The following is a 54,929-nucleotide window of genomic DNA, read 5'->3' on the forward strand; positions in this document are numbered from 1 at the left end:
ACGAGGGCCGCCGACAGCGGGAGGTCACGCACGCGCATCTGTCACAGTTCTGGTGGCGGACTCACATAAGTATCTTCGCCGGGTGACGGCCCCTCGACCGACCGGGACGCCCGACCCGCCGGCGCTTCGGGGACCGAGCCGAAACGTTCGGCTTCGTGCGACTCTCCGGCACGGCAGGTATTTCCGTCGGCTTCTCGATATATGAATCGATAAACATGAGCAGGCGTGCCCTCCCGGTCGCCCTCCTCGTCGTCGTCGTGCTCGCCGGTCTTCCGGCACCGACGCTCGGCGCGCAGGCGACCGCTTACATCGACGACGTCTCGGTCTCGCCGACACAGCCGACGCCCGGCGAGCGGTTCATCATCTCGACTGTCGTGCAGAACGCACAGGACAGCCCCGAGAACCTTCAGGTTACTGACGTGTACGTCCGCACCGCCAGCGGGTCGAACGACCTCGCGCGGGCGGAGGACCTCGGGACGATTCCGCCCGGGAGCGACCTCCAAATCCCGCTTTCGGTCCGACTCGCCGACGCGGGGACCTACGACCTCCGCGTGACCGTCGTCGGCCGGAGCGACGGACAGGTCCAGCGACTCCAGTACCCCGTCGTCGTCCGCGTCCGCGAGGGCGGCCCGCAGGTGACCGTCGAAGTCGGCGACGCGGTCATCGGCACGGAGACGCCCGTGCGAGTCACCGTCTCGAACGGCGAGGACGAGGTGGCGCGCAACCTCCGACTGTCGGTGAGCGCCGAGGACGCGACCGTGAGAAACGACACCCGCGTCGTCGCGCGACTCGACTCCGGGCAGGCCCAGACGTTCCGGTTCGACGTGACGCCCGACGCGACCGACTCCGAGGTGGCGGCGACGCTTCGCTACACCACCGCCGACGGCAACGCCCGGACGACGACCACCACCGCGCCGCTCGTCGCCGAGGAACTCCGAGAGAACGTCCGCCTCGGCGCCACTCTCGGCTCCGGGGCTCGCCCGTCGGTCGTCGTGGACGTGACGAACCTCGGTAACGCGCCGCTCGAAGACCTCGTCCTCTCGCTTCGCGACGGTGACTCGACCGTCGTCGGAACCCCGGTCGGCACCGTCGCCGCCGAGTCCACTCGGACCGTCCGGCTGAACGTCTCGTCGGTCGACCGCGCGACGCTCGACGTGGTCGCCGACTACGAGACCGGCGGCCGCGACGGGGCCGCGACGACGACCATCGACTACGTCGCCGCTCCCGGGCGAATCTCGCTCACCGGCGTCGACGTGGAGCGCGAAGACGGGAAGATACACATCTCCGGGAGCGCGAGCAACGTCGGCCTCAGCGACGCCCAGAGCGTCGTCGTTCGGGTCGTCCCGACCGACGGCGTCGTCCCCGAGCGTCCCTACAAGGAGTACTTCGTCGGCTCGGTGCCCGCGAGCGACTTCGCCTCGTTCGACCTCTACGCCACCGTCGACGACGGCGTCACGACCGTCCCGGTCGAAGTGACGTACCTCGCAGACGGCCGCGAACAGACCGTCGAGACGACGGTGGACGTGAGCGACCTCTCGCAACCCACAGACTCGAACGACGGTGGCGGCGGCGGCCTCGGCACCGCGCTCCTCCTCGTCGGCGGCCTCGTCGCCCTCCTCGTCGTGGTCGGCGTCGGAATCTACGCCTACAGACGACGCTGATTCGAGATGAACCACATCATCGAACTCCAACGCGTCTGGAAGCGCTACGACACCGGCGGCGAGGTCGTCGAGGCGCTCAAGGACGTTGACTTCCACGCCGACCCCGGCGAGTTCGTCGCCGTCATGGGGCCCTCGGGGAGCGGGAAGTCCACGATGCTGAACGTCCTCGGCCTCCTCGACACGCCGACTGAGGGGACCGTCTCCCTCGACGGACAGGACGTGACCGACCTCTCCGACCGGGAGATGACGGTCCACAGAAAGCGCTTTATCGGCTTCATCTTCCAGAGCTTCCACCTGATTCCGACGCTGTCGGCGCTGGAAAACGTGGAGATGCCGACGCTGTTCGGCGACGACCCGACCGCCCGCGACCGAGCGACGCATCTCCTCGAACGCGTCGGCCTCGGCGAGCGTCTCGACCACCGCCCCGACCAACTTTCCGGCGGGCAGAAACAGCGCGTCGCCATCGCGCGGGCGCTCATCAACGAGCCGCGCATCCTCCTCGCCGACGAGCCGACGGGGAACCTCGACCGGAAGACCGGCCGGAGCGTCCTCGACCTGTTCGACGAGATTCGCCGCGAGGACGACGTGGCGGTCATCGCCGTCACCCACGACCCGCAACTCGGCGACTACGCGGACCGAACGGTCGAACTCATCGACGGGAGGATACAGTGAGCGTCCTCGACGACCTCTTCCGGCGCGTCCCCGCGCTGTTGATGGCGCGTCGGAACCTCTCGCGCAACCGCATCCGCTCGGGGCTCGCCGTCCTCGGCATCATCATCGGCGTCCTCGCCATCGCGTCGCTCGGCATGTTCGGCACGACGCTCCGCACCGGCGCGACCCAGCAACTCGGCGACATCGGCAACGAGATCAGCGTCTCGCCCAACTTCCAAGAGGGAATCGAGGAACTCACCGAGCGCGACGTCGACGAGATTCGGCGCGCGGTCACCGACGGCGCGGTCGTCCCCGTCCGCTCGGAATCGAAACTCGTCTCGCGGGGTGATCGACAGACCGTCACCACGGTCTACGGCATGGAGAATCCCGGCGCGCTCTACGAGGCCGAGCAGGGCCGCGTCCCCGACCGCCTCAGACAGGGCGCGCTCGTCGGCTCCGGCACCGCCGGCCTCCTCGACGTCGAGCCCGGAAACACCATCTCCGTGGACGGCCGGACCTACCGCGTCGCGGCCGTGCTCGCCGAACAGCAGGGCATCTCGCTCGTCAGCCCGAACAACGCCGTCATCGTCCCCATCGAGGACGTGAACGGCACGGGCTACTCGCAGGTCGTCGTCAGCGCCGACTCCGGACAGGCCGCGAACGAGTCGGCGGTCGCCATCCGCGAGGCCCTCAACGAGCGCGAAGAGCGCGTCTCGGTGTTCGAACTCCAGTCCATCACGGCGGGCATCAACGAGTTCTTCGGCATCCTCAACGCCTTCCTCATCGGTATCGGCTCCATCTCGCTGGTCGTCGCCGGCGTGAGCATCCTGAACGTCATGCTCATGAGCACCATCGAGCGCCGCCAGGAAATCGGCGTCCTCCGCGCCGTCGGCGTCCAGCGCGGCGACGTGATTCGCATGATTCTCGCCGAGGCCGGCCTGCTCGGCGTCGCCGGGGGCGTCATCGGCGCGATACTCGCGGTCGGCGCGGGCGTCGCGCTCAACGCGTTCGTCCTGAACGACCCGCTTGCGACCTTCCAGGCGGCGAACCTCCTCTACATCGTCCTCGCGGTCGGGTTCGGCGTCGGCACCAGCGTCCTCTCGGGGCTGTACCCGGCGTGGAAGGCGGCCAACGAACGGCCGGTTGAGGCGCTCAGGAAGTAGTTGGGACTACGCCGACGTTTCGATTCGAAAAATGGGACTGCTGCGTTAGTTGTCGGCCGGGAACTGCTGAAGCGTCGCGGAGTTCTCGCCGGACTCAGAGGTCCAGACGATTCTAAACGTCTGGTCGCTCAGGTCGGTAGATGCCAGATCCACTCCAGTTCCGTTGTAACCGAAGATGGTCCAACTGGTTCCTGCCTGAATGACATCGTCCTCGCTAATCCCCGCGAATGCCTGTAACTCTGAAGACGTGACCGCATCTGCTGCTGCTGAACCACCATCTTTGGACACCGTGAAGTCACCCGTCGAGGTGATCGTGAGGCGGTCTTCGTCGATAGAGTTGCCAGACGCGTGAGTAATCGTTAGCGAATCGGTAACCGTAGTACCGTCAATGGTCCCAGACTGGTCCAAGTCGTTCAGGTCAAATTCGAACGAAGCCTGCGGAGCGGTCGCAGTCTGCCCACCCAGTCCGAGGACGAACGTCCCGATAACGGCCGCGAGAATCACCGTAATCGCGACCATTAGAATCACACCGATAACGGGGGACACCGCACCATCGTCTGCCAGAAGCTGTCTTAATTTCATGATTTGAATACTCCATACATACGCGGCCCGTCCGCGGAAATCCCACCCGAAGAGCGGTATGTACGAGTAGTACATAGAGAGTAGACGACATAAATCTAACCGAAGACACGACAACAAAAATCACGTTCTTCTCTAGCATACTGTCCAATTAGTCGCCAGTATGGGCTCTCGGAGTCGGAACGTCGCCGCAAAAATCGGGTCGCCGCGGGGGTTAGATGTAGTCGTGTTCGGCGAGGCGCTCGACGGCCTCGCGGAGACGCTCTTCGCTCGCGGCGTAGGAGATGCGGGCGTAGCCCGGCGCGTTGAAGGCGCTGCCGGGGACGGTCGCGACCTTCGCGTCCTGAATCGCACCTTCACACCACGCCTGGTCGTCGTCGTCCACGGGGAGCATCATGTAGAACGCGCCCTTCGGGACGGCCACGTCGACGTCGTGTTCGGCGAGGAGGTCCACGAGCATGTCGCGGCGGGCCTCGAACGCCTGGCGCATCTCCTCGACGTCGTCGTCGGTGCGCTCCGAGAGCGCCTCGACGCCGGCGTGCTGGACGAAGTTCACGGCGCAGGAGACCGAGTGCGAGTGGAGCTTGCCGGCCTGCGCGATGAGGTCCGACGGGGCGTGGAGGTAGCCGAGCCGCCAGCCGGTCATCGAGAACGCCTTCGAGAAGCCGTTGATGGTGATGGTGCGGTCTTCCATCCCGTCGAGGGAGCCCAGCGAGGTGTGCTCGAAGCCGTCGTAGACGATGCGCTCGTAAATCTCGTCGGAGATGACGGCGAAGTCGTGTTCGACCGCGAGGTCGCGGACGCCTTCGAGCGCCGCGTCGGAGAAGACGCCGCCGGTCGGGTTCGACGGCGAGTTGACGACGAGGAGCTTCGTCTCGTCGGAGACCGTCTCGGCGAGTTCGTCGAGCGCGGGTTCGAGCCTGAAGTCGTGCTGCGCGAGGTCGACGCGGCTGAGGGTGCCGCCGGCGAGTTTGACCATCGCCTCGTAGGAGACCCACGCGGGGTCGAGGAGAACGACCTCGTCGCCGTCGTCGACGAGCGTCTGGAACGTCTCGAACAGCGCCTGCTTGCCGCCGGGCGTGACGATGACCTCGTCGGCCTCGGCGTCGACGCCGTTCCCGCGGAGCTTCGCCGCGATTGCGTCCTTGAGTTCCGGGATTCCGTTCGACGAGGTGTAGCTCGTGTGTCCCGCGTCAAGCGCGTCCTTCGCCGCCTGCGTGATGTTGTCCGGGGTCGGGAAGTCCGGTGCGCCGACCGAGAGGTCGACTACGTCTTCGCCCTGCGCTTCCAGTTCGCTCGCGAGGTTCGAGATGGCGAGCGTCGCGCTCGGTTCGACGCGGCCGACTCGGTCGCTGAAATCGAAGTTCATGCCAACGCCTCCACCATATCAGTCGCAGCGTAAACCGCTTCCGCACCTTTGCTGACGCGTTCGCGCGCCTCAGCGCCGCTCATGCCGGGGCCGGAGACGCCGAACGAGACGGGTTTGTCGCGGTCCAGCGAGACCTCTGTCAGCGACTTCGCGGTCGCGTCGGCGATGACGCGGTCGTGGTCGGTGTCGCCGGTGACGATTGCGCCGATGACGACGACGGCGTCGATGTCGTCGCGGCGGGCGAGGCGGTCGGCCGCGAGGGGCGAGTCGTACGCGCCGGGGACCTGAATCGTTTCGGCCACCTCCGCGTCGCGCTCGGCGGCCGCGTCGCGGGCCGCCTCCTCCATCTGCTCCGTGACCGACGAGTTGAATCGGGCCACTACGAGTCCGAGAGAGACCATGGCCGACCCTCCCCGTCTCGGATAAAAGAACTACCGACACCGACCGAATTTGGCCTCCGGCGACGGGCAAGCACAAAAGTTGTATTGTCGGCGTCGCGATGGGTGGGCATGAGTACTGACAGTGGGGCCGAGACGGTCGCTCGGTCCCGTGCCCTCCCGGCGCTTTTCGGCGTGGCGGTCGCCGCCCTCCTCGTCCGCCTCGTCGCCCTCGGCGGCCGCATCTTCCACTGGGACGAAGGCCGCGTCGGCTACTGGATTCTGCGCTATCACGAGACCGGCGAGTTCTCCTATCGGCCCATCATCCACGGCCCGTTCCTCCCCGTCGTCAACGACTACCTCTTTGCGGTCCTCCCGGCGACCGACTTCACGGCGCGGCTCCCCGTGGCGCTCGTCGGCGGCCTGCTCCCGCTTTCGGTCTGGCTGTTCCGCGAGCACCTCCGCCGCGACGAGATGGTCGCGCTCGCGCTCTTCCTCGCGGCGAACCCGCTTTTGGTCTACTACTCGCGGTTCATGCGCAACGACGTGCTCGTGGCGGCCTTCTCGTTCGCCGCGCTCGGCTTCGTCGTCCGCGCGTACGACACCGGCCGCCTCGCGTACCTCATCCCCGCCGGTGCCTCCTTCGCGGCCGGGTCGGCCGCCAAGGAGAACTACGTCGTCTACCTCGCGTGTTTCCTCGGGGCGGCGTTTCTCGTCTTCGACCACCGACTGCTCGCCCGTACTTCGTCCGGCGAATCCGCCCGCGACATCCTCTTTTCGGAACTTCCCGCGACCATCCGCGACCGTCTCCGCGCACGCGGGGCCGGCAGTCTCGGCTACGGCGCGATTCGGTACGCCGTCGGCGTCCTCGGGGGAGTGCTCGCGTTCCTCGCCGTCTTCGTCTTCTTCTACGCGCCGCGGCCCGACCTCTGGAACGCGCTCGGTGGCTCCGCCCCGATGCTCCCGGTCCTCGAAGCCGGGACCGTCGGCGCAGTCTCCGAGATGGTCGGTAGTTGGCTCGGCGGCGGCCACCAGTCCCACGAGTATCTCCCGTACCTGAAGGACTTCCTCGAGACGTTCGTCTACGGCGCGCCGGTGCTCATCGTCTTCGCGCTCGTCGGCATCGTCGTGGACCGGTACGGCGTCGTCGCCGGGCGGGTCCGCTGGCTCGTCGCCTTCGCGACCTACTGGGGCGTCGTGAGCATCTTCGGCTACCCGCTGGCGACCGACATCCAAGCGCCGTGGGTCGTCGTCCACGCGGTCGTCCCGCTGGCGATTCCCGCCGCCGTCGGCGCGGCGTTCGTCTTCCGGTCGGGCGTGCAGGCGTTCGACGCCAAGGACACGGTCGGCGTCGGTCTCGCGGCGCTCGTGCTCGTCGCCTCGGTCGGCGGCGTCGCGGCCGTGAACGTCGATTACTGGAACGCCTCGACCGACGAGGACAAGGAAGTGCTCCAGTGGGCCCAACCCGAGAACGACCTCAAGGCCACGCTCGACGACGTGGAGCGCGTGTCGGCCGCCAACCCCGGAACCGACGTGCTCCTGTACGGCACGCACCCGCCGGACAGCGACGAGACCCACTTCTACGTCTCCAACGAGTCGAACCCCCTCGGCGGGCCGTCGTGGCACAGCCGGCTCCCGCTCCCGTGGTACTTCGAGGGCGCGGGCGTCGAACACACCAGTAGCGCGCCGGACGCGAACGTCTCCGAAGTGACCGGCGACGCCCCGCCGGTCGTCGTCGCCTACGAGTGGGACCGCGCCGAACTCGAATCCGAACTCGACGGCTACGTCGCGCGCCAGCACGCCTTCAAACTCTGGAGCGAGGACGTGGTCGTCTTCATCGACGAGGACGCGCTCGAAGCCGCGAACGAGACGCAGGTCTGACGCCGGCCGGCGGCGTTCACCCGACCTGATTCCCCTCGCGTTCGACATCGGTGAGCGCCGCGAGTGCCCGGCGCGTTCGGCGTCGGCTTTGCCCTCATTCTATCCACGCCTGTGCACATCTCGACACCGAATGTGGCAACGTTTATGCACCGACGTACTGAACCCGCGACTGTGACCGTCACCGTACCCGGACCCACGCTCGGCGTCGTCGGTGGGGGCCAGCTCGGGCGCATGCTCGGCGAGGCCGCCGCACCGCTCGGCGTCGATATCGTCGTGCTCGACCCGACACCCGACTGCCCGGCGTCGGCCGTCGCCGACCAAATCGTCGGCGACTTCGACGACCCCGAGGCGATGGCGGAACTCGCCGCGCGGGCCGACGCGCTGACGTTCGAAATCGAACTCGCCGACCCCGACCTGCTCGACGAACTGGCCGCCGAGGAGGGAATCGCGGTCCACCCCTCGCCCGACGCGCTTCGGACCATCGAGGACAAACTGGTCCAGAAGGACACCTTCGGCGAGGCGGGCATCCCGATTCCGCCGTTCCACCGCGTCGACGACGCGGCCGACCTCCGCGACGCGCTCGACGAGTTCGGCTCGGTCATGCTGAAAGCCCGGACCGGCGGCTACGACGGCCGCGGGAACGTCCCCGTGTCCGACCCCGACGAGGCCGAGGCCGCCATCGAGGCGGTCGGCGGCCCGGCGATGGCCGAGGCGTTCGTCGACTTCGAGCGCGAACTGTCTGTCATCGGCGTCCGCGGCGAGGACGAGATTCGGACCTTCCCCGTGGGCGAGAACGTCCACGAGGAGGAGATTCTCCGCGAGACCGTCGTCCCGGCGCGGACGACAGACGAAGTTCGCGAGGAGGCCGACCGGGTCGCCCGCGAGGTGCTGTCGCACCTGCCCGGCCGCGGCGTCTTCGGCATCGAACTGTTCGAGACCCCGGTGGGCGACGTGCTCGTCAACGAGGTCGCGCCGCGGCCGCACAACTCCGGCCACTGGACCATCGAAGGCGCGCTCTCCTCGCAGTTCGAACAGCACGTTCGCGCCGTCCTCGGGTGGCCGCTCGGTGCGACGACCCGACGGTCGCCCACCGTGATGGCGAACGTCCTCGGCACGGTCGACGAGAGCCGACCCGCGCGCCTCGGCGGCCTCGACGACGCGCTTGCGGAATCTGGCGTCTCGCTGCACTGGTACGGCAAAGACGAGGTTCGTCCGCTCCGCAAGATGGGCCACCTCACCGCCGTCGGCGACGACGACGCCGACCTCGAAACGCTTCTCGCACGTGCACGCGAACTCCGCGACGGACTGCACTTCGACTGACCGACGACCGACTGCGACACTACTCGACCTATGACGACAGAACGGGACCTCATCGACGAACTGCACGCACAGGCCGACGCCGACCGCGACCCCGAGACGACGCCCGACGTGGGTATCATCATGGGGTCCGACTCCGACCTCGACGTGATGTCCGGCGCGCACGAGGCGCTGGACACGCTCGGGTTCGGCGAGCAGACGGACTTCGACGCGCCGCCCGAGGAGCGGTTCACCTACGAGACGTACGTCGTCTCCGCGCACCGGACGCCGGACCTGATGTACGCCTACGGCGACACCGCGCGCGACCGCGGCGTCGAGGTAATCATCGCCGGCGCGGGCGGCAAGTCCGCGGACCTTCCGAACATGACCGCCTCCATCGCGTACCCGATTCCGGTCGTCGGCGTCCCCGTTCAGGAGAAGTCCGTCGACTCGGTCATCGGGATGCCGACGGGCGCACCCATCGTCGCGGTCGACGCCGGCAAATCGTTCAACGCGGCCCTGTCGGCCGTACAGGCGCTCTCTCGTGGCTACCCCGAACTCGAAGACCGGCTCGTCGAGTACCACGAAGACCTCGTTTCCGACGTGGCCGAGACCTCGGCCGCGCTCCACGACCTCGGGGTCGACGGCTTCCGCGAATCGCGGTAGTCCGCCGGCCGTCACCGCCGGGTCATTTTTGCGCCAGCGGGGGCCGCTTTCGGCGTCGAAACCCTGCCCGCACGGGGTTCCGGGCGTCTCTCGCGTATTTTCCAAATAGAAGCTCTCTCGCGCCCGAAACACACAAATCAATGTTTATAGGGGAGCGCTTCTAACCGCCGCACGTCAGGGAGACACGGCATGAGTGATTGGATTGCAATCGGTGCGATGGGTTTGGTCGGTGTCGGCTTACCGCTCGCGATGATGGCGGTGTCGGCGCTGCTTCGCCCAAGCGTACCGGAACAAGGAAAGAGTGCCACGTACGAGAGTGGTGAGGTGCCGACAGGCACGGCGCGCGTCCAGTTTAACATTCAGTACTACATGGTCGCGCTGCTGTTCCTCGTGTTCGACATCGAGACCGTCCTGATTTTCCCGTGGACGGTCATTTACCGCTCGGCCCTCGAACAGGGCGCGTCGCTGGCGACGGTTCTGACGCCGATGCTCGTTTTCATCGGTGTCCTCGTCGTCGGCCTCGTCTGGGCGTGGCGCAACGGCGCAGTCAAGTGGGTCAAAAGCCCGCAGGCCAGTCGTCGTAAGACAGAGAGGAAAGATGCATGAGTAGCGAACAGAAACCATTCGTCACGGACGATACACAGGTACAGACCGAGACTCGCGACGCCCGGATGGCGGGGGCGGACGACCGGTTCAACTCGAAGCTTCGGGAGGCGTTCGGCTCGTCACCGTTCATCCTCACGAAGTTCGACAAGTTCATGAACTGGGTCCGCGGGTCCTCGATGTTCATGCTGCAGTTCGGTATCGCGTGCTGCAGCATCGAGATGATGCACACCTACGCGATCAAGCACGACCTGGACCGATTCGCGGCGGGTGTGCCGCGCGCGTCGCCGCGACAGGCCGACGTGATTATCGTGCCGGGGACGATCGTTTCGAAGTTCGCCCCGCGCATGAAGCGCGTCTACGACCAGATGCCCGAGCCGAAGTTCGTCGTCGGCATGGGGTCGTGTACGATTTCCGGCGGCCCGTTCCAGGAGGGCTACAACGTTATCAAGGGCGCAGAAGAGGTCATCCCGGTGGACATCCACATCCCCGGCTGCCCGCCGCGCCCGGAGGCGCTCATCTACGGTATCGCGAAGCTCCAAGAGCGCATCGCGAACGGCGAGTCCAGTCCGGTGACGGTCAAGCCGTACGAACTGGAGCAGTTCGGCGACCTCGAACGCGACGAAATCGTCGACAAACTCGCCGCGCAGATCGACGAAGACGACCTCGTTATGCGGTACAACTGGGCTGATTCGCCATGAGTCTCGAAGAGCAACAGTCCGACGAGCCCGCTGAACTCGAATCGGGCGTCAGCCGCGGCGACGAACTCGCCGACCTGCTCGGCGACCTCGTCGTCGGCCGCGAAGAGCACATGAACGCGCCCGGCCTCGTCATCCGTCCCGACGAGGTCCAAGACGCGCTGTTCAAGCTCCGCGACGAGGCCGGCTTCGACCACCTCTCGTGTGTGACCGCACAGGAGTACGAGGACCGCTACGAGTCCATCTACCACCTGACGAAGTTCGACGACCGGACCGACGAGGTCTCGGTCGTCGTGCCTACGTCGAAGGACAACCCGGTCAGTCAGTCCGCCGAACCGGTGTTCCGGACGGCCGACTGGCACGAACGGGAGGCGTACGACCTCGTCGGCATCCAGTACGAGGACCACCCGGACCTGCGTCGCATCCTCCTGCCTGAGACGTGGCAGGGTCACCCGCTCGGGCTGGACTACGACCAGGACCGCCCGCAGATTGCGACGCTCCGCGAGCACGCGAACCCGCTCGAAGAGGACCACCGCGCCGGGGACAGCAACACGATGTACATCAACATCGGTCCCCACCACCCGGCGACCCACGGCGTGCTGCACGTCGAGACGGTCGTCGACGGCGAACAGGTCGTCGACCTCGACGCCGACATCGGCTACCTCCACCGCTGCGAGGAGCAGATGTGTCAGCAGGGGACCTACCGGCACCAGATTATGCCGTACCCCGACCGCTGGGACTACATCTCGGCCGGACTGCTGAACGAGTGGGCTTACGCCCGCACCGCGGAGGACCTCGCGGACATCGAAGTCCCCGAGTACGCGCAGATCATCCGGACGATGAGCGCGGAACTGTGCCGCATCGCGTCGCACATGATCGCGCTCGGCACGTTCGCGCTGGACGTGTACGGCGACTTCACGGCCATCTTCATGTACGCCATGCGGGACCGTGAAATCGTCCAGAACATCCTCGAAGACCTCACCGGTCAGCGCATGATGTTCAACTACTTCCGGCTCGGCGGAGTCGTCTGGGACCTCCCCGAACCCCGCGAAGAGTTCTTCGAGAAGATTCGTGACTTCCTCGACGGGCTTCCGCAGGCCCTCGAGGAGTACCACGACATGATTACCTCGAACGAGATTCTGCAGGCCCGTACGGTCGGTACGGGCGTCCTGCCGCCGGAAGTCGCAAAGAGCTACGGCGCGACCGGACCGGTCGCTCGCGGCTCCGGCATCGACTACGACCTCCGCCGCGACGACCCCTACGGCTACTACGACGAACTCGACTGGGACGTCGTCGTCGAGGACGGTTGCGACAACTTCTCGCGCCTGCTCGTGCGTATGCGCGAAGTCGAGGAGTCGGCCAAGATCATCCAGCAGTGTGTCGACCTGCTCGAAGACTGGCCCGAAGACGAGCGGAACATCCAGGCGAACGTTCCGCGCACCCTGAAGCCCGAAGAGGACACGGAAATCTACCGCGCCGTCGAAGGCGCGAAGGGCGAACTCGGCATCTACATCCGCGCCGACGGCACCGACAAGCCGGCCCGCTTCAAGATTCGGAGCCCGTGTTTCTCGAACCTGCAGACGCTCCCCGAGATGTCCGAGGGTGAGTACATCCCGGACATGATTGCCTCGCTCGGCAGTCTCGACATCGTTCTCGGAGAGGTGGACCGGTGATGAGCCTGCAAGCCGTCCTTCCGGACACGATCAGCGGCCTCCTCGGCCTCGAAGGCGTCCTCGGAGACATCGTCGGCGGACTCGTCGGCGCGTTCCTCGTCGCCAACATCATGCTCATCATGACGGCGTTCGCCGGGCCGTGGGCCAAACGGAAGATTACGGCCGCCTTCGGTGACCGTATCGCGGTCAACCGAATCGGTCCGTTCGGTCTCCTGACCATCGTCACGGACGCGGTCCGACTGCTGTCGAAGGAACTCATCGTCCCCGAGGGCGTCGACCGTCCCGCGTGGGACCTCGCGCCGATGGTCATTCCCTTCTCCGCGCTGCTCGGATTCGCCGTCATCCCGATGGGTAACGGTATCCAGCTCGCGGACCCCGAGACCGGTCTCGCGTTCGCCTTCGCCGCGGCGTCTATCGCCTCGCTGGGCATCGTCATGACCGGCTACGCATCGAACAACAAGTTCTCGCTCATCGGCGCGCTCCGCGCCGTCGCGGCGAACATCGCCTACGAGATTCCGCTCGTCATCACGGCGGCCTCGGTCGTCATCTTTGCCGGGTCGCTCCGCATGAGCGAAATCGTCGCCGTGCAGGCCGAGCCGCTTCTGACGGTCGCGGGCGTGACGCTTCCGACGTGGTTCGCGTTCGTGAACCCCTTCGCGTTCGCGCTGTTCATCATCGCGAACCTCGCGGAGGTCGGCCGCAACCCGTTCGACATCCCCGAAGCGCCGACCGAGATTGTCGCCGGGTACCAGACCGAGTACTCCTCGGTCTACTTCGTGCTCATCTACCTCGGTGAGTTCATCCACATCTTCCTCGGCGGCGCTATCGCGGCGACCCTGTTCCTCGGCGGTCCGGCGGGCCCGGTCCTGCCCGGATTCGTCTGGTTCACCATCAAAATCTGGGCGTTCTTCCTGTTCACCCAGTGGGCGCGCTCCGCGGTTCCGCGCCTTCGCGTCGATCAGTTCCTCGAAATCGGTTGGAAGGGGATGCTCGTGCTCTCCTTCGCCAACCTGGTTCTCACGGCCATCATCGTGGGGGTGATTGCATGATCGGAATCCTCAAAGGCATGGCAGTGACGCTGAAGCACGCGCTCGACGGGCAGACGTTCACGGTCGAGTACCCCGAGACCGCGCCCGAAGTGAGCCCGCGTTTCCGCGGCGTCCACAAGTTCAGCCAAGAGCGGTGTATCTGGTGCCGTCAGTGTGAGAACGTCTGTCCGAACGACACGATTCAGATCGTTCAGGACGACCAGCGCAACGGCGAGCAGTACAACCTCCACATCGGCCAGTGTATCTACTGCCGGCTGTGCGAGGAGGTCTGTCCCGTCGACGCCATCCTACTCACGCAGAACTTCGAGTTCACGGCGGACACGAAGAACGACTTCGTCTACAACAAAGAACAGCTCAAGAACGTCCCGTGGTACAAGGACATCGACCCGCTCAACTCCCGCAACCCCGACCGCAACGCGTGGATCGGCGAGGGCGAAGGAGAGGTCGACTACCAGTAACATGACTGCGAGTGAATCGTTCGAGTCCAGTCAGCCCGCGTCCGCTACCGGACGCTGAGGACGTTCTCGAAATGTTCAAAGGGATATCTCAAGGAGACATACACAATGGTTTATGAAACCATCGCGTTCGCGCTGTTCGCCCTCATCACCGTGGGCTGCAGCCTGGGCGTCGTCCTCGTGCGGGACATCTGGCATTCCGCACTCCTGCTCGGGGGCGCGCTCTTGAGCGTCGCGGTGCATTACGTGATGTTGCAGGCGGAGTTCCTCGCCGCCATGCAAGTCCTCGTCTACGTCGGCGGGGTACTGATTCTCATCACGTTCGCCGTGATGCTGACGCGTATCAATCCGGAGGTGAGTAGTACATGACAACCAAACCGCAGCTGAAACTCGGTTCGCACCTCGTGCCCGGACTCGCTGCCGTCGCGCTGTTCGTCGTGATGGCGGTCGTGTTCGTCGGTGCGTCGTTCCCGAACCCACAGGGGTTCGCAGAGGGAGCAAACATCACCGCGAGCATCGGCTATTCGATGTTCAACCTCGACTTCGGGGACGTCACCGGGGAGAGCTTCCTCGTCGCGTTCATCGTCATCGCGGTAACGCTCGACGTCGCTCTTGACGGTGCCATCCACCTCGCGAGGCGCGAAGAGAGCGGTCAGATGCGGACCATCCTGACCGACGGCGGCCGCGAGCTCAAGCGAACGTTGCTCGACAGCGACGATGAGGAGGGAGACCACTGATGGTTCCCCCGCAATACTATCTGCTGCTGTCGGCAGCCGTGTTCTGTATCGGCATCTTCGGCCTCTTGACTCGACGGAACGCGCTGTTGTTCCTGATGTCGGTCGAACTGATGCTGAACGCCGCGAACATCAACCTCGTCGCGTTCTCCTACTACTGGGGCAACGTGACGGGCCAGACGTTCACCCTGTTCACGCTGGCGCTCGCGGCCGCGGAGGTCGCAGTGGGTCTCGGTATCATCCTCGTACTGTACCGTAACTTCGACGGCGTGGACGTGACCAACGCGACCACGATGAGGTGGTAATATATGGCAGGTATCTTAGATTTCGCTCCGGCCATCGTCCTCCTCCCGTTCCTCTCGTTCCTGATCGCGCTCGGGGCGGGACGGTACATGCCGAAGGGAGGCGCGCTGGCGGGTATCGGCGCGACGGCAGGCTCGTTCGTCCTGTCCATCGCGACGTTCTTCGCCGTCAGCGGCGGACAGACCTACAACCAAACGATTTACACGTGGGCGGAGGGCCTCGACGCCATCAACCTGACGTTCGGTCTACTCATCGACCCGCTTTCGTCGATGATGCTCGTCATCGTGACGCTCGTCGCGCTCCTCGTCCACGTCTTCAGCCTCGGATACATGAACGACGAGGGCGAGACGGGTCTCCCGCGCTACTACGCCGGGCTCGGCCTGTTCACCGCCTCCATGCTCGGGTTCGTCGTCGCCGACAACCTGCTCATGGCGTTCATGTTCTTCGAGCTGGTGGGCCTGTGTTCCTACCTGCTCATCGGCTTCCACTTCCGGCAGGACGGCCCGCCGAGTGCCGCGAAGAAGGCGTTCCTCGTCACCCGCTTCGGTGACTACTTCTTCCTCATCGGCGTCGTCGCGGTGTTCGCGACGTTCGGCTCCGCCGCCTTCGCCGGCCCGGACGCCTTCCCGGTCCTCGCCGAGGAGGCGCTCAACGGCGAACACTCGGTCAACACGTTCCTCGGTATGGGCGAACAGGCGTGGTTCACCGTCGTCGGCCTCCTCGTTCTCGGGGGCGTCGTCGGGAAGTCCGCGCAGTTCCCCCTGCACACGTGGCTCCCGGACGCGATGGAAGGTCCGACGCCCGTCTCCGCGCTCATCCACGCAGCGACGATGGTCGCGGCCGGCGTCTACCTCGTCGCTCGGATGTACGGGTTCTACGTGCTGACGCCGACGACGCTCGCCATCATCGCCCTCATCGGCGGCTTCACCGCCCTCTTTGCGGCGACGATGGGCGTCGTCAAGAAAGAGATCAAGCAGGTGCTCGCGTACTCGACCATCAGCCAGTACGGCTACATGATGCTCGGCCTCGGTGCCGGTGGCTACGTCGCGGCGACGTTCCACCTCATGACGCACGCCTTCTTCAAGGCGCTGCTCTTCCTCGGTGCCGGTTCGGTCATCATCGCGATGCACCACAACGAGAACATGTGGGACATGGGCGGTCTGAAAGACAAGATGCCCGTGACCTACTACGCGTTCCTCTCCGGGTCGCTCGCCCTCGCGGGCATCGTCCCGTTCGCAGGGTTCTGGTCGAAAGACGAGGTCCTCTACGAGACGCTCATTCACGGCCTCGGCGGAAGTCCGATTCTGCTCGCCGCGTACGCGATGGGCCTGCTCGCCGTGTTCTTCACGGGATTCTACACCTTCCGGATGGTGTTCCTCACCTTCCACGGCGAGCCACGGTCCGGAACGGCGCGTGACCCCCACGGCGTTCGCTGGAACGTCAAGGGTCCGCTCGCCGTCCTCGGCGTGCTCGCCGCGACGACCGGGCTCGTCAACATGGTCCCGGTCGAGAAGCTCTTCGGCATCGAGGGAATCGACTTCCTACACCAGTTCCTCGACGGGAGCTTCAGTTCGCTGAACGCGCACCACTACGCCGAACTCATCCCGTACAGTTCGGGCTACATCGGCGGCGAGGCCGGAACGGTTGCTATCGGTGCGGCCGTCTCGCTCGGCTTCGCGCTCGGCGGTGCCGCGCTCGCGCACGTGCTGTACAACGTCCCCGAGCCCGTCGAACACACGGACAAGCTCGGGAGCATCAAGACCGTACTGTACAACAACTACTACCAGGACGAGTACCAGGTCTGGATCGCGACCGGCGTCGTCCAGCCCATCTCGCGCGTCCTCGATAAGTTCGACCAGGGTATCGTCGACGGCGTCGTCAACGGTATCTCCAGCGTGAGCCTGTTCGCTGGCGGTCGCGTCAAGCGCATTCAGACCGGTGTGGTGAGCAACTACGCGGCGCTCCTCACGCTCGGTCTGACCGCGCTGCTTCTCGGTCTCGGCCTGCTCGGAGGTTGGTTCGCATGATAATCGAAGCGCTCATCGCAGTCACGTTCCTCGCCGCGCTGGTCACCTTCGTCCTGCCGGACCGGTACGCCGGCAAGGCGGCCTTCGCGCTGAGTCTGGCTCCTGTCATCGGGAGCCTCTACATGTGGCAACAGTACGACGCGAGCGGGAACGCCTTACTCGGCGGGAACATCGCGTTCGAGACAGACGTCGTCTGGCTGCAACTCGGCCAGTACGACCTCCACTGGATGGTCGGCGTCGACGGCATCAGCATGCCGCTCGTCGTCCTCACGACCATCCTCACCACGCTCGCTATCGTCAGCGCGTGGACGCCAATCGCGGAGCGTCAGTCCCAGTTCTTCGGCCTGATGCTCCTGATGGAGGCGAACCTGCTCGGCGTCTTCACGGCGCTCGACTTCTTCGTCTGGTTCGTCTTCTGGGAGGCCGTCCTCGTCCCGATGTACTTCCTCATCGGCGTCTGGGGCGGTCCCCGACGCAAGTACGCGGCGATTAAGTTCTTCGTCTACACGAACATCGCGTCGCTCGTGATGTTCATCGGGTTCATCTCGCTGGTGTTCGGCCTCGGCGACTCGATTACGTCGCTGCGGTTACCCGAGATTGCCCAAGCGTTGCAGGCCGGGCAGCTCGGAAGCTTCGCGGGACTGTCGGCCGGCGCGCTCGCGTCGGTCGCGTTCATCGCGATGTTCTTCGGGTTCGCGGTCAAGGTCCCGGTCGCCCCGCTTCACACGTGGCTGCCGGACGCACACGTTGAGGCTCCCACACCGGTGTCGGTTATGCTGGCGGGGGTCCTCCTGAAGATGGGTACGTACGCCCTGCTCCGGTTCAACTTCACGATGCTGCCGGAGACGGCGCGCGCCTTCGCGCTGCCCATCGCCCTGCTCGCCGTCGCGAGCGTCATCTACGGCGCGCTCCTCGCGCTGGCACAGCAGGACCTCAAGCGCATCGTCGCGTACTCCTCCGTCTCGTCGATGGGGTACGTCATCCTCGGTCTCATCGCCTACACCACCTACGGCGTCGGCGGTGCGACCTTCCAGATGGTCGCCCACGGCCTCATCTCCGGTCTGATGTTCATGGCCGTCGGCGTCATCTACAACACGACCCACACGCGCATGGTGTCGGACATGTCCGGCATCGCCGACCGGATGCCCGTCACGGCGGGCATCTTCGTCGCCGGCGCGTTCGGCTACATGGGCCTGCCGCTCATGGCCGGCTTCGCCGCGGAGTTCTTCATCTTCAAGGGCGCGTTCGAGTCCACGGTGATGGAGGCCATGCCGCTGTTCACCGGCGCCGCGATGTTCGGTATCGTCATCGTCGCCGGTTACCTGCTGTTCGCGATGCAGCGGACGCTGTTCGGACCCTTCCGGTTCGACGGCGACTACGATGTCACGGAAGCGCCGTTCCACGACGTCGCACCCCTCGCGGTGCTGCTGCTTCTCACCATCGTGCTCGGTGTCTCTCCGGACATCTTCTTCACGATGATTCAGGACGCGGTTAATCCGATTCTCGAACTGGGAGGTGCGTTCTAGATGACGCCCCTCCAGACGCTCCCCGAGTGGGCGGCGACGGCTCCCGCCATCGTGCTCGCGCTGACGGGACTCGCGCTGCTGCTCATCGACACCATCGACCCGGACTCCACGAACAACGGCCTGCTGGCCGGCACGGCGACGCTCGGCGCGCTCGCCGCCGGCGGCATCGCCGCTTGGTTCCTCATCGGTGGAACCGGCATGGAGTCCACCGGCGGCGCGATTTCGCTGTACGGCGACGCGCTCGTCGTCGACGGGATGAGCCTGTTCTTCACGCTCATCTTCACCAGCGTCACCGCGATGGTGACCGTCGCCTCCTACGACTACCTCGCGGACGAGGAGTACCAGGGTGAGTTCTACTCGCTCGTCATATTCGCCGCGACTGGTATGACGCTCATGGGGATGTCGAACTCGCTGGCGACCGTCTTCGTCAGCCTCGAACTCGCGTCCCTGCCGTCGTACGCGCTCGTCGCGTTCCTCAAGAAGGACCGCGGCAGCATCGAGGCGGGCCTGAAGTACTTCCTCATCGGCGCGCTGTCGTCGGCGGTGTTCGCGTTCGGTATCAGCCTCGTGTTCGCCGTCACCGGCTCGCTGGTGCTCCCGGAAGTCGCCGCGACGCTCGCTGAGGGCACCGAACTCGTCGGCGTCCTCGGTCTCGGCGTGCTGATGATCGCCGGCGGCTTCGCGTTCAAGACCGCCTCCGTCCCGTTCCACTTCTGGGCGCCGGAGGCCTACGAGGGCGCGCCCGCACCCGTGAGCGCGTTCCTCTCGTCGGCGTCGAAGGCGGCCGGTTTCGCCGTCGCCTTCCGCGTCTTCACCGTCGCGTTCCCCCTCGAGACCGTCACCGCAATCGGCGGCGGGAGCGTCGACTGGTCGCTTCTGTTCGCGCTGCTCGCCGTCGTCACGATGACGCTCGGTAACTTCGCGGCGGCGACCCAAGAGAACGTCAAGCGCATGCTGGCGTACTCCTCTATCGGACACGCCGGCTACGCGCTCATCGGTCTCGCGGCCATCACCGTCGACGGTGGTGCCGCGAACGGCGACGTGCTCGGCGCGAGCATGGCCCACCTGCTCGTCTACGGCTTCATGAACACGGGCGCGTTCCTGTTCATCGCCATGGTCGAAAAGTGGGGCCTCGGCCGCACGTTCGAGGACTACAACGGCATCGCGTCGAAGGCGCCCATCGCCGCGACGGCGATGACCGTCTTCATGTTCTCGCTCGCTGGCCTGCCGCCGTTCGGCGGCTTCGTCTCGAAGTACGCGCTGTTCTACTCGGCCATCGAGTCCGGCTTCTGGTGGCTCGCCGCGGTCGGCGCGGTCAACAGCGCGCTGTCGCTGTTCTACTACAGCCGCGTCGTGAAGGCGATGTGGATCGAGGAGCCGTCGAAGCCCCTCGAAATCGGCAGCCAGCCGGTCGGTCTCTACGTGGCGGTCATCTTCGCCGCGGTCGGGACGGTCCTGCTCCTGCCCGGCTTCCAACCCGTCATCGAGACGGCCCAGACCGTCGCCGCGGCGCTCTTCTGAGCGTCTCGGCGATTCGGTTCGATTCGGTTTCTTTTATTCCCGCAGTAACTCACCGAGCGCCGACGCCAACTCCTCGGACCGCCTGAGCGTCAGGCCGTCGGTGGTGACGAACACGCCCTTGTCGTCGGCCGTCACCCGCGTCAGGTAGCCGTGGTCGAACGCGCGGACTGTGTACCGGTAGTTCCCGAGTTCGGAGCCGCGATAGGCGGTCCGCGCCTGAAACCCGTCGGTCTCGTGTTCGACGAATCCGGTGAGGTCTGCGTCGGCTTCGAGGTCGCTTCGGAGATATATCTGGTCGCACCGGTCGTGCGTGAAGTACGTCACGCTCCTGAGATCGTCGCCGACGACGGTTCGACAGGTTCGGACGAACGACTCGGCTCGCGACTCGGGGAGCAGTTGCGTCTCGAGTTCCATCGTATGTGTGTCATGTGGTGGCATGACATAATATCATCGCCGGATGGGAGGACGGTAGGGTTTTGCGGCCGGAGTCCGACCCTCCGTGTATGGTACGCCGCCTGGTTCTCGGTTGCGGGTCGCTCGGCGGGGGCCTCGTCGGGCAACTCGCCGACCGCGGCGGGACGGTGACGGTCGTCACGGACCGCAAGGGCCGCGCCGACGACCTCCGCTCGGACGGCATCACCGCGAGAGAGGGCGACCCGGCCGACCCGTCGAACTACCCCGACGCGGCCGACCTCGTCGTCGTCGGCGGGCAGTCTTCGGCTTCGAACCTCGACGCGGCGCGGGCGGCCCACGACCGGTTCCCGGACGCGCCGCTCGTCGTCTACCTCGGCGGCGACGCCGACCCGTCGGTCCGCGCCGATATCGACGCGTTGGCCGACGAGGTCATCGACCCGCGTCGAATCATCACGGACCGGATCCTCGACGCCGTCGGCACGTCGCACACGGAGCGGCTGAACCGACTGATGCGGGTCCTCCGAAACCTCGACGGTAGGCTCGCGGTCGTGATGCACGACAACCCGGACCCCGACGCCATCGCCGCGGCGCTGGCGTTGCAGGCCATCGCCGAGCGGGCGGGCGTCGACGCCGACGTGTGTTACTTCGGAGATATCTCTCATCAGGAGAACCGCGCGCTCGTGAACCTCCTCGATTTGGACCTCCGCGTCCTCGACGAGGTGCCCGCGGACGACGAGTACGACGGCTTCGCGCTCGTCGACCACTCCCGGCCGGGCGTCAACGACCGCCTGCCGCCGGAGACGACCATCGACATCGTCATCGACCACCACCCGCCGCGCGCGCCGGTCGAGGCGGCGTACGTGGACCTCAGACGCGGCGTCGGCGCGACGAGCACGCTCCTCGCGGAGTACCTCGAACGGCTCGGTATCGTCCCCGACACGACGGTGGCGACGGCCCTGTTGTTCGGGATTCAAGTCGACACCAACGACTTCACGCGGGAGGTCTCGACCGCCGACTTCGAGGCCGCCGCCTTCCTCATCCCCCACGTGGACGTGGACCTGCTCGAACGGGTCGAGACGCCGAGTCTGACCTCCAAGACGATGGAGACGCTCGCCCGCGCCATCTCGAACCGCGACGTGCGTGGGAACATCCTCACGACGAACGTCGGCGACATCCGCGAGCGGGACGCCCTCGCGCAGGCCGCCGACCACCTCCTCGGGATGGAGGGCGTCGAGGTGACCGTCGTCTACGGACTGATGGACGGGACGGTCTACGTCTCCGGGCGCGCCCGCGGGGCGAAAATCGACCTCGGCGAGACGTTCCGCGACGCTCTCGGCTCTATCGGGAGCGCCGGCGGCCACGCGGACATGGCGGGCGCACAGATTCCGCTGGGCATCCTCGACGACGTGAGCGACGACTCCCGGGAGTCGCTTGCGACCATCGTCACGGACATCGTCGCCGGGCGGATGTTCGAGACGCTGGAGCACGCGACGCCGACGCCGAGTCTGGATACCGACGTGGCCTTCGAGTACCCGCTCGATGAATGAACGCCCACACGTTTTTGCCGACGGTGGCCCTATGACGTGGGAGATGAGTACTAAAGCGACCGTCAAGGAGTACATGACGCGCGAGGTCCAGACCGTCTCTCCGACCGACACGGTCGCGGACGTCGCCCAACGAATCGCCGAGAGCGACGGCCACAACGGGTTTCCCGTCTGTGACGGTCGCAAGGCGGAGGGGTTCGTCACGGCCCGCGACATCCTCCTCGCGGACGACGACGCCCCCATCGAGACGGTGATGGCGACGGACCTCGTCGTCGCCCACCCCGAGATGGACGTGAACGACGCCGCCCGCGTCATCCTCCGGTCGGGCATCCAGAAGCTCCCGGTCGTCGACGACGCGGGCAACCTCGTCGGCATCATCTCGAACACCGATGTCATCCGGAGCCAAATCGAGCGCGCGACCCCCGAGAAGGTGGGCAAACTCATGCGGACGCTCGAACAGATTCACGGTATCACGGTCCACCAAGAGCGCCGGACCGTTGCGCTTTCGAACCTCATTCCCACGCAGGCCCGCGTCTACGCCGACGAACTCGACGGTCGCCGGTACGAACTCGAACGCGGCCTCGCGGAGCCGCTCGTCGTCATCGACAACAACGGGACGCTCCTCCTCGCCGACGGTCACCACCGCGTCCTCGCGGCCGACCGAATCGGCATCGAGGAGATGGACGCCTACGTCATCGTCATCGACGACCCCGTCGAACTCGGGATGCAGCGGACCGCGGAAAAAGAGGGGCTCAAGTCCATCTCGGACATCGATATCGTCGATTACGCCCGACACCCGCTGGTCGAGACGACGCGCCGACTCCAGTAACTCGGCTTTCTCACTCGGCGACGTCGTACTCGGCTTTCCACGCGTCGACGGCCTCGCGGGCCGCCGCTTCCGACTCGAACCGCTCGCCCTCGTAGCCGCGGCCCTCGGCGGACTGATAGAGTCGGTCGACTCTGACGTGCCACGCGTTCGGCCCGTGTCGGAGCCGAATGGTCGCGTGACCGTCGCTTCGCTCCCACTCCACGATGCGGTCGTCCCGACGGACTTCCGTCCAGCTCATACCGGGGGATGGCGGCGGAGCCCGAAGTGTCTACCCATCCACCGGCGTCGAGGCGTCGGCCGTCGCCGCGGCCGCCGGGCGCGTCTCCGCGCCGCACCCGGGGCAGACCGCGTACCCGAGGCGGTCGTAGGGGACCTCCGGCGACGGGCGCTCCAGCCCACACTCCTCGCACGTGAAGTACGAGACCCATTCGAAGGACATACTGACACTCAGGATTGTCAACGTATTAATTAATCACCGCTTACCGCCCGGGACGGGGGGTATCGGTGCGGTTATTCGACTCCCCACCAACGGGGAGACGATGACAGTCGAGAACCCGCGTCGGGCGCTCGGGGTGGTCTTTTTCATCGTCTTCGTCGACCTCCTCGGCTTCGGTATCCTCATCCCGGTGATTCCGCTGTACGCCCTCTCGTTCGGGGCGACGGAGTTCGTCGGGAGCCTCCTCATCGCCTCCTACTCGGCGATGCAGTTCCTCGCCGCGCCCTTCCTCGGTCGCCTCTCGGACTCCCGCGGTCGGCGGCCCGTGCTCCTCCTGTCGCTCACGGGGAGCGTTCTGGCGTGGCTCCTGTTCGGCGTCGCCGGGTCGCTCGCGGTGCTTTTCGCCGCCCGAATGCTCGCGGGCGCGATGGGCGGCAACATCGCCACCGCACAGGCTTACATCGCCGACATCACCGCGGCGGACGACCGGGCGAAGGGGCTCGGCCTCCTCGGGGCCGCGTTCGGCCTCGGCTTCGTGTTCGGCCCCGCGCTCGGCGGCTTCTTCGCCAGCGAACCGGTCGTCGCGGCCGCGCGGGACCTCCTGCCCGCGGTCGTCCCCGTCTCCGAGTTCTCGCTTCCGAGCTTCGCCGCCGCGCTCATCACCGGGACGAACCTCGTCGTCGCGTTCTTCGTCCTCCCCGAGTCGCGGCCGCCAGAGGCGCGCGGGACGCCGACAGAGGACCGCGAATCCCGCGTCCAACAGCTCCTGTCCGCGCTCCGGTCGCCCGGACTGGGCACGCTCGTCGCCTCCTTCTTCCTCGTCTCCTTTGCGTTCTCGGCGCTCGAAAGCCAGTTCATCTTCCTCACCAACGACCAGTACGGCTACGGCGCGACCGAGAACGCCATCATCCTCACCTACGTCGGCGTCGTTCTCGCGGTCGTTCAGGGCGGCCTCGTCGGCCCGCTCACCGACCGCTTCGGCGAGTACCGGCTCGCGGTCGGCGGCGCGGCGATTCAGGTGCTCACGCTCGCGGCCGTCCCCTTTTCGCCCCAACTGGGCGCGTTCGTCCCCGACCTTGGAGCGCTCTTGCCGGTCGGTCCCGTCCTCCCGGCGGGCGTGCTCGCGCTGCTCGTCGTGATGACGCCGCTGTCGTTCGGTAACGCCCTCACGAACGTCTCGTTGAACACGCTCGTCTCCCGCTCGGCGACGGACGACGAGCAGGGCGGCGCGTTCGGCCTCACCCAGAGCGCCGGGAGCCTCGCCCGAACGTTCGGCCCGGCGCTGGCCGGCGGGCTCTACACCGGTATCGCGTTCTGGGCACCGTTCGTCGTCGGCGGCGTGCTGATGATTCCGATTCTCGTCCTCCTCGGGCGGCTGGACCGCGAGGCGGTCACGTCGGCGACGGCGTGAAAAAAGACGCGAGACGGCGAAAACGAGTCGTCGAACCTTACGCGGGGGTTGGGCCTTCCGGGGCCGACGAGTCGTCGTCGGACCGGAACTGCGAGACGAGGTCGAGCGAGTCGTCGGCGCTTCCGAGCAAGAACAGCGAGTAGTACCGGAAGTACGTCACGACGGGCATCTGGACGAGCGCGCCGACCGCGATGGCCGCGAGGACGAACAGCAGTCCGAGCGCGCCGAAGACGACCAGCCCGACCGCCGAGCCCAGCGCGACGTTGGCGGCGTTGAGCGCGAGGAACGCCGCGCCGCCGACGATGGCGAAGGGGACGGCGACGACGAGCAGGGCGAGGAGGGCCGCGATGCCGATACCGATGCTCGCGAGGATGCCGAGGACGAACCGGACGATGACGTACAGCCCGAACTCGGAGAACTCGGCGCGGAACACCGGCACGACCCGCCCCCACGACGACAGCAGGGTGCGGTCTTCGGCTATCATCGTCGGGACGACGAAGTCCGTCGTCAACTGCATGACGACCGCGAGCACGAACGCCAGCAAGATGGCGAGCAGTACGAGCGGGATGGCGAGGAGGGCCGCCGCGGGCGTGACCGCGACGGAACCGAGGAGCACCGCCGCGACCGGGACCACGATGACCGCGAGGACGGCGACGGCCAGCCCCACTTGGAACGCGAACAGCCTGACGCCGAGCCAGAATCGCTCGCGGAACGGCTTGCGGATGCGCACGTCCTTCGTGACGACGGCGTCAACGAGGACGAACTGCATCACGGAGCCGACGAACGACCAGACGATGGCGAGGACGACGGCGACCGCCGCGAGCGCGACGACGGCGGCGAAGACGTTTTCGGGCGTCACGAACCCGGGCAGCGAATCGACCGGGATGTCGGTCGAGCCGCCTCCGGTGGGGGCGGTGGTTCCGGTGTTGCTTCCGGCACCGCCGCTCCCGCCGAGGCCGCCGACGAAGAGGGCGATGAGTGCGAGGCGCGCCCATCGGCCCGCGTCGAACGGGAGGAGGAGCGACGCCGTGGCGTCACGGGCGTCGTCGAGGGCGTCGATTGCTTTCCAACTCATGAGTGACAATGCGACGCCTCGCGAGATAAAGGTGTTCGAGAGCTAAGGTGTCACGTCGCTCGGCGACTCTCTCGGGGGCTGAGAGTCGTCTCGACGGGGTCGCTACTCGGAGACGGCGGCCAGCGGGTCGAGATAGCCGGCCCCGTAGTACGCCTTGTCGGACCCCTCGGGGACGGTCGCGGTGCGCCCGAGTTTCGACGCGACCTGATTCGCGTTCAGGCCCGGTTCGACCGACCGGACGAGCGCGACGGCGGCGGCCACCTGCGGCGCGGCCATCGAGGTTCCGGCCTTCCAGTCGTAGCCGTGCGTCGAACCGACGTAGTTCCCGTCGTCGTCGTAGGCGGGCGTCGAGGCGGTGTTGTAGACGAGGTCGTAGAACCATGTGTCGGGATGCGTCTCCTGCGCGGAGAGGAGGGCGTCGCCGCCCGGCGCGGCCACGCCGACGGCGTTGGTCCCGTAGTTCGTGTAGAACGCCGGGGTCTTCGGTCCCTCCTCGGCGTCGCCCGCGTCGAAGGCGATTCCCTTCGGGCCGGTCGCGCTGACGCTGAGCGCCTGTGCCCCCTCGTTGGGGAGGCTAATGAGGCCGCCGTCGTGCTGGAGGTCGGCGCTGTCGTTGCCGGCGGCGACGACGACGACGGTCCTCGAGCGGTTGGCGTGGGTCAGCGTCTTGTTCAGCACTTTGCCGTAGAACTTCCCTTCGCCCTGTCGCGGGACCGGGTAGGAACCGAGGCTGAGATTCGCGGCGTCGCAACCGACTTCGGCGCTGTAGACGACGGCCGCGAGGATGTCGGCGAACGAAGCGAGCGAGTTCGGCGAGAACACGCGGCAGTCCACGAGTTCGGCACCCGGCGCGGAGCCGACGACGCCCGTCTCGTTTCCGTCGTTCGCGGCGACGATGCCCGCGACGTGGGTGCCGTGGTCGCCGCCGGCGGGGACGCCCGCGCCGAAGCCGTCGCCGGTGAAGTTCCGCGACAGCGACGTGTTGACCGCGTGTTCGAGGTCCGGGTGGTCGGCGGCGACGCCGGTGTCGATGACGGCGACGCGCGCGCCCTCGCCGCGGGTCACGTCGTGGACCGCGGGAATCCGCTGGCTCTGTTTGTCCCACTGCGCGTCGTAGCCGGGTTCGTCGACCGCGTCCGCCGGGGCCACGTCGCCGACCGCCGGCCCGTCGAGTTCTATCTCCACGTCGGGCGCGTAGGCCGCGTTCAGCGCGGAAACGGCCGACTCGTCTCCCTCGACGACGGCCACACCCGCCGGCGAGAGGTCGTAGACGACCTCCACGTCGGCGCTCGCCGCCGCCGACGCGTCGTTGCCACCGAGGTCGACGATGAACCGGTCGGTCCGCTCGGCCGCGACGACAGTCGATCCGGCGGCGACGCCGCCGAGGAGGGAGCCACTCAGCTTCAGGAACGTCCGCCTGTGTTGCTGACGCATACCGCACACCGCGACCGTCGAAAACATAGTTGTTACGGCACATTTTCGAGTTTAAAATAATTCCTCGAAAAACCACAACGTCGTACCGGAGCCGACACGCTCAGGGGGGTCGGGTTCGAACGCTCGGCTCACATGGTAGGTGTCGAAACCGCGCTTCGGCTCGGTGGCGGCCTCGTGCTGTTGTTCGCGAACGCGTTCTTCGTCGTCTCGGAGTTCGCGATGACGCGCGTCCCGCAGTTCGACGAGTCCGCCTTCGAGGGGTCTCGCGGCCTCGAACTCGCGTGGGAGATGACCGAGCGGCTTGAGGTGTACCTCTCGGGCTGTCAGGTCGGGATTACCATCGCCAGCGTCGGCCTCGGCGTCGTCGCCGAACCGGCCGTCGCGGCCACCTTCAACGCGGTCCTCGGCGGCGGCGGGGCGGCGGGTTCTCACACGTCGCTGTCGGTCGGTCTGGCGCTCGTCGTCATCAACCTCTCGCACGTCGTCCTCGGCGAGCAGGTGCCGACGTACCTCGGCGTCGAGCGCTCTCGCACGGTGGCGAAGTACACCGCGCCCGTGCTGTACGGCTGGACGAAGCTCATGTACCCGGTCATCGTCGTCGCCGACTGGCTGGCGAAACGCCTGCTGTCGCTCGTCGGCGTCGAGATAACCCGGTCGTGGCAGGAAGCCGAAATCGACGACGAGGAGGGAGGCGACGGCTCCGCGGGCGAGGGCACCCGCCTCAGCCGTGGCGAGGTCCGAAGCCAGATGGGTGACATCCTCGCGCAGGGCTCGCTCCCCGAGGACCGCCGCGAGGAGGTCCTGAACGCGCTTCGAATCGGCGAGTTGCCCGTCCGCGACGTGATGGTCCCCGCGGACCACGTCGTCGCGCTCTCGGTCGACGCGAGCACCGACGAGAGCCTCGAACGAATTCGGGCGAACCCCCAGCACTCGCGGTTCCCGCTCGTCGGCGACTCGCTGGACGACGTTCGAGGCGTGGTCTACGCGCCGACGGTCCTCTCGAACATCGACCGCCTCCAGTCGGGCGACCGCCGCCTCGACGACATCGCCGTGCCCCCGCTTTCGGTCCCGTCGGACCTCCCCGTGAGCGACCTCATCGACCGCCTCCAAGCGGAGAATCAGGAACTCGCCATGGTCCGCGACCCCGAAAGCGGCTCCGTGGTCGGCCTCGTGACCGCCTCCGACGCCTTCGAGTCAATCACCGGCCAACTCTACGACCCGCTCGACCTCGGGGCGTAGGACGCCCGTGGGGGTGACCCGACACGCGCTCGCGGACCGCCCACGCTTTTCTCCCGCCGCCCGTATCGACTCGCATGACGCCCTTCGAACGACGGACCCGCGCCTGTCAGGAGCGACTGGCCGACGCGGACGCCGACGCGACCGTGTTGTTCCCCAGCCGAAACCTGCTGTACCTCTCCGGCTTCGACGAGGAACCCGCAGAGCGCCACCTGCTGTTTTTCGTCCCCCGCGAGGGCGCGCCGGTGTTCCTCGTCCCCGACCTCTACGAGACGCAGGTCCGCGCGGAGTCGTGGGTCGCGGACGTGCGCACGTGGAGCGACGACGACGACCCGCGGGACGCCCTCGACGGCGTGGTCTCCGACCTCGACCTCGCCGGCGGGCGCGTCCTCGTCGACGACACGATGTGGGCCCGGTTCTCGCAGGACCTCCGGGCGGCGCTCCCCGACGCCGACTTCGGCCTCGCGAGCGAGGTCGTCGCCCCGCTCCGCGCGCAGAAGGACGACGCCGAGCTCGACGCGCTCCGCCGCGCCGGGGCGACCGTCGACCGCGCGGTCGAGCGCGTCCGCGACATGGGCGCGGACGCCGTCGGCATGACCGAAAACGAACTCGCCGCGGAAATCGAGCGCCTCCTCGCCGACGAGGGCGGCGAGGGGATTCCCTTCGGCCCGCTCGTCGGGTCCGGCCCGAACGGCGCGATGCCCCACCACAGCCACGGCGACCGCGTCATCGAGTCGGGCGACCCGGTCGTCCTCGACTTCGGCACGGTCGTCGACCACTACCCGAGCGACCAGACGCGGACCGTCGTCTTCGCCGGCGAACCCCCCGCGGAGTTCGCCGAGGTCCACGGCGTCGTGCAGGCCGCCCGGACCGCCGCCGTCGAGACCGTCGAACCGGGTGTCACCGCCGGCGACGTCGACCGCGCGGCCCGTGAGGTCATCGAGGAGGCGGGCTACGGCGACCGCTTCATCCACCGAACCGGCCACGGCGTCGGCCTCGACGTGCACGAAGAGCCCTACATCGTCGCCGGGAACGACCGCGAACTCGAGGTCGGGAACGTCTTCAGCGTCGAACCGGGCGTCTACCTCCCCGACGAGTTCGGCGTCCGAATCGAGGACCTCGTCGTCGTCACCGACGACGGCGCGGAACTCCTGAACGACACCGACCGCGGCTGGCGCTGCTGACCGGGAACTGGTACCTCGCTGACCGACGTTGCGGGCGTCTAGTCTCTCGATAGCCGCGAGCGCGACGAAGCCGAGGTCTGAGTCAGAAGTCTGAAAAAAGCAACGCAGTCGGTGGTGCCGACGCGTCGGTCGTTACTCGTCGTCGTCGGCCGCACCGCCGTCACCGGACGGCTTGATGTTCCCGATGATGGCGTCGATGTCGGCGTGTTCGTACAGCAGGTCGCGCATCCGGTTGACCGTGCGCTCGTCGCGGGTGCGCCCCGTGCTGACGATGTCCTCGGCGCGGTCGGTCACCGAGAGGGTGTCGCCGTTGACGAGGAGCACCGGAACGCCCTTCTCTTCGGCCTTGCCGATGACGGCCCCGACGGGTCGGTGGCCGCCGGTGAGGATGATACACTTGACGCCGGGGGCTTCGAGCGCGGCGCGCTGGATGTTCGCGCGGTCGCCGCCGGTGATGACCGCGGCGTTCTTCGTGCGCCGGAAGTAGCGGAGCGCCGCGTCGCCGCCCATCGCGCCGACGAGGAAGCGCTCGACGAAGGCGTCGGTCGGCGCGTCGGTCGCGAAGTCCGCGCCGAGTTCGTTCGCGAGTTCCTCGACGGTGACGCCCGCGAGGTCCTTCTCGGTCGGGACGACGCCGAGGACGGGGACGCCGCGGGCTTCGAGGAACGGCGCGACCTCGGTTTCGAGTTCGTCGTAGGAGGCGTCGCTCACGCGGTTGAACACGACGCCGGCGAGGCGGTCGGGGCCGATGTCTTCGACCGCCGCGACCACGTCGTCGAGGTCGCTCGGGTGCTGGTAGTCGGCGACGAGGACGACCTCGGCGTCGAGGAGGTTCGCCACGTCGCCGTCGGTGAGGTCCACGATGCCGCCGGTGCGGTAGGAGCCGCCGCCTTCGACGAGCATCAGGTCCTTGCCGGCCGAGATGTCCTCGAAGTGGTGGGAGATGACCTCCGAAAGCTCCTCGGCGTTCTCCTTGCCGCGGACCGCGCCCTGGATGAACGTCGGGGAGTAGACGACGGGTTCGAGCTGGTGCATCTCGGCGTCGATGTCGAGCAGTTCGCGGGCGAGCATCGGGTCCTCGTCGAGGGTCTTGCCGGTGCTGGACTGCAGGCGGGTGCCCTTGGGCTTCATGTAGCCCACGTCCAGTCCGCGCTCCTTGGCGAGGACGCCGAGTGCGAGCGTGATTGCGGTCTTCCCGGTGCTTTCTCCGGTCGAGGTGACGAGTACCGTGTTCATTGTTGAATGGTAGGGTGGTGAAGTGTTTAAAGTTCGTCCGGGTCCACGGTGAGTCGAACGTCGACGGCCTTCACGCCGTCCGGCAGCGCGACGAGCGGGTTGATGTCGAGTTCGAGGATGGCCGGGAAGTCGGTGACGAGTTGGGAGAGCCGCTGGATGGTCTCCGTGATGCCGCCGATGTCCACCGGGTCGTTACCGCGGGCGCCGCGGAGCATCGGTGCGGCGTCGATTTCCTTCGTCATGTCCTCGGCTTCCACCTCGGAGACGGGCGCGACGCGGAACGTCGTGTCCTCGAGGATTTCCACGAAGATGCCGCCGAGACCGAACATCATGAGCGGGCCGAACTGCGGGTCGCGGTTCATGCCGACGATGGTCTCGACGCCGTCGTCGAGGTTCACCATCTCCTGAACCTGCACGCCGAGGATGTTGGCGTCGGGCTGGTAGTTCTTCGCGCGGGTGATGAGGTCCTCGTAGGCGTCGTAGACGTCCTCGTTTTCGACGCCGACCTTGACGCCGCCGATGTCGGACTTGTGGAGGATGTCCGGGCTGACGATTTTCATCACGACGTTGCCGTCGATGTTCTCCGCGACTTCGAGCGCGTCGGCGGGGTCGTCGACGATGTCTCCCGTTGGCGTCTCGATGCCGTAGGCGTCGAGCAGTTCCATCGCCTCGACGCCGAGGCGGGTCTCGTCGCGGTCCTTGACCGTTTCGAGGATTTCGCGGGCGCGCTCGCGGTCCACGTCGAATTCGGTGGGGGCGTCGTACTCGCGCTGGCGGATGTCGGCGTACTTCGAGAGCGCTTCGAGGCCGTCGACGGCGCGCGAGGGGTCGAAGTAGTTCGGGATGCCGGCGTCCTTCATCACGTCGGAGGCGGCGTCGACGCGCTCGCCGCCCATGAAACAGGCGGCGACGGGCTTGTCGTACTTCTGTTGGAGTTCGACGGTGTCGGCGGCGAGCTGGTTGTAGTCGAGGACGGCCGTCGGGCAGGTCAAGACGAGCGCCATGCCGACGTTGTCGTCGGCGAGCGCCACGTCGAGGGCCTCCTTGAACCGGTCGTTGTCGGCGTCGCCGACGATGTCGACCGGGTTGTAGATGTTCCCCTCGGCGGGGAGCGACTCGGAGAAGGCTTCGAGCGTCTCGTCGGTGAAGTCGGCCATCTGCAGTTCCGACTCGCCGATGGCGTCGGTCGTCATGACGCCGGGGCCGCCGGCGTTCGTGATGACGGCCACGTCCTTGTTCTCGGGGAGCGGCTGGTCGCCCAGCACGCGGGCGGTGTCGAACAGGTGCTGGACGGAGTCCGCGCGGATGACGCCCGCCTGTTCGAGGCCGGCCTCGTAGGCCGCGTCGGAGCCGGCGATGGTGCCGGTGTGCGAGGAGGCGGCCTGCGCGCCGGCGTCGGTCTTCCCGGACTTGACGAGGACGATGGGCGTGTCCTTCGTCACGTCGCGGGCGGAGTCGATGAACTCGCGGCCCGCCGAGATGCCTTCGAGGTAGCCGATGATGACCTCTGTGTCGGGGTCGTCGTTCCACGCCTCGATGAAGTCGGCCTCGTCGAGGACGGCCTTGTTACCCAGCGAGACGATGTCCTTGAAGCCGATGTCCTCGTCGTTGGCCCAGTCGATGACGGCCGTGATGAACGCGCCCGACTGGCTCATGAAGGACATGTTGCCGTCGAGGGCCATGTCGGGGCCGAACGTCGCGTTCATGCCGACGTCCGTGTTCATGATGCCCAGACTGTTCGGGCCGACGACGTTGAGGTCGTACTCCTCGGCGATGTCGCGGAGTTCCTGCTCGCGGGCGGCACCTTCGCTGCCCGTCTCGCCGAAGCCGGCGGTGATGACGACCACGTTCTGGATACCCGCTTCCCCGGCGGACTTCATCGCCGGCAGGACGACCTTCGGGGGAACGACGATGACCGCGAGGTCGGCGTTCGTCTCGCCGACGTCGCCGTAGCACTGCAGGCCGAACAGTTCGTCGTACTTGGGGTTGACCGGAACGACCTCACCGTCGAACTCGTCGATGAGGTTGTCCATGATTGCCCGCCCGATTGCTCCTTCGCGCTCGGTCGCACCGACCACCGCGATTCGGTTCGGCGCGAACAATTCGGATAGCTCTCCCATTACCTGTTGCTTCCCGTCATTGACTGATAAACTCGGTGGTGTGGGCGGTCTCACGGCCTTTGGTGGCACGCTACAGTAGCGCAATTAATCGGTATGGTTCGTGATTTATACCACAGAATTGGGCCGAATACGCTCGTCAAGTGGGGGGGCATCGCCGCCGGCCCGTGGCGGCCAAACACATAATGACATCCCCCGAAAACGATGGGGTATGTCGACCCCCTCCGACGACGTGCCTCTCCACCGGACCGCCGGCGCGAAAGTCGCCGTCGCGGTCTTCCTCGCGCTGACGCTCGTCTACGCGCTCTTCGTCGCCCAGCAGATTCTCGCGTGGGTGTTTCTGCTCGTCGTCGCCGTCGTCCTCTGGTACGCCGCCAGACTCGTCGTCGCCATGGAAGAAATTGCGACACAGCTCGGCCGTCTCGCCGACGAGCGAGCCGATTCCACCGACCGCGGCGACGAATCAAGCAGGGATTAAACCGCGGCCGACGCGACCGAACCGAAGACCGTCTCGCTCGCCGGACGGTCGAACCGACCGTTGGGCCATCGCCCCGTCAGTCGGCGCATCGTCCGTTTTCGCCGAGTATCGGAGAAATCGGAGGGTTCCGATTACGAGATGATTTTATTCACGGTTCTACTATTCTTAACTAACTGTCGGGCGCGCGATGTTCCACCCGCAACAATGTACCCGTTACAAGTCACGTTGACCGAGTCCATCGCGGAGTTGACTAACGCCGTGCTCGCGTTCGTCCCGCGGCTCGTGGGCGCGCTCTTAATCCTCATCGTCGGCTGGTTCATCGGCAGTATCGCCGCCCGACTCATCACGCGAGTCGCCGACCGCATCGAGGTCGATAAGGCCGTGCTGGCGACGCCGGTCGGGAAGATTCTCGGCGGGACCGAAAAGGCGGTATCGAGCGCGTTCGGGACGCTCGGCAAGTGGTTCGTCTACGCCATCGCCGTCCTCGCGGCCGCCGACGTGCTCGCGGTCGACCTGTTCTCCGAATGGGTCTCGACCGCGGCGTCGTACGCGCCGTCGTTCGTGGCCGGGCTGCTCGTCATCGTCCTCGGGTTCGTCGTCGCCGACTTCATCGGTGACGCCATCACCCGGACCCGCGCGGCGACCGAGACGCCGTACACGAGCATCTTCGCGGTCGGCACCCGGATGTTCCTCTACTTCACCGCCGTCGTCATCGGTCTGAGCACGATGGGCATCGACGTGGCCATCCTGTTCACCATCGCGCAGGCGTTCGCGTGGGGCATCGCCGCGGCCCTCGCCATCGGCGTCGGCGGCGCGGTGGCCTTCGGCGCGCGCGACTACGTCTCGGCCAACGTCGAGCGCTGGATGGGGTCGGCTCGCTCCGTCGCGGCAACCCCCGTCTCGCCCATGGGTGGCGACAGCGACTCGCCCGAGGGCGCGTCGCCGGCAGACGACTAGGCACGCTCCGCCCGGTGCATCCAGTACGCCCGGTACGAGCGCGCCACGGAACCGACACCTTTCTTCGCCGACTACCGCCGCTGAGCCGCCGCTCGCATCGACATATATCAGAATATCTATTATATGTCTGAATCGGAGTTTTTGGCCAGTCTAAACCATCTGAAGCTCTCTAACCGACATTCGAGTTTTTAGGCCAGCCAAAAATATCTGGAATATGATAATACTTATCGGCACCGGGTGGCTACGTTCGGTATGGACCAGTTTGCTGCTCTCACGTTCGTCTTTCTCGCCGGGCTCGTCACGGCCATCGCCACCGGTCTCGGCGCGATTCCGTTCTTCTTCGTCTCGGACGTGAGCGACCGCTGGAACGTGGCGCTGTGGGGCATCGCCTCGGGCATCATGGTGTCGGCGTCGCTGTTCGGCCTCGTCTTCGAGGGGCTCGCAAACGGGACGCCGCTCCAACTCGGTATCGGGATGCTCGCGGGCGTCGCGCTCGTCCTCGTCGCCCACCGCGTCATCGAGGGCGCGGACGTCAACCCCAAGCAGTACGAGGAGGCCGACTTCCGCAAACTGCTTTTGATTCTCGGCATCCTCACCGTCCACAGCTTCCCCGAGGGCGTCGCCGTCGGCGTCTCGTTCGCCGACCTCGGCCTCGACGGCGGCTTCCAACTGTTCGGTTTCGTCGTCCCGCTGCTGGCGGTGTTCATGACGATTGCCATCTCGATTCACAACGTCCCCGAGGGGCTGGCCATCTCCATCCCGCTTCGGTCGATGAACGTCTCGAACTGGAAGCTCGTCTGGTGGGCCATCTTCTCCAGTCTGCCCCAGCCCATCGGCGCGGTCATCGCCTTCTACTTCGTCCGCATCGCCCGGGAGTTCCTCCCGTTCGGCTTCGGCTTCGCCGCGGGCGCGATGGTGTTTCTCGTCCTCACGGAGTTCATCCCCGAGGCGCTCGAACTCGGCGAACGCCTCCCGCGCGGCGGGCGGGTCGAACTGCTCGCCGGACTCGTCGCCGGGTTCACCATCATGGTCCCGCTGGCGTTTATCTGAGCGCACCCGCCGAAATACATATCGTTCTGCGGGTTGTCAGAACAGCCGTGATGACCGGATTCGAACGGCGTTTCCCCGCGCTCGTTGTGATGTCGGGGCCGAGTGAACCGCCGCGCGTCCCGGTGAGCGAACGATGTCCGTGCTGACGCGGGTTCTCTCCGAGTTAGGGCTCCTCTGGGCGCTCGTCACGCTCGGCGGAGTTCTCGGGATTCTCTGCTCGTGGCAACTCACGCGAGGGACGATATCTAGTCCGTACTTCATGCCCGTGGCGCTGGGCATCGTGCTCGTCGTCGTCGTGGCTGGGCTCTCCCTCGACAGGCGCGGCTACCTGTCGTAATCCGAGAAAATTCGGGTGCGACTGCCGCTTAGTGCGAGTGACCGAGCGCGTCCGACAGCGGGACGCCGAAGCGGTCTTCGAACAGTTCTTCCATCGTCTCGTTGATTTCGGCGATGTCGGCCGGCGCGCCGCCTTCGCTGTGGTGGGCGACGACGTGGGCCTGCTGTGCGAACGCCTGCACGACGACGTCGGCGACGACGTCGGTCGGGTCTTCGCCCTGCTCCGAGAAGATGTCGACGAGGCCCGCGGGAAGTTCGAGCGCTTCGGTGTCTCCGTTCGGTCCCTCGATGGTGTACGTCTCAGTTTCGACCATGCCACCACGTGGGGTCGGCCGCGGGTTAAGGCTTGAGTTTGCGGGCGCGTCGGGGTCCCGCGCGAGCGCCCCCGAGCGCCGCAGTCGGGCGGAGCGCGCCTCCTCGTCTCCTCAGTCGGTCCGCGGAATCGCCATCGTCCCCGCCGCGAAGAAGGCGACCGCGAGGGCCGCGAGCACCGCGAGGTTGGTGACCCAGTCGCCGCCGCCGTAGGTGAGCGCCCGGACGCCGCGGGCGAAGTACGTGAGCGGCGAGAGGTTCAGCGCCGGCACGAACCACGCCGGGAGCAGGTCGGGCGTCACGAACGTCTCGGAGAGGAACAACAGGGGAAGCGCGATGGCGTTGCTCGCGGCGATGACGCCGTCCTGCGAGTCGGCGACGCTCCCGATGACGGCCCCGAGGCCGCAGAAGAGCGTCACGCCGAGCGCGACGAAGGGGACGATGGTGAGCGTCGCGGGCGTCAGCGGAATCGAAGCGCCCGTCACGAGCGCCGACAGCGCGAGGAGCAACAGCGCCGCGAGGCCGATGACGACGACGTTGACGAGCGAGTGCGCGAGGAGCCACTCGGCGCGGGACAGCGGCGTCGTCGCCAACTTCTCGAAGCGGCTTCCCTCGCGGTGGCGGGCGATGGTGCTGCCGACCCGCGACAGCGGGGTGAACAGCACGACGACCGCGAGATAGCCGGCGATGTAGTACTCCTTCGGCTCGGCGAACAGGCCGCCGCCGGTCGGTTGGGTCTGCACGAGCGCCCCGAAGATGACGACGATGATGGCGGGGAAGAAGAACGTGAAGAAGACCGCCGTCCGCCGCCGGAGGAACGAGTGCCACGAGGCGACGAACTCCGAGCGGACGCGGGCGGCGAGGCTCATCTGTCACCCCCGACCGCGGCGGCCGCGGCGGGCCGGGCCGCCTCGAACTGCTCGCCGGTCAGAGAGAGATAGACCTCTTCGAGACCGGGCTGTTTCCAGACGAGCGACTCGTAGACGACGCCCGCGTCGTCGAAGGCGGCGACCACGTCGCCGATGTCGCGCGGGCCGACGCCGTGGACGGTGATACCGTCTCCCGACACCGTCGCGTCGAGCGCGGCCGGGAGCGACACCGACCCGAGGGCCGCGTCGGCGTCGCCGTCGGTCCGGACGACGAGGCGGCTCTCGCCGCCGTAGTCGGCGACGAGGTCGTCCGGCTGGCCGACCGTGACGAGTTCGCCCGCGTTGAGCAGGCCCACGCGGTCGGCGAGGCGCTCTATCTCCTCCATGGAGTGGCTGGTGAGAAACACCGTCGTCCCGCCGGCGGCGAGGTCCTCGACGAGCCCCCACAGCGACCGGCGGCCCGCCGGGTCGATACCGGTGGTCGGCTCGTCCAAGAACAGCACGTCGGGGTCGTTGACGAGCGTCAGCGCGATGCAGGCGCGGCGCTGTTGGCCGCCCGAGAGGTTCTCGTACCACGTGTCGGCGGCGTCGGCGAGGCCGACCTCGTCGAGCACCGCGTCGGGGTCGCGGGCGTCGTCGTAGAGCCCCGCGTAGTAGGCCACGAGTTCGCGGGCGGAGAGCCGACCCGCGGGCCGGAACTCCTGCGGGAGGACGCCGAGGCGCTGGCGGTCCACCTCGGTCGGGTCGCGCCCGAGGATGGCCGCCGACCCCGAGTCCACCGCGGTCGTGCCCGTGAGGGCGCGAACTAACGTCGTCTTCCCCGCGCCGTTCGGACCGATGAGGCCGAAGACCTCCCCCTCGGCGACCGACAGGGAGACGCCCGAGAGCGCCTCCACGTCGCCGTAGGACTTCTTGAGGCCGTCGGCGGCGAGTACCTCGTCCATGTCGTACCCGTCGTCACCATCGGGTGGTAAGAGATTCGGAATCGCCGCTCGATTCGAGTCGCGGGGCGGGGCGAACGAGGAGGCCTCGCCGGCCCGACCGTAGCAAGCCTTACTCCGGTCGCGCCGTTCTACGTTGACATGAACGGTTCCCGACGCCACTTCCTCGCCGCGACCGGCGCGACCCTCATCGGCGGCCTCGCGGGTTGTGCGAGCGCGCCGACCGACGACGGCGCTGGCGGAACGACCGACAGCGACGCGACATCCGACGACACCGACGGCTCGACCGCGACCACGGACACCGGGGGCGACGGCTCCCTCTCGGGCCTCGAAGTCGCCTACGAGACGCTGGCGACCGGGTTCGCCTCGCCGGTCGACGTGGCCATTCCCGAGGCGTTCGGCGGGAGCCGCCGGTTCGTCGTGGACCAGCCCGGTCGAATCTGGTTGCACGACGACTCGGGACTACAGAGCGAGCCCTATCTCGACATCACCGACCGCGTCGTCGACCTCAACGGCTACGACGAACGCGGCTTCCTCGGCGTCGCCTTCCACCCGGAGTTCGCCGACAACGGGCGACTCTACCTCCGGTACAGCGCCCCGCGACGCTCCGAGACGCCCTCGAACTACAGCCACACGTTCGTCCTGAGCGAACTGACGGTCGACCCCGAGGCGACGACCGTCTCGGCCGACTCCGAGCGGACGCTGCTCGAACTTCCACAACCGCAGTCGAACCACAACGCCGGGGCCGTCGCGTTCGGCCCGGACGGCTATCTCTACGTCGCCACGGGCGACGGCGGCGGCGCGAACGACGAGGGGCGAGGTCACGCCGACGACTGGTACGACGCCGTTCCGGGCGGCAACGGGCAGGACGTGACCGAGAACCTCCTCGGGAGCGTCCTCCGAATCGACGTGGACGCGACCGGCGGCGTCTCCGGCGACGACGACCGGCCCTACGGGATTCCCGAAGACAACCCGCTCGTCGGCACCGACGGCCTCGACGAGCAGTACGCGTGGGGGCTCAGAAACCCGTGGCGGCTCTCGTTCGACGGCGAGGACTGCTACGTCGCCGACGTGGGACAGGGCGCGTGGGAGGAGGTGAACCTCTTGGAGCGCGGCGGCAACTACGGCTGGAACGTCCGCGAGGGCGCACACTGCTTCCGCGCGGGCGACTGCCCGACCGAGACGCCCGACGGCGCGCCGCTCATCGACCCGGTACTGGAGTACCCCCACAGCGGTGACGGACCGTCCGGAGTGGCCGTCATCGGTGGCCACGTCTACCGCGGCGAGTCGATTCCGGACCTCTCGGGCGCGTACGTCTTCGCCGACTGGCAGTCAGAGGGGAGACTGTTCGCCGCCCGCCCGAGCGAGTCGCGTCCGTGGGACATCGCGGAGATTCCCGTGGCGGACCGCGACGACGGCGGAGCGAACGTCCTCGCGTTCGGCCGCGCCCCCGACGGTGAACTGTACGTCTGCACCAGCGACCGGCCGATTGTCACCGGGTCGTCGGGCGCGCTGAACCGGCTGACCGGCGTCTGAGGGTCGCACCGTAACCCGCCCGAACTCGGGGTCTGGACCGGGGCGTTAGGCGTCGCCGTCGACGTTGACCCGCCTGCCCGTCGTCGACGACTCGTAGGCCGCCTCGGTCAGCGCGGTCACGTGGAGGGCGTCTTCGGCCGGGATGGCGAGGTCGGCTTCGTCGCGCGCGGCGTCCACGAAGTTCCGGAGTTTCTTCCGGGTCAACTCCTCGAAGTCGGGCGTCGGCGGCGTCGCGGTGTAGGTGGTTCCGTCCTCCGTCACCTCGATGGTCTCGCCGTCGAAGGCGACCATCCCCTCGGTGCCGATGACGCGGAGCGACTCGCCGGGTTCCGGCACGCTCTGTCCGTCGCCGGAGACGCCGACGCTCGCGGTGAGGCGGTCGCCGTCGCGGTCGAGGACGACCGCGAGCGCCGAGTTCACGTCCACGTCGTGGCCGCGGTGGTCGACCGCCGCGGCGACGGTCACCGGCGTCGAGCGCGTCACCCAGAGCATCGCGTCGAGGAGGTGCGACCCCGAGTCGTACAGTTGGCCGCCGCCCGACAGCGACGGGTCGCCGCGCCACTCGTCTTTCGTCCAGCGAATCCACTCCTGTTCGAGGTGGCAGACCACCATGTGCGGGTCGCCGATGCGGCCGCTGTCGATGACGCGTCGCAGCTCGTGGAACCGCGGGTCGAAGTGGCGCTGATAGCCGACTGCGAGTGTGAGGCCGCGCTCCTCGGCGCGGTCGATGAGCGCCCGCGCGCCGCCGAGGTTGGTCACCATCGGCTTTTCGAGGTGGACGTGGAGGTCGGCGTCGAGCGCCGCGAGCGCCTGGTCGAAGTGCTTCGTGTGCGGCGAGGCGATGGTCACCGCGTCGAGGAACTCGGCGTCCAGCAGTTCCTCGGTCGTCTCGTAGGTCGGCACGTCGAACTCGTCGCCGAACTGCTCGCGCACCTCGTCTGCGGGGTCGACGCCGGCGACGACGCGCACGCCCTCCAGTTCGTTGAGGAGGCGACACTCCAGCACGCCGAGGCTTCCGAGTCCGATACCTGCGACTCTGAACATGCCGTACCAGTCGCGCGGAAGCCGCAAAAGCGTGCGGGCGAGTCGCAAGGGATTCCCGGATGGCTCGTGTGGTCCGGCCATGGACGACGCAGTCCTCCAGCGGTTCGCCGTCGTGCTCGCGTTGGTCGGTGTGGCCCTTCACCTCGCGGCCCTCGCCGAGAACCCGTCGCAGGGGTTCCTCACCATCGGGTTCGGGGTTCTCCTCCTCGCGCTCGCGCTCGGCGGCGCGCCGCTCACACGCGAACTGTTCGAGGGGGACGCGAACCGTACCGAAGCCGAGCGGGAGACGACCCGCGCCGAACCGCCCGACTCCGAATCGCCCGACGCCGACGGACAAAGCTGAACCTCTCGCCGCTACTCGCACCCTTTAGTCGCCGGCCGTCGTGACATCGACCATGAGCCTCGACTATCGACGACTCGGGTCGACCGGCACCCGCGTCTCGGAACTGTGCTTCGGTACGTGGCGATTCGGTCGAAAGAGCAGCGGCGTCCTGGAGACCGACGAGGAGGAGGCCCACGAACTCCTCGACGCGTTCGAAGAGCGCGGCGGGAACTTCATCGACACCGCCAACGTCTACGGGAATCCGAACGGGACCTCCGAGGAGTACATCGGCAACTGGCTGGCCGAGCGCGACCGCGAGGACTACGTGCTCGCCTCGAAGGTGTACTTCCCGTTCGACGAGGACAACCCCAACGGGCGCGGCCTCTCGCGGACCCACATCCGCAACCAAATCGAGGGCACGCTCGACCGCCTCGACACCGACTACCTCGACCTCTACTACATCCACCGCTGGGACGAGGAGACGCCCATCGAGGAGACGCTCCAGACGCTCAACGGTCTCGTCGAGGAGGGGAAAGTCAACTACCTCGGCGCGTCCACGATGGCCTCCTGGCAGCTCACGAAGGCGCTGTGGAAGTCGGACGTCAACGATTACGCCCGCTTCGACGTGACCCAGCCGCTGTTCCACGCGGGTTACTACGAGGACGTGAAAGACTACCTCGACGTGTGCGGCGACCAAGACATCGCGATTTGTCCGTACTCGCCGCTCGCGGGCGGCTTCCTCACGGGCAAGTACGAGCGCGCCGACCCCGACGACCCGACCGAGTACGTCGCGCCCGACGGCGCGCGCGGGTCGTTCGACGAGCGCTTCGACCGGTTCTACGTCTCCGAGCGCGGCTGGAAGGTGCTCGACGAGATTCGCGCGGTCGCCGACGAGGTCGACGCCAGTCCGGCGCAGGTCGCGCTCCGCTGGCTGATGGACTACCCCGAGGCGACCGTCGTTCCCATCGTCGGCGCGCGGACGACCGACCAACTCGACGAGAACGTCGGCGCGGCCGACGTGGACATCTCGACCGACCAGTGGGAGCGCATCATGAACGCCCGCTACGACGAAGACGGTCGGCGCTGGGGCCACTAAGCGACCGCGAGCGACCGGCAGCTGGACTGACTTCCGCGGCTTTCGACTCTTTTCACGCGATGCCGAGGTCCCGAAAGAAGTCGCAGACGACGTGCACGTAGAGCACGACCGCGAGGAACGCCGCGAGCGACCCGACCCCCGAGAACGCGAGCGCGCCGACCGCGACGCCGCCGACGAGGTGGTGGCTCAGGAGGCGCTTCCGGTCGAACTCGGTGTCGAACTCCTCGAACACCCGCTCTTGGTCGAGCAGACCGACCCGCGGGTTCGTTACCGCGAGCCGCAGGTTCGCCCAGTCGCCGCGCTGAACGCGGGCGATGACGAAGTGGTCGAGGTCGACGAAGACGCTCACGAAGACCGCGCCGGCGACGAGAAGCGGCAGGCTCCCCGGCGGGTCCACGGCGACTGCGGCGGCCGCCCCGGCGACCGCCCCGACGACGGCGTGTTCGAGTGATTTCACGGGTCGCCCGGTCAGCCGACGTGCGGGCGGACCCGCCGGAGCACGAGGTCCGGGTCGAACTCGTCTTCCGACTTGTCCCAGACGCGCTCGCCGTCGACGGTGACGGTGAGGACGCCGTGGTCGCCCGTGACGAGCGCCACGCGGTCGAGTCGGTCGCCGAACTGTTCGAGCAGCGCGTGCTGGAGCGCCTCGGCGCGGTCGAGGAAGCCGCAGGGGACGCAGTATTCGATTTCGACCTCGGTCATGGACGGACGTTCACGGCGAGCGGGTAAAAGCGAGGGGGCGGCCGCGAGACTCCCGGGACGCTACTTCGACTTCCCGAAGCCGGGACGCCACCGGAGCAGGACCACGGTGACGAGGAAGACCAGCGTCGAGAGGTCGTACGAGAGCGTCGTCACGGTCGCCGCGATGGCCGTCCCGCCGCCGAAGACGCTCGTGGCGACCGACGCGAGGATGGGCCACGAACACGAGACACAAGAGAACAGGCCGACGACGCCGGAGACGGCCGCGCCCGCCGCCTCGACGACCGTGTCGTAGACGAGGAACGCGAGCGCCGCGTAGCCGACCACGCGCGCCGGCATGAGGACGAGGTTGAACAGGTCGCCGCCGTAGACGAGCGCCGGCCCCCATCCGGGCGGGAGGAAGGCGACGCGAAGTCCGTTAGTGCCGCCCGGAACGGGCGAGGTGACGAGGCCGCCGGCGACCGCCAAGAGCGCGAAGTAGCCGACCGCGACGGCGGCCGCCTTGCGCTTCGTCGCCGCCGGGGCCGGTGCCACGTCGGTGTCGAACATGACCCAGAGGCCGACGATGACCCACGCGACGCCGTAGACGGCGTAGCGCGGCGCGCCGACGCTCGCCTCGGTGAAAAGCAGGTAGACGAACGCCAGAATCAGCGTCGTGTTCACGGCGAAGGCGGCGCGGAGCAGACTGGCACGCGAGGGGCGGGGAAGTGCGGATGCGGTTGCCATGTGTGGGTGGATAGGTCGGGTCTCAGAGCGCGAGGGTGTCGACGACGATGGCGAGGAGCAGCATGCCGAGGTAGGCGTTCGACGCGTGGAACGCCCGGAACGCGGCGGTGTCGTCGCGCTCGTAGTGCAGGCGCACGACGAAGTAGAGGAACGCGCCGCCGAACAGGATGCTCGTCACGAGGTAGACGACTCCGAGGGCGTCCATGACCGCGAGGCCGGCCGCCGAGACGAGCGTCGCGCCGAGCCACCAGAGGATGTGCTTTCGCGTCTCGGTCTCGCCGCGGACGACGGGCATCATCGGGAAGCCGCCGCGGGCGTAGTCGTCCTTGTAGGCCAACGCGAGGTTGTAGAAGTGCGCGGGCGTCCACATGAAGATGACCACGGCGAGGACGATGCCGCCGAGACCGACGTCGCCGGTGACGGCGACCCAGCCGATGAGCGCCGGGAGCGCGCCGGCCGCGCCGCCGATGACGGTGTTCTGGACCGTGTTGGGCTTCAGGATGAGCGTGTAGACCACGCTGTAGAAGGCGATGGCGACGACGCCGAGAACGGCGGCGAGCCAGTTGACGGACGCGAACAGCGCCACCGACGCGACCGTCAGGAGCAGGCCGAACGCGACGGCGTTGCGGACGGGGACGAGGTCGACCGCGAGCGGCCGGTCGCTGGTCCGCTGCATCCGGCGGTCCACGTCGCGTTCGAGGACGTGGTTGAACGTGCCGGACGCGCCGATAGAGAGGACGCCGCCGCCGAGGGTCGCCGCGATGACCTCGGGCGTGAGGCCGGGCGAGACGGTGCCGGCGAGCGCCATCGCCGCCGACGCGACGAGACAGAGGAGCCACATCAGCCGCGGCTTCATCAGCCGGAAGTACGCGTTGACCGTCGCCTTCGCGCGGGCGACTGGTTCGGTCGGGACGGGCGGCCGCTCGCCGTCGTCGGCCGGGGGACTCATCGACGGCGTTCCCACCGGTGCGTCGTCGGGGTCGCCGGTGTCCGCTTCGAGGGTCCACGCGAGGGCGGCGAGGAGGCCGCCGAAGATAGCCATCCCGATGACCAAGTGGAGCGTCGAGAGCGCGGCACCGACGCCGACGGTGGCGACGACCGCGCCGAGACCGGCCTGCGCGGGGTAGAGCACCGCCGACGCGGTGACGGTGGCTCTCACCCGGCGAGACGTGTCGGTCCGCCACGCCGAGACGAGCGTGGCGAGCGTCAGGAGGCCGACGAGGACGGCCGCGACGCGGTGGCCGAGGGCGACCCAGCCGTCGAGCGTCGCGGGGAGCGAAAAGCCGTCTCCGCACGCGGGCCACGCGCTACACGCGGCGGTCGCGTCCGTGAGCGCGGTCGTCGCGCCGACGATGAGCAGGAGATAGACGCCCATCGCGGTCGCGGCGAGCAGGCCGTGGAACGTGTTCGAATCGCGATTCGTGGCCACGAAATTCACCTACGGACGTGTTGGGCCGTCCCGTATTTAGGACCCGCGCTTTTCCGCCTCGCGTTCGGGTGCCGCTCCCCGCGATATGGCGGGGGCGGGTTGATAAACGGCGGGCCGAGAGTCGGTACGCATTTATGCGGTTGTTCCTAAGTCTCGCTCAGCATGAGAAAGACGCGTTTCGCGCTCGCGTCCCTGCTCGCGACGGTCGTGATGGCGCTCGTTGCCACCCCCGCCGCCGCGCAGGCGTCCGCCACGTCGGAACTTATCAATCAGCTCAACGGGAAGCTGCTGTACGTCGCTATCCCGATTACCGTGCTGGTGGAGGTCATCCTCCTCTATACGGTCATCAAGTTCCGCAACAACGAGCGCGCACTGCCGACCAAGGAGAACCGCCGGCTCGAAATCACGTGGACCATCGCGACAGCGATTATCCTGCTTTTCGTCGGCGTCGCCTCCTACGGCGTGCTGGCCAACGAGAACGTCACGCACCAGGGCAACGACATCGCTATGGACGACGACCCGGTCGTCGTCACGGCCGAGGCCTACCAGTGGGGCTGGAACATGTACTACCCCGAAGAGGGTAACTTCTCGTCGGGCAACGAGATTGTCATCCCCGCCGACCGCCCCGTCTACTTCCAGGTGACTGCAACGGACGTGATACATGGATTCCACGTCCCCGAACTCGGCCTCAAGCAGGACGCGATGCCGGGTTCGACGAACACCATCAAGACGGTCGCCTACGAGGAAGGCACCTACCAGGGCTACTGTACTGAGTACTGCGGCGTCGCGCACTCCCAGATGTACTTCACCGTCGAAGTCGTCTCGCAGGAAGAGTACCAGAACTGGCTCGACGAGCAGCAGTCGGCCAACAGCGAGTCGTCCGGCGACTCGAACGCCACCGCGACGAACTCCACGCAGTAACGCATCCTCCCTTCTCTTTCGACGCTCCCCGCCGAGTGACGACGCTCGCGCTCGTTCGGTCGGTCGTCGGAGAACTCGTCGCGGGCCGCAGTCGGAGACGTTCCGGACGCGGACAGAAACTCAGCAGCGTCGCTCGACGATGCGGTCGATGATGCGACCCGTCGAGAGCAGTTCGTCGTCGTGGCGCTGCTCGCGCGGTGTCGCGCGCGTGACCTCGCAGTCGATGCCGCGGGCGTCGAGGGCGGCTTTGATTCCGTCCTCGTCGTGGTGCTGGTCGTAGCCGAGGACGATGACGTCGGGGTCAATCTCCTCGATGGGGACGAAGATGTCCTCGGCGTGGCCGAGGTGCGCCTCGTCGACCACGTCGAGCGCGGCGACCATGTCGCGGCGCTGGCGGTCGTCGAGTATCGGCTTCGGCTTGTGGGTCACGTTCTCGCCGCGGGCGATGATGACGTGGAGTTCGTCGCCGAGCGACGCGGCGTCCGAGAGGTAGTGGACGTGGCCGGGGTGGAGGATGTCGAAGGTGCCCTGCGCGATGACCCGTCTCATCGGTCCAACTCCGCGTCGATGTCGTCCTGCGTGAAGTCGAAGAACGATTCGGGGTCGGGGAGGTCGACGTCGAGCACGTCGAGGTCGCGGACCTCGCCGGACTGGTCGAACGCCTCCCAGTCGTCGGGGCCGTAGGGCGAGCCGATGATGATGTGGACTCGGCCGCTCCCGAAGGTGTCGAGGTCGGCGTCGCTCGGGCGGAGGACGCCGTTCGGGTGCGAGTGAATCGACCCGACGGCGCGGAAGTCGTTCGGCACGAGGTCGTTCCTGACGGTCGCGCTGTAGGGGTCCGAGACGGTCCCCGGAATGATGAGCACGTCCGTCACGACGTAGCCGTCGCGGTCGACGCCGACCCGTCGGGCCTCCTCGCCGCGGAGGAGTCCCATGTACTCGTTCGGATGCGTCTCCGCAGAGGCTTCGAGCGCGAAGTCGAGGGCGTCGGCGGCGATGCCGACGACCTCCCGCGACCGGAAGAGTCGCATACCGAACCGTCCGCGGGCGCTCCATCTAAGGGTTCCGGAACGCCGAGTCGGTCGCCGGAACGGAACCGCCATACTGAGGTCGGCGGTCGCCCGAACTCGGGTGTGACGCTCGATTCCGACCTCGTCGCTCGCGTGACGAGCGCGCTCGCCGCCGACGCGCCGCCGACCGCGACGACCGAACTCGACGGCGGGAACGTCGGGCGCGTCTATCGCCTCGACTTCGACGGGCGCGACCCCGTCGTCGCGAAGGTGGGCGACACGCCGCTCGACGTGGAGGCCGCGATGCTCGACTCGCTCGGCGCGGCCGGGCTTCCGGTTCCGGCGGTCCACCACGCCGACGCCGACCTGCTCGTCCTCGACTACGTCGCGGGCACGTCCGACCTGACCCCCACCGCCGAGCGCGACCTCGCCGCCCACCTCGCCGCGCTCCACGAGACGACCGCGCCGGCGTTCGGCTTCCCCTACGACACGCTCTCGGGGCCGTACCGACAGCCGAATCCGTGGACCGACTCGTGGGTCGAGTTCTTCCGCGACCAGCGCCTCCTGCCGTGGGCCGAGGCGGCGCTCGATTCGGGGCTCCCGGACGCGACAGCCGAGCGAATCGAGTCGGTCGCGGCTGACCTCGACGCCCTCCTCGTCGAACCGGCGGCCCCGCGACTCGTCCACGGCGACGTGTGGGGCGCGAACCTCCGCGTCCGCGACGACCGCGTCGTCGCCTTTCTCGACCCGGCGTGTTACTACGGCCACCCCGAGGTCGAACTGGCCTACATCGACTGGTTCGACGCCGCTGGCGACGCCTTCTTCGACGCCTACGACGAGTCTCGACCCATCGCCGACGGCTTCTTCGAGGACCGCTCGCCCGTCTACGCGCTGTTCCCGCTCCTCGAACACGTCCGCGTCTTCGGGGCCGACTACGTCCCGTCTGTCGAAGACGCGCTGGACGAACTCGGCTACTGACCGCCCGCGAAGGCGAGCTTCGAGCCGAATCGAGCCGTGAGAACCGGTCGCGCACGCGAGATGCTTTTGTAAAGCTTAACACTACCCCCTGACCTAGCGGGACTATGAGCGACGAGCACGCCGGGGATTCCGGCGACGACTCGGGTCCGAATTCGGACGCACGACCTATCGTCTATGATCTCGCACCGAACTGTACCGCCGACGACGTCGAGACCGGCGCGTACTACCACGCCGTCGTCAACGGCGTCGTGGAGTACGGCATCTTCGTCGACGTCTCCGATTCCGTCTCCGGTCTCATCCACGAGTCCAACCTCTCGGCCGACTACGAGGTCGGCGACCGACTGGTCGTCCGCCTCGAATCCGTCCGCGAGAACGGCGACATCGCGTTCGCCGAGGACACGCCCGACGACTACCGCACCCTGACCGTCGACCACGAACCGACCATCACGCCTATCTCCAGTCTCTCGGTCGGCGAGTCGGTCACGGTCGAGGGCGTCGTCACGCAGATCAAGCAGACCGGCGGCCCGACCGTCTTCCGCATCGCCGACGACTCCGGCATCGTCGCCGCCGCCGCCTTCGAAGAGGCCGGCGTCCGCGCGTTCCCCGAAGTGGACCTCGACGACGTGGTCCGCATGGCCGGCACCGTCGAAGACCACGAGGGAACCCGTCAGCTCGAAGTCGACGGCCTCACCGTCCTCGACGACGAGGCCGCGGCCGACGCCCGCCAGCGCATCGACGCCGCGCTCGACGAGCGCGCCGAGCCCGAACCCGTCGAACCGCTCGTGGAGTGGTCGGCGTTCGAGAAGCTCCGCGACGACCTCGAAGACGTGGCGCGCCTGCTCCGCCGGACGGTCCTCGAAGGCCGCCCGATTCGCGTCCGCCACCACGCCGACGGCGACGGCATGTGCGCGTCCGTCCCGGTCCAACTGGCCCTCGAACGGCTCATCACGGAGGTCCACGACGACCCCGACGCGCCGCGACACCTGTTCAAGCGCCTGCCGAGCAAGGCCCCGTTCTACGAGATGGAGGACGTGACCCGCGACCTGAACTTCGCGCTCGAAGGTCGCGCCCGCCACGGCCAGCGGCTCCCCTTCCTGCTCATGCTCGACAACGGGTCGACCGAGGAGGACGTGCCCGCCTACGAGAACCTCGCGCACTACGATGTGCCCATCGCGGTCGTCGACCACCACCACCCCGACCCCGAGGCGGTCGACCCGCTCCTCGACGCGCACGTCAACCCGTACCTCCACGACGAGGACTACCGCATCACGACCGGCATGATGTGCGTCGAACTCGCGCGGATGATTCACCCCGACGTGACCGACGAACTGCGTCACGTCCCCGCCGTCGCCGGGCTGTCGGACCGCTCGAAGGCGGAGGTCATGGACAACTACATCGCGCTCGCCGAGGACGAGGGCTACGACCGCGAACAGCTCCTCGACGTTGGCGAGGCGCTCGACTACGCCGCCCACTGGCTGCGCTACAACGACGGCGCATCCATCGTCAACGACGTGCTCAACGTCGGCTGTGACGACGAGGAGCGCCACCGCGAACTCGTCGAGTTCCTCTCGACGCGCGCCGAGCGCGACGTGGACCGCCAGCTCGAAGCGGCCGAGCCGCACCTCGAACACGAGCGCCTCGACAGCGGGGCCAACCTCTACCGCATCGACCTCGACAAGTGGGCCCACCGCTTTACCTACCCCGCGCCGGGCAAGACCACGGGCAAGCTCCACGACCGCAAGGTCCAGGAGACGGGCGAGCCGGTCATCACCATCGGCTACGGTCCCGACTTCGCCGTCCTCCGCTCCGACGGCGTCCGCCTCGACATCCCGCGGATGGTCGCCGAACTGAACGAGGAAGTCGTCGGCGGCGGCGTCTCCGGCGGCGGCCACCTCGTCGTCGGCTCCATCAAGTTCGTCAGCGGCATGCGCGAGGAGGTCATCGACAGCCTCGTCGAGAAGATGGCCGAAGCCGACATCGACGAAGAGCTGTCGACGACGGCGTAAGGTCGTAGTCGCGGCTCACACCGAACCTCATTCTTCGAACTCCAGTCGCCTGAGCGCCGCGAGTCCCACGACCACCGCGAGGGCGGCCGCGGCGACGAGTCCCGGCTTCGACTCCGCCCCGCGCCCGCTCGCCCGCCAGTCCGCCGCGAACGCCTCGCGGAAGTACGCCGCCGCGGCCGGGTCCGACAGCGCGAGGACGACTTCGCGGTTCTCGCGGGCCGAGTGCTGATTCCAGTTGAGACTGCCGACGAGGGCGGTGTCGTCGGCGACGACGCCTTTCGCGTGAATCGCGCCGAACCGCCCGCCGGGGCGCGCGAGCCGAGCCGAGAGCGGGCTCCCGGTCCTGTCGGCCCATTCGTTCAACCGCTCCGCGAGCGCGCGGTTTTCCTCCTCGACGTACCACGCGCTCCCGAGGAGGAGTCGGACCCGGACGCCGCGGCCGGCGGCGCGCTTGAGCGCGCGGACGAACGGGCCGTCGGCCTCGACGGACGGCTGTAGCACGTCGATTCGGCTGTCGGCGGCGTCGAGTCGGGAGACGACCGCCGATTCGGCGTTGTCGGGCGCGCGGATGACGGCGACGCGGTCGACCCGAACCGACTCGGGCGCGATGCGTGAGGGGTACGAACCGTTCGCCGACTCGGTGCGAACGAACGACCGGCCGACTCGGTACGTCTCCCACGAGGTGGTCTCCGGGAGCGTCGCGTCGGCTTCGAACGTGGCCGCGAGGTCGGCCGCGACGCTCGGGGAGCGCGCGACGACGCCCCACCCGCGGCTCTTTCGCCCGCCGGTCCCCGCCGGCTTCCAATTTTCCGTCATCACGAGCGCCGCGTCGTCGACGACGGCGTACTTCGGGTGGTGAAACGAGTGGGGGTCGCCGACAACGCGGACCGACACGCCCGCGTCGGTGAGGCGGTCGAGGACGCGCGCCGACCGCCGCGGGAAGCCGCCCACCGGGCTGTCTTCGACCAGTACCGAGACGGCGACGCCGCGCTCGCGAGCGGCGATGAGTTCGTCGGCGACGCGTGCGGAGGAGACGACGTAGCCGGCGAGCAGAATCCGCTCGTCAGCCGACCGGAGCGCCGAAATCGGGCGACCCGGCGAGTCGGGGAGGACGAACAGCGTCGCGTTCGCGGGGCCGTGGGTCGTGACGTTCCGGCGGGGAAGCGCCCGCGACCACCACGACCACGCGCCGTCCCGCCGTTCGAGGAGCGCACCCTCGCGGCTGCGGTCGTAGCCGAGGCGGTCCGCGACGACGCCGTTTCCGGCCGCATCGCCGTCACCACCGACGACGCGGAGCGTGACCGTCTCGCCGCCGTTCGCGAGGTCGAGGCCGGGCGTGACGACTGGGAGGTCGGTCAGGTTCGCCGCCGCGTCCTGGTCGGCGGCGACGGCGACTGTGCCGCCGGACGCGACGAACGAGACGGTGTCTTCGCCGTCGGACAGCGAGAGTTCGGTTCCCGCGGGCGCGGCGACGGCGACGAACTCCCCGCGGTCGTCGGGCGTCGCCGGGTCGGGCAGGGCGGCGACGATGCGCGCTTCGCCCGATGCCGAGGGGTCGGTAGCGGTGACTGATTCGGGTTCGTTCGTCGCGTTCGTCGCGTTCGTCGCGCCCGGCGCGGCCGCTATCGACGCGGGGACGACGGCCGCGGCCGCGATGAGGACCACGAGCGAGACGGCGAACGCGGCGGCGAGAGCGCGACGGGACACACCCCGCGGTGGTCGCGTTTCCCTACAAAAACGTTCGCGAGCGGTGGCTCACGCGGGCGACTGCGAGAGAAAGGGCGGAGAACCGCAGAACTGCGGGGTGCCGCGTCGTCGTGCGGCCTCAGACGGTCGCTTCGGCCTCGACGTCGTCGCCGAGGAACTCGGCGGCGAGTTCGGCCTCGCGCTGGACGAGGAACGAGCGGTCGTCGGTGTAGCCGGCGGCCGCTTCGAGCGCGTCTTCCGTGCCGATCTGTCGGAGCGCCCACGCGGCGCTGGCGCGGACGGAGTCCACGTCGTCGTCGGCGACGACGTCCGAGAGCGGTTCGACGGCGCGGGTGTCGCCGATGAGGCCGAGCGCGCGAGCGGCGGCCGAGCGGACGTTGTCGTTCTCGGTGACGAGTTTGTTCGCGATGGGCTGGGTCGCCTCCTCGGAGCCGATTTCGCCGAGCGCCTTGAACACGACCTTCTGGAGCGCGGGGTCGCTGTCGGTGTCGACGTAGTCGACGAGCATCTCGACGCCCTCCTCGGCGGCCATCTTCCCGATGGCCTTGATGACGCCCTTATCGCGGCGCTTGGCCTGCCCCTCGATGGTCTCGTAGGCGCTGTCGTCGTTCATCCGCGTGAACGCCTCGATGCAGTACTCCTGCATGAAGTCGGACTGGAAGCTCTCGAACGCGAGGGCAATCATCTCGACGTTGCCGCGCTTTTCGTGTTCCTTCAGCGCCGACAGCTCCGGCGGGTAGTCCTTGTAGTGGCCGAGCACGTCGTAGAAGCCCTGCACTTGGAGCTTCTCGCGGGTTTCGAGGTCGTCCCACTCCTGAGCGTCGTCGAGGCCGTCCGCGAGGCCGTCGGCGACCTCGATGAGGTCCGCGATGGTCTCTGCGTCCTCGTCGGCGTCGAGGTCGGCCGCTTCGACGGCCGAGACGGCGTCGTCGACGGCGGCGGTGAGCGCGTCTTCGTCGTCGCCATCGACCGAGACGCTCGCGTCGAGCACGCCGTTGAACTCGTCGGCGAACGTCTCGACCGCGGCGACGATTTCGCCTTCGCCCTGCTCGGTCCACCGGGTGTCCGTAATCGTGGATTTGGCTTCTTCGAGCGTCTCGACGGCGTCTTCGGCGTAGGGTCCGCGCTGGGATTCGAGGTCGTCGCGCAGGTCGGACAGGCGCGATTCGAGCTCCTCGGCGGGGTCCTCTTCGTCTTCGTCGTCCGGTTCGGGCAGGTCCGCGGCCTCCACGTCGGCCTCGATGTCGTCGAGCGTGGCCTCGACCTCGTCGAGGTCGGCTTCGGTCTCGGCCGCGTCGAGAGCCTCCTCGGCCTCGGTCAGGCGCTCGTCGAAGCTCTCGGGCGAGAGTTCTGTCGTATCGTCGTCCCCGTCACTCATATGCCGGAAGTCCGTTCGACTGTAAAAAGAGCGTTTCCCTTCGCTTCGCGTCTCGGACCGGGACCGACCACCGATTCCATCCGGGTCACTTTTTCGCGACCCGTCCGTCCCTCCGAGCGTGACCGGTCCAACCATCGCCGTGCCACAGCGCGCGGCGTTCGACCTCGACCCGGCGCGAAACGAGGCAGACGTGCGCGCCCGCGCCGCCGACCTCCCCGAGGCGGTCGATATCGCGCTGTTCTCCGAGTACGCGCTCACGGGGTTCGTCGCCGACAACCGCGCCTTCAGCGGCGCAATCTCGCGGGCGCGCGCGACCGACTTCCTCGCCTCGGTCGCCACGGAAAACGAGTTCGACGTGCTCGCGGGCTACCTCGAACGCGACGGCGAGGCGCTCTACAACGCGGCCGCCTACGTCCGACCCGACGGCTCGGCGACCGTCTACCGCAAGCGACATCTCTGGGGCGGGGAGTCCGAGGTCGTCACGCCGGGCGACGAACTCGTCGTCGCGGACACGCCCGCGGGACGGACGGGAATCCTCACCTGCTACGACCTGAACTTCGTCGGCGACAGCGCCGCGCTGACCGACGAGCGAATCGACGCCCTGTTCGTCGTCGGCGCGTGGCCCGCCGCCCACTCGACGAACTGGCGGCTGCTCTGTCGCGCCCGCGCCCTCGACGGGGTTCGGTGGCTCGTCGGCGCGAATCGGACGGGGAGCGGAACGGTCTCCGACTCCGCGGGCTCGGAGTACGCGGGTCGCTCGCTCGTCGTCAGGCCCGACGGCGTCGTCGCGGCGGCGCTGAACCGCGGCGAGCGCGACCTCGTCTGGACGCTCGACCGCGACCTGCTCGCCGAACAGCGCGCGTTCGTCGGCTCGGTCGAGTAGCCGAAACCGGACTGCATCACCGGAACCGAGGGGGGTTTTTCCGACCCCGCCCAATCGGGGTCGATGACGGACTCGCTCTTTACGCCGCTTTCGCTCCGCGACACCGAGGTTCGGAACCGAATCATGGTCTCGCCGATGTGCCAGTACTCCTCGACCGACGGGTTCGCCGAGGACTGGCATCTGGTCCATCTCGGGAGCCGCGCCGTCGGCGGCGCGGGCATCGTGATGTCCGAGGCAACGGCCGTCTCCCCCGAGGGACGCATCTCGCCGAACGACCTCGGTATCTGGTCGGACGACCACGTCGAGAAGCTCCGACAGATTACCTCGTTCGTCTCCTCGATGGGGAGCACGCCCGCCATCCAACTCGCCCACGCGGGCCGGAAGGCCAGCAAGTCCCGGCCGTGGGAGGGGAGCGAGCCGGTCGCGCCCGAAGACGGCGGGTGGACGACCGTCGCCCCGAGCGACGTGCCGTGGCCCTACGAGGGCGAGGCCCCGCCGCTCCGAAAGCTCTCGGCCGACGGAATCGAAGGCGTCGTCGACGACTTCCGCGCGGCGGCCGAGCGCGCCCTCGACGCAGGCTTCGAAATCGCCGAGGTCCACGCGGCCCACGGCTACCTCCTCCACGAGTTCCTCTCGCCGGTCACGAACCACCGCGACGACGAGTACGGCGGCTCGTTCGAGAACCGCACGCGACTCCTCCGCGAGGTCACGGAAGCCGTCCGCGAGGTCTGGCCCGACGACAAGCCCGTCTTCGTCCGCATCTCCGCGACCGACTGGCTGGACGACCGCGAGTCGTGGGACATCGAGCAGTCGGTCCGCCTCGCGGCCGACCTCGACGACCTCGGTGTCGACCTCATCGACGTGAGCGCCGGCGGCATCCACCCCGACCAGCGGATTCCGAACACCGGCCCCGGCTATCAGGTCCCCTTCGCGGAAGTCATCCGCGAGGAGACCGACGCGATGGTCGGTGCGGTCGGCGGCATCCGAACCGCGCGCCACGCCGACGAGGTCGTCAGCAACGGGCGGGCCGACCTCGCCATCGTCGGGCGCGAGCACCTCCGCGACCCGTACTTCGCGCTCCACGCCGCCGAGGACCTCGACGC

The 54,929-nt window shown here is 67.6% G+C and carries 56 protein-coding genes (1 of these 56 running past the window's edge); 34 read left to right on the forward strand and 22 right to left on the reverse strand.

What is annotated here, in order from left to right; genetic code table 11:
• The first annotated feature begins 215 nt into the window (after positions 1 to 215).
• From AUR65_RS01075 to AUR65_RS01085, 3 genes are read left to right on the forward strand one after another with little or no spacing between them, the layout of a single operon-like run.
• Positions 216 to 1,661 (forward strand): COG1361 family protein, encoded by a 1,446-nt coding sequence (locus AUR65_RS01075; RefSeq protein ID WP_058566646.1) that lies wholly within the window; start codon positions 216 to 218, stop codon positions 1,659 to 1,661.
• Positions 1,662 to 1,667: 6 nt separating this feature from the next.
• A complete protein-coding gene (locus tag AUR65_RS01080; RefSeq protein WP_058566647.1) occupies positions 1,668 to 2,333 on the forward strand; it encodes an ABC transporter ATP-binding protein in 666 nt (221 codons plus the stop codon).
• Positions 2,330 to 3,475: an ABC transporter permease gene (locus tag AUR65_RS01085; RefSeq protein WP_058566648.1), complete on the forward strand. Its 1,146-nt coding sequence runs from the start codon at positions 2,330 to 2,332 to the stop codon at positions 3,473 to 3,475. The genes AUR65_RS01080 and AUR65_RS01085 overlap by 4 nt, the downstream gene beginning before the upstream one ends.
• 45 nt (positions 3,476 to 3,520) lie before the next feature.
• On the opposite strand, the gene AUR65_RS01090 is transcribed toward AUR65_RS01085, so the two are convergent.
• The 3 genes from AUR65_RS01090 to ribH form a co-directional block, all read right to left on the reverse strand.
• A complete protein-coding gene (locus AUR65_RS01090; RefSeq protein WP_058566702.1) occupies positions 3,521 to 4,057 on the reverse strand; it encodes a type IV pilin in 537 nt (178 codons plus the stop codon).
• A gap of 211 nt (positions 4,058 to 4,268) precedes the next feature.
• Complete coding sequence (locus AUR65_RS01095; protein ID WP_058566649.1) at positions 4,269 to 5,423, reverse strand: pyridoxal phosphate-dependent aminotransferase; 1,155 nt, start codon at positions 5,421 to 5,423, stop codon at positions 4,269 to 4,271.
• On the reverse strand, positions 5,420 to 5,824 hold the full coding sequence (gene ribH, locus AUR65_RS01100) for a 6,7-dimethyl-8-ribityllumazine synthase (protein ID WP_058566650.1): 405 nt from the start codon (positions 5,822 to 5,824) through the stop codon (positions 5,420 to 5,422). The genes AUR65_RS01095 and ribH overlap by 4 nt, the downstream gene beginning before the upstream one ends.
• A 108-nt stretch (positions 5,825 to 5,932) precedes the next feature.
• Between ribH and AUR65_RS01105 the strand changes: the two genes are divergently transcribed.
• The 14 genes from AUR65_RS01105 to AUR65_RS01170 all read left to right on the forward strand — a co-directional run bounded on the left by AUR65_RS01105 (position 5,933) and on the right by AUR65_RS01170 (position 20,232).
• Positions 5,933 to 7,681, forward strand: a complete 1,749-nt coding sequence (locus AUR65_RS01105; RefSeq protein WP_058566651.1) for a flippase activity-associated protein Agl23 — start codon at positions 5,933 to 5,935, stop codon at positions 7,679 to 7,681.
• 171 nt (positions 7,682 to 7,852) lie between these two features.
• Positions 7,853 to 9,001: a 5-(carboxyamino)imidazole ribonucleotide synthase gene (locus AUR65_RS01110; RefSeq protein ID WP_058566652.1), complete on the forward strand. Its 1,149-nt coding sequence runs from the start codon at positions 7,853 to 7,855 to the stop codon at positions 8,999 to 9,001.
• A 30-nt stretch (positions 9,002 to 9,031) separates the two neighbouring features.
• A complete protein-coding gene (gene purE, locus AUR65_RS01115; RefSeq protein ID WP_058566653.1) occupies positions 9,032 to 9,643 on the forward strand; it encodes a 5-(carboxyamino)imidazole ribonucleotide mutase in 612 nt (203 codons plus the stop codon).
• Positions 9,644 to 9,832: 189 nt separating this feature from the next.
• Positions 9,833 to 10,249: an NADH-quinone oxidoreductase subunit A gene (locus tag AUR65_RS01120; RefSeq protein ID WP_058566654.1), complete on the forward strand. Its 417-nt coding sequence runs from the start codon at positions 9,833 to 9,835 to the stop codon at positions 10,247 to 10,249.
• Positions 10,246 to 10,947: an NADH-quinone oxidoreductase subunit B gene (locus AUR65_RS01125; protein ID WP_008321368.1), complete on the forward strand. Its 702-nt coding sequence runs from the start codon at positions 10,246 to 10,248 to the stop codon at positions 10,945 to 10,947. The genes AUR65_RS01120 and AUR65_RS01125 overlap by 4 nt, the downstream gene beginning before the upstream one ends.
• Positions 10,944 to 12,617 (forward strand): NADH-quinone oxidoreductase subunit D, encoded by a 1,674-nt coding sequence (locus tag AUR65_RS01130; protein WP_058566655.1) that lies wholly within the window; start codon positions 10,944 to 10,946, stop codon positions 12,615 to 12,617. Before AUR65_RS01125 ends, AUR65_RS01130 begins: the two co-directional genes overlap by 4 nt.
• Positions 12,617 to 13,666 carry a complex I subunit 1/NuoH family protein gene (locus tag AUR65_RS01135; RefSeq protein ID WP_058566656.1) on the forward strand — a complete coding sequence of 350 codons (1,050 nt, stop codon included), beginning with the start codon at positions 12,617 to 12,619 and terminating at the stop codon, positions 13,664 to 13,666. Before AUR65_RS01130 ends, AUR65_RS01135 begins: the two co-directional genes overlap by 1 nt.
• A complete protein-coding gene (locus tag AUR65_RS01140; protein ID WP_042666382.1) occupies positions 13,663 to 14,124 on the forward strand; it encodes a NuoI/complex I 23 kDa subunit family protein in 462 nt (153 codons plus the stop codon). The genes AUR65_RS01135 and AUR65_RS01140 overlap by 4 nt, the downstream gene beginning before the upstream one ends.
• A gap of 105 nt (positions 14,125 to 14,229) precedes the next feature.
• Entirely contained in the window at positions 14,230 to 14,490 is a 261-nt protein-coding gene (locus tag AUR65_RS01145; RefSeq protein WP_004971032.1) for an NADH-quinone oxidoreductase subunit J, read from the forward strand.
• On the forward strand, positions 14,487 to 14,858 hold the full coding sequence (locus AUR65_RS01150) for an NADH-quinone oxidoreductase subunit J family protein (protein ID WP_058566657.1): 372 nt from the start codon (positions 14,487 to 14,489) through the stop codon (positions 14,856 to 14,858). The genes AUR65_RS01145 and AUR65_RS01150 overlap by 4 nt, the downstream gene beginning before the upstream one ends.
• Positions 14,858 to 15,160: an NADH-quinone oxidoreductase subunit NuoK gene (gene nuoK, locus AUR65_RS01155; protein ID WP_058566658.1), complete on the forward strand. Its 303-nt coding sequence runs from the start codon at positions 14,858 to 14,860 to the stop codon at positions 15,158 to 15,160. Before AUR65_RS01150 ends, nuoK begins: the two co-directional genes overlap by 1 nt.
• A 3-nt stretch (positions 15,161 to 15,163) precedes the next feature.
• The gene (gene nuoL, locus AUR65_RS01160; protein WP_058566659.1) at positions 15,164 to 17,185 is read left to right on the forward strand and encodes an NADH-quinone oxidoreductase subunit L; all 2,022 of its coding nucleotides are present in this window, start codon (positions 15,164 to 15,166) and stop codon (positions 17,183 to 17,185) included.
• Positions 17,182 to 18,711 (forward strand): complex I subunit 4 family protein, encoded by a 1,530-nt coding sequence (locus AUR65_RS01165; protein ID WP_058566660.1) that lies wholly within the window; start codon positions 17,182 to 17,184, stop codon positions 18,709 to 18,711. The genes nuoL and AUR65_RS01165 overlap by 4 nt, the downstream gene beginning before the upstream one ends.
• Positions 18,712 to 20,232 carry an NADH-quinone oxidoreductase subunit N gene (locus AUR65_RS01170; RefSeq protein WP_058566661.1) on the forward strand — a complete coding sequence of 507 codons (1,521 nt, stop codon included), beginning with the start codon at positions 18,712 to 18,714 and terminating at the stop codon, positions 20,230 to 20,232. It begins immediately after the preceding gene.
• Positions 20,233 to 20,265: 33 nt separating this feature from the next.
• On the opposite strand, the gene AUR65_RS01175 is transcribed toward AUR65_RS01170, so the two are convergent.
• On the reverse strand, positions 20,266 to 20,646 hold the full coding sequence (locus AUR65_RS01175) for a DUF7522 family protein (protein ID WP_008092512.1): 381 nt from the start codon (positions 20,644 to 20,646) through the stop codon (positions 20,266 to 20,268).
• 89 nt (positions 20,647 to 20,735) lie between these two features.
• On the opposite strand from AUR65_RS01175, the gene AUR65_RS01180 reads away from it, so the two are divergent.
• Both AUR65_RS01180 and AUR65_RS01185 read left to right on the forward strand, forming a co-directional pair.
• Positions 20,736 to 22,193: a DHH family phosphoesterase gene (locus AUR65_RS01180; RefSeq protein ID WP_058566662.1), complete on the forward strand. Its 1,458-nt coding sequence runs from the start codon at positions 20,736 to 20,738 to the stop codon at positions 22,191 to 22,193.
• Positions 22,194 to 22,236: 43 nt separating this feature from the next.
• The gene (locus tag AUR65_RS01185; RefSeq protein ID WP_058566663.1) at positions 22,237 to 23,019 is read left to right on the forward strand and encodes a CBS domain-containing protein; all 783 of its coding nucleotides are present in this window, start codon (positions 22,237 to 22,239) and stop codon (positions 23,017 to 23,019) included.
• 10 nt (positions 23,020 to 23,029) lie between these two features.
• Here the strand turns inward: AUR65_RS01185 and AUR65_RS01190 are convergent, their stop codons facing one another.
• A complete protein-coding gene (locus AUR65_RS01190) occupies positions 23,030 to 23,257 on the reverse strand; it encodes a DUF7543 family protein (RefSeq protein ID WP_058566664.1) in 228 nt (75 codons plus the stop codon).
• 30 nt (positions 23,258 to 23,287) lie between these two features.
• On the reverse strand, positions 23,288 to 23,458 hold the full coding sequence (locus AUR65_RS19815; protein WP_199180544.1) for a hypothetical protein: 171 nt from the start codon (positions 23,456 to 23,458) through the stop codon (positions 23,288 to 23,290).
• A 100-nt stretch (positions 23,459 to 23,558) separates the two neighbouring features.
• On the opposite strand from AUR65_RS19815, the gene AUR65_RS01195 reads away from it, so the two are divergent.
• The gene (locus AUR65_RS01195; RefSeq protein WP_058566665.1) at positions 23,559 to 24,866 is read left to right on the forward strand and encodes an MFS transporter; all 1,308 of its coding nucleotides are present in this window, start codon (positions 23,559 to 23,561) and stop codon (positions 24,864 to 24,866) included.
• A 37-nt stretch (positions 24,867 to 24,903) separates the two neighbouring features.
• Here the strand turns inward: AUR65_RS01195 and AUR65_RS01200 are convergent, their stop codons facing one another.
• Together AUR65_RS01200 and AUR65_RS01205 are read right to left on the reverse strand one after the other, a co-directional pair.
• Positions 24,904 to 25,941, reverse strand: coding sequence for a DUF7544 domain-containing protein (locus AUR65_RS01200; protein ID WP_058566666.1), 1,038 nt, complete (start codon positions 25,939 to 25,941; stop codon positions 24,904 to 24,906).
• A 102-nt stretch (positions 25,942 to 26,043) separates the two neighbouring features.
• Complete coding sequence (locus tag AUR65_RS01205) at positions 26,044 to 27,375, reverse strand: S8 family peptidase (protein ID WP_058566703.1); 1,332 nt, start codon at positions 27,373 to 27,375, stop codon at positions 26,044 to 26,046.
• Positions 27,376 to 27,507: 132 nt separating this feature from the next.
• Here AUR65_RS01205 and AUR65_RS01210 point away from each other — a divergent pair, with 132 nt between their 5' ends.
• The gene (locus tag AUR65_RS01210) at positions 27,508 to 28,614 is read left to right on the forward strand and encodes a hemolysin family protein (RefSeq protein WP_058566667.1); all 1,107 of its coding nucleotides are present in this window, start codon (positions 27,508 to 27,510) and stop codon (positions 28,612 to 28,614) included.
• A 74-nt stretch (positions 28,615 to 28,688) separates the two neighbouring features.
• Positions 28,689 to 29,795 carry a M24 family metallopeptidase gene (locus AUR65_RS01215; protein WP_058566668.1) on the forward strand — a complete coding sequence of 369 codons (1,107 nt, stop codon included), beginning with the start codon at positions 28,689 to 28,691 and terminating at the stop codon, positions 29,793 to 29,795.
• Positions 29,796 to 29,927: 132 nt separating this feature from the next.
• Here the strand turns inward: AUR65_RS01215 and AUR65_RS01220 are convergent, their stop codons facing one another.
• Together AUR65_RS01220 and AUR65_RS01225 are read right to left on the reverse strand one after the other, a co-directional pair.
• On the reverse strand, positions 29,928 to 31,031 hold the full coding sequence (locus tag AUR65_RS01220) for a phosphotransacetylase family protein (protein WP_058566669.1): 1,104 nt from the start codon (positions 31,029 to 31,031) through the stop codon (positions 29,928 to 29,930).
• Between the two features lie 26 nt (positions 31,032 to 31,057).
• Positions 31,058 to 33,151 (reverse strand): acetate--CoA ligase family protein, encoded by a 2,094-nt coding sequence (locus AUR65_RS01225; protein WP_058566670.1) that lies wholly within the window; start codon positions 33,149 to 33,151, stop codon positions 31,058 to 31,060.
• A gap of 208 nt (positions 33,152 to 33,359) precedes the next feature.
• Here AUR65_RS01225 and AUR65_RS01230 point away from each other — a divergent pair, with 208 nt between their 5' ends.
• From AUR65_RS01230 to AUR65_RS01245, 4 genes are all read left to right on the forward strand, one after another.
• Positions 33,360 to 33,626, forward strand: a complete 267-nt coding sequence (locus AUR65_RS01230; protein WP_058566671.1) for a hypothetical protein — start codon at positions 33,360 to 33,362, stop codon at positions 33,624 to 33,626.
• A 204-nt stretch (positions 33,627 to 33,830) separates the two neighbouring features.
• The gene (locus AUR65_RS01235; protein ID WP_058566672.1) at positions 33,831 to 34,583 is read left to right on the forward strand and encodes a mechanosensitive ion channel family protein; all 753 of its coding nucleotides are present in this window, start codon (positions 33,831 to 33,833) and stop codon (positions 34,581 to 34,583) included.
• Positions 34,584 to 34,835: 252 nt separating this feature from the next.
• Positions 34,836 to 35,633, forward strand: a complete 798-nt coding sequence (locus AUR65_RS01240) for a ZIP family metal transporter (protein ID WP_058566673.1) — start codon at positions 34,836 to 34,838, stop codon at positions 35,631 to 35,633.
• 133 nt (positions 35,634 to 35,766) lie between these two features.
• Positions 35,767 to 35,970: a hypothetical protein gene (locus tag AUR65_RS01245; RefSeq protein WP_103429248.1), complete on the forward strand. Its 204-nt coding sequence runs from the start codon at positions 35,767 to 35,769 to the stop codon at positions 35,968 to 35,970.
• Between the two features lie 28 nt (positions 35,971 to 35,998).
• On the opposite strand, the gene AUR65_RS01250 is transcribed toward AUR65_RS01245, so the two are convergent.
• The 3 genes from AUR65_RS01250 to AUR65_RS01260 all read right to left on the reverse strand — a co-directional run bounded on the left by AUR65_RS01250 (position 35,999) and on the right by AUR65_RS01260 (position 38,094).
• The gene (locus AUR65_RS01250; RefSeq protein WP_058566675.1) at positions 35,999 to 36,283 is read right to left on the reverse strand and encodes a DUF7545 family protein; all 285 of its coding nucleotides are present in this window, start codon (positions 36,281 to 36,283) and stop codon (positions 35,999 to 36,001) included.
• A 111-nt stretch (positions 36,284 to 36,394) separates the two neighbouring features.
• On the reverse strand, positions 36,395 to 37,150 hold the full coding sequence (locus AUR65_RS01255) for an ABC transporter permease (RefSeq protein ID WP_058566676.1): 756 nt from the start codon (positions 37,148 to 37,150) through the stop codon (positions 36,395 to 36,397).
• Complete coding sequence (locus AUR65_RS01260; protein WP_058566677.1) at positions 37,147 to 38,094, reverse strand: ABC transporter ATP-binding protein; 948 nt, start codon at positions 38,092 to 38,094, stop codon at positions 37,147 to 37,149. The genes AUR65_RS01255 and AUR65_RS01260 overlap by 4 nt, the downstream gene beginning before the upstream one ends.
• 138 nt (positions 38,095 to 38,232) lie before the next feature.
• Between AUR65_RS01260 and AUR65_RS01265 the strand changes: the two genes are divergently transcribed.
• Positions 38,233 to 39,627, forward strand: coding sequence for a PQQ-dependent sugar dehydrogenase (locus AUR65_RS01265; protein WP_058566678.1), 1,395 nt, complete (start codon positions 38,233 to 38,235; stop codon positions 39,625 to 39,627).
• 45 nt (positions 39,628 to 39,672) lie between these two features.
• Here AUR65_RS01265 and AUR65_RS01270 read toward each other — a convergent pair whose 3' ends face one another.
• Entirely contained in the window at positions 39,673 to 40,671 is a 999-nt protein-coding gene (locus tag AUR65_RS01270; RefSeq protein WP_058566679.1) for a Gfo/Idh/MocA family protein, read from the reverse strand.
• Positions 40,672 to 40,750: 79 nt separating this feature from the next.
• On the opposite strand from AUR65_RS01270, the gene AUR65_RS01275 reads away from it, so the two are divergent.
• Together AUR65_RS01275 and AUR65_RS01280 are read left to right on the forward strand one after the other, a co-directional pair.
• Positions 40,751 to 41,014, forward strand: coding sequence for a hypothetical protein (locus tag AUR65_RS01275; protein ID WP_058566680.1), 264 nt, complete (start codon positions 40,751 to 40,753; stop codon positions 41,012 to 41,014).
• Between the two features lie 52 nt (positions 41,015 to 41,066).
• The gene (locus tag AUR65_RS01280; protein WP_058566681.1) at positions 41,067 to 42,089 is read left to right on the forward strand and encodes an aldo/keto reductase; all 1,023 of its coding nucleotides are present in this window, start codon (positions 41,067 to 41,069) and stop codon (positions 42,087 to 42,089) included.
• Between the two features lie 52 nt (positions 42,090 to 42,141).
• On the opposite strand, the gene AUR65_RS01285 is transcribed toward AUR65_RS01280, so the two are convergent.
• The 4 genes from AUR65_RS01285 to cyoE are packed head-to-tail and all read right to left on the reverse strand — an operon-like array spanning position 42,142 to position 44,943.
• Positions 42,142 to 42,546 carry a metal-dependent hydrolase gene (locus AUR65_RS01285; RefSeq protein ID WP_058566682.1) on the reverse strand — a complete coding sequence of 135 codons (405 nt, stop codon included), beginning with the start codon at positions 42,544 to 42,546 and terminating at the stop codon, positions 42,142 to 42,144.
• Between the two features lie 11 nt (positions 42,547 to 42,557).
• Positions 42,558 to 42,791, reverse strand: a complete 234-nt coding sequence (locus tag AUR65_RS01290; protein ID WP_058566683.1) for a SelT/SelW/SelH family protein — start codon at positions 42,789 to 42,791, stop codon at positions 42,558 to 42,560.
• A gap of 60 nt (positions 42,792 to 42,851) precedes the next feature.
• Positions 42,852 to 43,514 carry a DUF7546 family protein gene (locus AUR65_RS01295; protein WP_058566684.1) on the reverse strand — a complete coding sequence of 221 codons (663 nt, stop codon included), beginning with the start codon at positions 43,512 to 43,514 and terminating at the stop codon, positions 42,852 to 42,854.
• A 22-nt stretch (positions 43,515 to 43,536) separates the two neighbouring features.
• Complete coding sequence (gene cyoE, locus AUR65_RS01300; RefSeq protein WP_058566704.1) at positions 43,537 to 44,943, reverse strand: heme o synthase; 1,407 nt, start codon at positions 44,941 to 44,943, stop codon at positions 43,537 to 43,539.
• Between the two features lie 162 nt (positions 44,944 to 45,105).
• Between cyoE and coxB the strand changes: the two genes are divergently transcribed.
• The gene (gene coxB / locus AUR65_RS01305) at positions 45,106 to 45,864 is read left to right on the forward strand and encodes a cytochrome c oxidase subunit II (protein ID WP_058566685.1); all 759 of its coding nucleotides are present in this window, start codon (positions 45,106 to 45,108) and stop codon (positions 45,862 to 45,864) included.
• Positions 45,865 to 45,984: 120 nt separating this feature from the next.
• Here the strand turns inward: coxB and AUR65_RS01310 are convergent, their stop codons facing one another.
• Together AUR65_RS01310 and AUR65_RS01315 are read right to left on the reverse strand one after the other, a co-directional pair.
• Positions 45,985 to 46,413, reverse strand: coding sequence for an adenylyltransferase/cytidyltransferase family protein (locus AUR65_RS01310; RefSeq protein WP_058566686.1), 429 nt, complete (start codon positions 46,411 to 46,413; stop codon positions 45,985 to 45,987).
• The gene (locus AUR65_RS01315) at positions 46,410 to 46,895 is read right to left on the reverse strand and encodes a Mov34/MPN/PAD-1 family protein (protein WP_058566687.1); all 486 of its coding nucleotides are present in this window, start codon (positions 46,893 to 46,895) and stop codon (positions 46,410 to 46,412) included. The genes AUR65_RS01310 and AUR65_RS01315 overlap by 4 nt, the downstream gene beginning before the upstream one ends.
• Positions 46,896 to 46,997: 102 nt before the next feature.
• On the opposite strand from AUR65_RS01315, the gene AUR65_RS01320 reads away from it, so the two are divergent.
• The gene (locus tag AUR65_RS01320) at positions 46,998 to 47,852 is read left to right on the forward strand and encodes a fructosamine kinase family protein (RefSeq protein ID WP_058566688.1); all 855 of its coding nucleotides are present in this window, start codon (positions 46,998 to 47,000) and stop codon (positions 47,850 to 47,852) included.
• 104 nt (positions 47,853 to 47,956) lie between these two features.
• The gene (locus AUR65_RS01325; RefSeq protein WP_058566689.1) at positions 47,957 to 49,858 is read left to right on the forward strand and encodes a DHH family phosphoesterase; all 1,902 of its coding nucleotides are present in this window, start codon (positions 47,957 to 47,959) and stop codon (positions 49,856 to 49,858) included.
• A gap of 27 nt (positions 49,859 to 49,885) precedes the next feature.
• Here the strand turns inward: AUR65_RS01325 and AUR65_RS01330 are convergent, their stop codons facing one another.
• Positions 49,886 to 51,565: a phospholipase D-like domain-containing protein gene (locus AUR65_RS01330; RefSeq protein WP_058566690.1), complete on the reverse strand. Its 1,680-nt coding sequence runs from the start codon at positions 51,563 to 51,565 to the stop codon at positions 49,886 to 49,888.
• 118 nt (positions 51,566 to 51,683) lie between these two features.
• Entirely contained in the window at positions 51,684 to 52,943 is a 1,260-nt protein-coding gene (locus AUR65_RS01335) for a HEAT repeat domain-containing protein (RefSeq protein ID WP_058566691.1), read from the reverse strand.
• 118 nt (positions 52,944 to 53,061) lie between these two features.
• Between AUR65_RS01335 and AUR65_RS01340 the strand changes: the two genes are divergently transcribed.
• Both AUR65_RS01340 and AUR65_RS01345 read left to right on the forward strand, forming a co-directional pair.
• Positions 53,062 to 53,826: a carbon-nitrogen hydrolase family protein gene (locus AUR65_RS01340; RefSeq protein ID WP_058566692.1), complete on the forward strand. Its 765-nt coding sequence runs from the start codon at positions 53,062 to 53,064 to the stop codon at positions 53,824 to 53,826.
• 63 nt (positions 53,827 to 53,889) lie between these two features.
• Positions 53,890 to 54,929, forward strand: partial view of an NADH:flavin oxidoreductase/NADH oxidase gene (locus tag AUR65_RS01345; protein ID WP_058566693.1) — the 5' portion only. It continues 49 nt past the right edge of the window; the window shows 1,040 of its 1,089 coding nt (coding positions 1–1,040); it begins with the start codon at positions 53,890 to 53,892; the stop codon falls past the right edge of the window.

This window comes from Haloferax marisrubri (assembly GCF_001469875.2).
Classification (GTDB): domain Archaea; phylum Halobacteriota; class Halobacteria; order Halobacteriales; family Haloferacaceae; genus Haloferax; species Haloferax marisrubri.

Bases quoted from the DNA above. Each gene is read 5' to 3' on its own strand.
- AUR65_RS01095 (WP_058566649.1), bottom strand. From the start codon at position 5,423: ATGAACTTCGATTTCAGCGACCGAGTCGGCCGCGTCGAACCGAGCGCG.
- AUR65_RS01190 (WP_058566664.1), bottom strand. From the start codon at position 23,257: ATGAGCTGGACGGAAGTCCGTCGGGACGACCGCATCGTGGAGTGGGAG.
- AUR65_RS01135 (WP_058566656.1), top strand. From the start codon at position 12,617: ATGAGCCTGCAAGCCGTCCTTCCGGACACGATCAGCGGCCTCCTCGGC.
- AUR65_RS01140 (WP_042666382.1), top strand. From the start codon at position 13,663: ATGATCGGAATCCTCAAAGGCATGGCAGTGACGCTGAAGCACGCGCTC.
- AUR65_RS01105 (WP_058566651.1), top strand. From the start codon at position 5,933: ATGAGTACTGACAGTGGGGCCGAGACGGTCGCTCGGTCCCGTGCCCTC.
- AUR65_RS01145 (WP_004971032.1), top strand. From the start codon at position 14,230: ATGGTTTATGAAACCATCGCGTTCGCGCTGTTCGCCCTCATCACCGTG.
- AUR65_RS01180 (WP_058566662.1), top strand. From the start codon at position 20,736: ATGGTACGCCGCCTGGTTCTCGGTTGCGGGTCGCTCGGCGGGGGCCTC.
- AUR65_RS01235 (WP_058566672.1), top strand. From the start codon at position 33,831: ATGTACCCGTTACAAGTCACGTTGACCGAGTCCATCGCGGAGTTGACT.
- AUR65_RS01295 (WP_058566684.1), bottom strand. From the start codon at position 43,514: ATGGCAACCGCATCCGCACTTCCCCGCCCCTCGCGTGCCAGTCTGCTC.
- AUR65_RS01335 (WP_058566691.1), bottom strand. From the start codon at position 52,943: ATGAGTGACGGGGACGACGATACGACAGAACTCTCGCCCGAGAGCTTC.
- ribH (WP_058566650.1), bottom strand. From the start codon at position 5,824: ATGGTCTCTCTCGGACTCGTAGTGGCCCGATTCAACTCGTCGGTCACG.
- AUR65_RS01185 (WP_058566663.1), top strand. From the start codon at position 22,237: ATGAGTACTAAAGCGACCGTCAAGGAGTACATGACGCGCGAGGTCCAG.
- AUR65_RS01075 (WP_058566646.1), top strand. From the start codon at position 216: ATGAGCAGGCGTGCCCTCCCGGTCGCCCTCCTCGTCGTCGTCGTGCTC.
- AUR65_RS01170 (WP_058566661.1), top strand. From the start codon at position 18,712: ATGACGCCCCTCCAGACGCTCCCCGAGTGGGCGGCGACGGCTCCCGCC.
- AUR65_RS01120 (WP_058566654.1), top strand. From the start codon at position 9,833: ATGAGTGATTGGATTGCAATCGGTGCGATGGGTTTGGTCGGTGTCGGC.
- AUR65_RS01215 (WP_058566668.1), top strand. From the start codon at position 28,689: ATGACGCCCTTCGAACGACGGACCCGCGCCTGTCAGGAGCGACTGGCC.
- AUR65_RS01220 (WP_058566669.1), bottom strand. From the start codon at position 31,031: ATGAACACGGTACTCGTCACCTCGACCGGAGAAAGCACCGGGAAGACC.
- AUR65_RS01315 (WP_058566687.1), bottom strand. From the start codon at position 46,895: ATGCGACTCTTCCGGTCGCGGGAGGTCGTCGGCATCGCCGCCGACGCC.
- nuoK (WP_058566658.1), top strand. From the start codon at position 14,858: ATGGTTCCCCCGCAATACTATCTGCTGCTGTCGGCAGCCGTGTTCTGT.
- AUR65_RS01200 (WP_058566666.1), bottom strand. From the start codon at position 25,941: ATGAGTTGGAAAGCAATCGACGCCCTCGACGACGCCCGTGACGCCACG.
- AUR65_RS01175 (WP_008092512.1), bottom strand. From the start codon at position 20,646: ATGGAACTCGAGACGCAACTGCTCCCCGAGTCGCGAGCCGAGTCGTTC.
- AUR65_RS01130 (WP_058566655.1), top strand. From the start codon at position 10,944: ATGAGTCTCGAAGAGCAACAGTCCGACGAGCCCGCTGAACTCGAATCG.
- AUR65_RS01205 (WP_058566703.1), bottom strand. From the start codon at position 27,375: ATGCGTCAGCAACACAGGCGGACGTTCCTGAAGCTGAGTGGCTCCCTC.
- AUR65_RS01260 (WP_058566677.1), bottom strand. From the start codon at position 38,094: ATGGACGAGGTACTCGCCGCCGACGGCCTCAAGAAGTCCTACGGCGAC.
- AUR65_RS01150 (WP_058566657.1), top strand. From the start codon at position 14,487: ATGACAACCAAACCGCAGCTGAAACTCGGTTCGCACCTCGTGCCCGGA.
- AUR65_RS19815 (WP_199180544.1), bottom strand. From the start codon at position 23,458: ATGTCCTTCGAATGGGTCTCGTACTTCACGTGCGAGGAGTGTGGGCTG.
- AUR65_RS01090 (WP_058566702.1), bottom strand. From the start codon at position 4,057: ATGAAATTAAGACAGCTTCTGGCAGACGATGGTGCGGTGTCCCCCGTT.
- AUR65_RS01325 (WP_058566689.1), top strand. From the start codon at position 47,957: ATGAGCGACGAGCACGCCGGGGATTCCGGCGACGACTCGGGTCCGAAT.
- AUR65_RS01310 (WP_058566686.1), bottom strand. From the start codon at position 46,413: ATGAGACGGGTCATCGCGCAGGGCACCTTCGACATCCTCCACCCCGGC.
- AUR65_RS01290 (WP_058566683.1), bottom strand. From the start codon at position 42,791: ATGACCGAGGTCGAAATCGAATACTGCGTCCCCTGCGGCTTCCTCGAC.
- AUR65_RS01165 (WP_058566660.1), top strand. From the start codon at position 17,182: ATGATAATCGAAGCGCTCATCGCAGTCACGTTCCTCGCCGCGCTGGTC.
- AUR65_RS01210 (WP_058566667.1), top strand. From the start codon at position 27,508: ATGGTAGGTGTCGAAACCGCGCTTCGGCTCGGTGGCGGCCTCGTGCTG.
- purE (WP_058566653.1), top strand. From the start codon at position 9,032: ATGACGACAGAACGGGACCTCATCGACGAACTGCACGCACAGGCCGAC.
- AUR65_RS01240 (WP_058566673.1), top strand. From the start codon at position 34,836: ATGGACCAGTTTGCTGCTCTCACGTTCGTCTTTCTCGCCGGGCTCGTC.
- AUR65_RS01230 (WP_058566671.1), top strand. From the start codon at position 33,360: ATGTCGACCCCCTCCGACGACGTGCCTCTCCACCGGACCGCCGGCGCG.
- AUR65_RS01225 (WP_058566670.1), bottom strand. From the start codon at position 33,151: ATGGGAGAGCTATCCGAATTGTTCGCGCCGAACCGAATCGCGGTGGTC.
- AUR65_RS01245 (WP_103429248.1), top strand. From the start codon at position 35,767: ATGTCCGTGCTGACGCGGGTTCTCTCCGAGTTAGGGCTCCTCTGGGCG.
- AUR65_RS01125 (WP_008321368.1), top strand. From the start codon at position 10,246: ATGAGTAGCGAACAGAAACCATTCGTCACGGACGATACACAGGTACAG.
- coxB (WP_058566685.1), top strand. From the start codon at position 45,106: ATGAGAAAGACGCGTTTCGCGCTCGCGTCCCTGCTCGCGACGGTCGTG.
- AUR65_RS01255 (WP_058566676.1), bottom strand. From the start codon at position 37,150: ATGAGCCTCGCCGCCCGCGTCCGCTCGGAGTTCGTCGCCTCGTGGCAC.
- nuoL (WP_058566659.1), top strand. From the start codon at position 15,164: ATGGCAGGTATCTTAGATTTCGCTCCGGCCATCGTCCTCCTCCCGTTC.
- AUR65_RS01250 (WP_058566675.1), bottom strand. From the start codon at position 36,283: ATGGTCGAAACTGAGACGTACACCATCGAGGGACCGAACGGAGACACC.
- AUR65_RS01265 (WP_058566678.1), top strand. From the start codon at position 38,233: ATGAACGGTTCCCGACGCCACTTCCTCGCCGCGACCGGCGCGACCCTC.
- AUR65_RS01080 (WP_058566647.1), top strand. From the start codon at position 1,668: ATGAACCACATCATCGAACTCCAACGCGTCTGGAAGCGCTACGACACC.
- AUR65_RS01270 (WP_058566679.1), bottom strand. From the start codon at position 40,671: ATGTTCAGAGTCGCAGGTATCGGACTCGGAAGCCTCGGCGTGCTGGAG.
- AUR65_RS01280 (WP_058566681.1), top strand. From the start codon at position 41,067: ATGAGCCTCGACTATCGACGACTCGGGTCGACCGGCACCCGCGTCTCG.
- AUR65_RS01195 (WP_058566665.1), top strand. From the start codon at position 23,559: ATGACAGTCGAGAACCCGCGTCGGGCGCTCGGGGTGGTCTTTTTCATC.
- AUR65_RS01275 (WP_058566680.1), top strand. From the start codon at position 40,751: ATGGACGACGCAGTCCTCCAGCGGTTCGCCGTCGTGCTCGCGTTGGTC.